This is a genomic window from Streptomyces sp. NPDC005722 (assembly GCF_040630935.1).
GTDB lineage: Bacteria > Actinomycetota > Actinomycetes > Streptomycetales > Streptomycetaceae > Actinacidiphila.
This window is the reverse complement of the sequence record NZ_JBEXYN010000010.1, coordinates 57,129-114,799: the sequence shown is the minus strand read 5'-3', so window position 1 is coordinate 114,799 and position 57,671 is coordinate 57,129. Positions and strand designations below refer to the sequence as shown.

Genomic DNA, 57,671 nt, shown 5'->3' with positions numbered 1-57,671 from the left:
GCAGGCGGCCATGGTGAGGGCGGCGGTGAGGCAGCCGAGGGCCGTGAGCGCGCCGCGAGTGGTGGTCATGAGAGTCGTCCCCCTTGGTGGACAGCGTGTGGATGACGGTTGCGGGCCGGCGGAACGCCCGGGGACTCCGTGAACCGATGGGTCAATCACAGCACGAGCTGTGAACCGAGTCAACACGAGCATTCGGTTCGCATGGATTCACGACGTGAATGCTCGGATTTCACGTTCACCGCTATGCTCATGACCACAGCCGCACCCCGCGGGAAGGGAGCCAGCCAGGTGCCGGAGAACGCAAGCGAGGTGACCGCCGCCGGGATCGCGCGGCTGGCCGGGGTGGGGCGGGCGGCCGTCAGCAACTGGCGCCGCAGGCACGCCGACTTCCCCAAGCCGGTCGGGGGCACCGACACCAGCCCGGCCTTCGCGCTGCGGGAGGTCGAGGGCTGGCTCCGCGCCCAGGGCAAACTCGCCGAGGTCCCGCTGCGCGAACGGGTCTGGCAGCGGGCCGAGTCCCACCCCGCGGGCACCGCCACCGCGCTCCGGCAGGCCGGCGCCGTCTGCCTGCTGGTCCGTGAACGCCCCGGCCACGGGCCCCGGACAGGGGCCCCGGAGACCGGGAACGCCCTGGCCGCCGAGGACGCCGTGGCCGCCGTGGCCGCCGTACGGGACGTCCTCGAACGGCACTTCGGCGGGCGGTTCGGCCCCGGCACCCCCGTCGACGCAGAACTGCTCGGCGGGGCCGCCGAACTCGCCGCGGAAATGGGACCGCGCCAGGCCTACGAGTTCCTGCTGGGGCGCTACCTCGACGCCAACCCCCGGCAGTACACGCTGACCCCGCCCGCGCCCGCCGAGCTGATGGCCGCGCTGGCCGGCCCGGCCCGTACCGTGCTGGACCCCGCCTGCGGCACCGGCACGCTGCTGCGTGCCGCCGAGGCCCCGCACGAGGTGTACGGCCAGGAGGCCGACCCGGACCTGGCCGCGCTCGCCGCGCTGCGGCTGGCGCTGCACTCCGACCCGGCCTCGGTGGTGCGGGTGGCCGGCGGCGACACCCTGCGCGCCGACGCCTTCCCCGGGCTCGCCGCCGACGCGGTGCTCTGCCACCCGCCGTTCAACGAGCGCAACTGGGGCCACGAGGACCTCGCCTACGACCCCCGCTGGGAGTACGGCTTCCCGGCCCGCACCGAGTCCGAACTCGCCTGGGTGCAGCACTGCCTGGCCCGGGTCCGGGAGGGCGGGACGGTCGTGCTGCTGATGCCGCCCGCCGCCGCCTCGCGCCGCTCCGGCCGCCGGATCCGGGCCGACCTGCTGCGGCGCGGTGCCCTGCGCGCCGTGGTCGCGCTCCCGGCCGGCGCCGCGCCCCCGTACGGCATCCCGCTCCACCTGTGGGTGCTGCGCAGGCCGGGCGCCGGCACACCGGCCTCCCCGCACCTGCTGCTGGTCGACACCGCCGGATCGCAGGACGCCGCCCCCGGGGGCGAGAAGGTGCCCTGGCAGACGGTGCGCGCCACCGTGCTGGACGCCTGGCAGTCCTTCGACCGGCACGGCACCACGGAGGAGCGGCCCGGCGTGAGCCGCGCCCTGAAGGTCATCGACCTGCTCGACGACGACGTGGACCTGGCCCCCGCCCGGCACCTGCCGCCGCCCGCCGCGGGCGGCGGGGCGGCCGAACTCGCCGGGGTGCGCGAGCGGCTGGCCGCCACCCTGCTGCGCAGCGCCGAACTCGCCCCCGCGCCCGCCGGGGCGGCCGAGCCCGCCCGCTGGCCGCTCACCACCGTCGGGGAGCTGGCCCGCGCCGGGGCGCTGGTGCTGCGCGCGGGCGGCAACGGGAGCGCCGGCCCCGGTGGCGGCCCCGCGGTGCTCACCGAGCACGACGTCCTCGGCGGCGGCGCGCCGAGCGGCACCCTGCCCGAGGGACCGTCCGAGGAGGAACCGGTCCTGACGCGGGAGGGCGACGTGGTCGTCCCCGTGCTCGGCCGGGGTTCGGCCGCCCGCGTCGTCGACGCCGCCACCGCCGGGGCGGCCCTGGGACGCAACCTGCACCTGCTGCGGCCCGATCCGGCCGCCCTGGATCCCTGGTTCCTCGCCGGCTTCCTGCGCGGCACCGCCAACAACCGCCAGGCCAGCAGTTACGCCTCCACCGCGACCCGGCTGGACGTCCGCCGGCTCCAGGTGCCGCGGCTGCCGCCGGCCGACCAACGCCGGTACGGGGAGCGCTTCCGCACCCTGGCCGCCTTCGAGGACGCCATGCGACTGGCGGGGCAGTTGGGCGAGCGGTTGGTGCAGGGGCTCTACGACGGACTGACCGACGGCACGGTGCGTCCCGAATAGTTACGGGATCGGGTGACAGCCCGTCGTCGGCGGCGGATACTCTCGCGATACCACCGCAGCTGTCCCCGCACTGACGTCCAGGGAGTCCGAGAGCAGTGATGAACGGCCCCGGCCCGGTCCCGCCGTACCCACCCGCTCAGTCCAAGGCCGCGGCGACCACGCTCCGTGTCGTCTTCCTCACGATCACCGCGTTCAGCTGCGGCTACCTGTCCAGCCTCGCGCTGCTGCATCTGGCGATCCAACGGCGCCGCGCCAAGGACTGGGTGCTCTTCTGGCTCAGCGCCACGCTGACCGTCGCGTCCTTCGTGACCGTCGGCAGCCTGCCGACGACCGACCCCTGGACCGACGCGGCGGTCATACCCGTGATGCTCATGGTGCCCGTCGTCGGCGTGTACTACCTGCTGGCCGACCTGGCACTGCACCGGGCGAACACGGCCCCGCCCCACCCGCCGTACGCCGCGACCGTGCCGTACCCGCCGCCGCACCAGCCGGGGCCGCCGCAGCCGCCGGCGAACTACAACCCGTACCTCACGCCCCCGCCCCCCGCGCCGCAGGCCCCGCCGCCGCAGTCGCCCGTGCCCCCGCACCAGCCGCGGATCAACCAGGTGCGGGCCGAACTCGACGAGCTGAGCGACCTGCTGCGCAAGCAGGAGGGCGGTCAGTGAACGGACGGATCGTCGCCGGCCGATACGAGCTGGCCACGGTCCTCGGCCAGGGCGGCATGGGCCAGGTGTGGACCGCGTACGACCGGCGGCTGGACCGGCGGGTGGCGGTGAAGCTGCTGCGCCCGGACAAGGTGGCCGGTGGCGCCGACGCCGACGAGCTGCGCCGGCGTTTCGTACGGGAGTGCCGGGTGACCGCGCAGGTCGACCATCCGGGACTGGTCACCGTCCACGACGCGGGCAGCGACGCCGACGAGCTGTACTTCGTCATGCAGTACGTCGAGGGCGCCGACCTCGCCGACCACCTCGCCGAGCACGACCCCTACCCCTGGCCGTGGGCGGTCGCCGTCGCCTCGCAGCTGTGCGCCGTGCTGGCGGCGGTGCACGCGGTGCCGATCGTCCACCGCGACCTCAAGCCCCGCAACGTGATGGTGCGTCCGGACGGCACCGTGGTCGTGCTGGACCTCGGGGTCGCCTCCGTACTGGACACCGACACGACCCGGCTCACCCACACCGGCACCCCCATCGGGACACCCGCGTACATGGCGCCGGAGCAGGCGATGAGCGGCGCGGTCGGGCCCCGTACGGACCTGTACGCGCTCGGGGTGCTGCTGCACGAACTGGTCAGCGGCACCGTCCCGTTCGCGGGCGCCACGGCGCTCGGCGTGCTCCACCGGCACCTGTACGAGCAGCCCGTGCCACTGCGGCAGGTGCGCCCGGAGGTGCCGGAGCCGCTGGAGGCGCTGGTACTGCAACTGCTGGCGAAGGACCCGCAGCACCGCCCGGCCGACGCACAGGAGGCCTACCGCCGGCTCGCGCCGCTGCTGCCGTTGCCCGGCGCCGTCCACCGCCCCCTCGGGCCGATGGACCCCACCCGGCCCTTCCTGCGCCCGCTCGCCCCCTGGCCGGACCGGCCGGCCGGCCCGTCGCAGCCCGCCCCCGCCCCCACCCCGGCCGCGACCGCGGCCCCCGCGGGCCACGGCATAGCGGAGGCCGTCGACGAGGTGAAGCGGCTGCTCGACGCGGGCCGCATCACGCAGGCCGTCGACATCCTGGGGGGCGTGCTGCCGGCCGCCGCGGAGAAGCACGGCGAGCAGTCACCGGTCGTGCGGATGCTGCGCAAGCAGTACGCGGCCACGCTGATGGAGGACGGCCAGTACCGCCGCGCCCTGCCGGAGTTGCGCCGGCTCGCGGACGAACTGGCCGCCGAGTCGGGGCCGTCGGGACGCCAGTCGCTGCAGTACCGCTACGAGGCCGCCCAGTGCCTGGAGCAGCTGGGTGAGGCCCCGGCGGCGCTCGCCGAGTACCGGGCGCTGCTGCCCTCCTTCGAGCAGTACCGCGCCACCGACCCGGACCTGCCCCTGGAGGTGCGGCGCCGCATCGGCCACCTGTTGCTGTCGGTGGGCGACCGCGTGGCCGCCCACGACGTGCTGTCGCGTCTGCTCTACGACTCCGACCGGGTGCACGGCCCGAACCACCCCTTCTCCCTGGAGGTCCGGCGGACGCTGACCTGGCTGGGGCAGGTGGGCCGCTGACCGGCGGCTACCGGCGCCGTCCGGTGCGGGGAGGACGGGGCCCGTAGGTCAGCCCCGGCCTTGCCCGGCCAGACGCAGTCGCGCCGCCTGCGCACTCATCGCCCGCTTCAACCGGGGTCCGAAGGGCTTCTCCACGAGACGGTGGATCGTATAGGCCAGTACCAGCATGCCGAAGATCGCGCTCACCAGGGTCTCCCGCGGGGTGAGCCCGAGATGCCGGTGCAGCGCGGTGATGGCGAACCAGCCGAGATGCTCGTGGACCAGGTAGAAGGGGTACGTCAAGGCTCCGGCGAAGGTGAGCCAGCGCCAGTTCGCCCAGTGGAGCCACCCAAGCGCCACGGCAGCCACCGCCACGAAGGCCAGGGTGACGACGAAAAGGATCACATGGGGGGAGCGCGGTTCCCCGCCCGTCGCGTCCGGGGACCACAGGGCGGTGGTGGAGTAGCGCTGTCCCAGCAGCCAACTGACGCCGACGATGCCCCAGAGCAGAAGGTCGCTGCCGTAGCGGTGGATCAGGTACAGGGCGAGACCGCCGATGAAGAACGGGGCGTGGTCACGCATCACGATCTCGTCGGTCAGCGGGGTGTCGGCGACCCGGGCCAGCACGCCCGCCACCGTCCACAGGCAGCAGAAGATGACAACCCGGCGGTATGTGACGCCCTTCCAGACGACGAAGAGCGCGAACAGGAGGTAGAACCGGGCCTCGACCCACAGGGTCCAGCACACCCCGAGGACCCGGGGTACGCCCATCGGCTGCTGCAGCATCGTGAAGTTGACCAGCACCTCGTCCAAGCGGAGGGGGTGGATCACGGCCGGCGCTGCCACGCAGGCCACGGTCGTCAGCACGATCGCCGCCCAGTAGGCGGGGTAGAGCCGCGAAACACGGGAGCGGAAGAAGTCGCCCAGCGACTTCCCCCAGGCGCTCATGCAAATCACGAAACCACTGATGATGAAGAAGAGCTGCACTCCCAGGCAGCCGTAAACGGCAACATCGGAAAGGTGCGGGAAAAGCTCCCGTGGGTTGCGTCCCCAGGCGTGTCCGGTCTGCGCCTTGCCGACGTAGTGGAAAAGGCAGACCATCAGCGCGGCAACGAGGCGCAGACCGTCCAGGGCGCGCAGCCGATCGCCGCCGGCGCGTCTGCCGCCAACGGCCTTCCCGGGCCTCTCCTTGTCACCCACTATGACGGGCGCGGCCTTGACCGAACCCCGTTCCGTTACCGTCGAGGACATCGTGCTCCCACCAGCCGTCTGCCAAATCCAGCCTCCCCGCGACACGGGGCGCCATGTGAGCGTAAGGAATTGTCAGCCCGTCGCGATTCGGGCCAAGTCGACATCCGCGGACATCCGGAACAGGCGGCGGAAACCCTCCAGCCCGAGTTCATCTTCCGATCACCTTGTGTACAGCAGGCAGCCACACAACGAAAGCTAGCCTTTCCATGGTTTCCGCTGTACGAGAACTAGGTGAACATGTGACCAATAGGCCCACGCTCTCCGTCGTCGTCCCGTGCTACAACATCCGGTATTACCTCGCCGACATGGTGTCCAGTCTCGTCAGTAATGACCGGGACGATTTCGAGTTCATCTTCGTCGAGGACCGCTCCACAAAGGACGACACGTACGAAGCGCTACTGGACATGTCCAAGCGGTTGCGGAACAGCCGGGTCATCCGGCACGACACGAACCAGGGACTCGCCACCGCCCGCAACACCGGGATCGACGTGGCGGAAGGGCGCTACCTCACCTTCCTCGACGGGGACGACTGGCTCGCCCCCGGTTACCTGCCGAAACTCGTCGACGCGATCGAGCGTCACGACGTCGACTTCGTGCGCACCGACCACGTCCAGGTCACCGGAGTGGAACGCCGGGTGCACCGCGCGCCCGAGGGCCGCCGCGACACACCGCTGGATCCGCGCGGATCGATCCTGCCGACGGACGACACCACGATGGTCGACTACCCGTACGCCTGGGCGGGCATCTACCACCGTCGGCTGCTCGACCGAGGCCTGCTCCGTTTCCACGACGGGCTCCGCACCGCCGAGGACCGCCCGTGGATCTGGGCACTGCACCGCGAGGCGGACTCCTACGCGGTGGCGAGCCTGCACGGCGTCTTCTACCGGCGCGGCATCACGACCTCGCTCACCCAGATCGGCGACGTGCGGCAGCTGGACTTCATCCGGTCCTTCGAGCTGGTCCTGGAGGAGCTGGCCGGCGACCCGGACGTCGCGGACCTGCGCCCCAAGGCCATTCGGAACTACTGCGTCGTGATCGCCCACCACCTGCGCGAGCGGGACCGCTTCGAACGGCGGGTCGCCACCCGTCTGAAGGAGCTCAGCGCCGAAGCGCTGCGCCGCATCCCCGAGCACGAACTCCAGAAGGCCCTGGCCGGTATGGACGACCAGCGCAAGCGGACCCTGCGCCGGATACGCGGCGGTATGAAGGAAGCCCTCGTATGACCCAGATCTTCTTCGCGGCCACCCAGTACGCCGCCGCGACCATCACCAGCGCCATCAGGGCCGGCCTCTTCGGGCCACGGAAGGACCGCCGGCTGCTCGTGGTGAGCAACACCTCCTCGATACCCGAGCTGAGCACCCCCCTGGACAAGATGCCCGGCTTCGAACAGCTGCGGCCGGAGTTCGACGCGGTGCACTCGTGGAACGACACCATCGCCCCGCACCACCCGGTCGGCTGGTCGCCGCGTCCCGAGGACACCCTGCTCTGGGAGCGGGCCCTGCGCCTGGCATGGGACCTGGGAACCGAGCCGGTCGAGATCGCGTGCGAATCCATCCAGGCGAATCCGTCCCGTGCCATCGTGGAGATCTTCGCCGACAGCCCCGTCCACGTGTACGCCGATGGCCTGATGAGCTACGGCCCCACTCGTAACCGGATCCCGGTCGGCGTGAACAGCCGCATCAAGCGGCTGCTCCACCTCGACCTCGTGCCCGGGCTACGCCCGATGCTGCTGTCCGAGTACGGCGTCGAGCCGGTCGTCATCCCCAAGGAGCCGTTCCTGCACGTCCTCGAGCAAATCGGGGGGAACGGCGTCGCGGCTCTCGACGAACACTTGCCCGCCGACGACCGGCCCACGGCCGTGCTGCTCGGTCAGTACCTCTCCGCCCTCGATCTGATCACGACGGCCGAGGAGGACGGGCTGCACGTGAGAATGCTCCGCGGAGCGGTCGCGGCCGGCCACCGGCACGTGCTGTTCAAGCCGCACCCCAGCGCGCCCGCCCAGTACTCGCAGTCACTGCAACAGGCGGCGGAGGAACTGGGGGTGCGGCTCAGCGTCCTCGACGTTCCCGTGCTGGCGGAAACGGTGTACCAGCACGTCCGGCCCGGCCTCGTCGTCGGATGCTTCTCCACCGCGCTGATGACCGCGGCCGTGTTCTACGGGATACCCGTCGCACGGGTCGGCACGGAACTGCTGCTGGAACGGATCACCCCCTACGAGAACAGCAACCGGGTGCCCCTCACCGTCATCGACGCCGTCCTCCCGGACCTCGAGCGGGACACCGCCGAGGCCGGCAAGCCGCTCGAGCTGTCGCCGGAGCGGGTCAACGGCGAACTGGCCCCCCTGGTCAGGACCGTGAGCTACTGCATGCAGTCGGTCAAGTACGCGCCTCTCCGGGACGAGGCCGAGGCGTGGCTCACAGCCCATCTCTCCGCGAACGCGAATTACTTCAAGCGGCGCCGGCTGACCAGTCTCCGGCTGCCGGGCGGCAGCGGGGTCAGGGCCGAGGGCCTGCGCCGCAACCCGGCGGTGCGGCGTCTGGTGAAGAGCATCCGGACCGCCCAGGGCTGACATCGGGCTGGGCTGAACCGGCGGTTCAGCCCAGCCGGCGGTTCAACCCAGCCAGCGGTTCAACCGCAGTCGCGTCCACAGCAGACTGGCGGCGAAGGACAGTACAACGGTCCCCGCCACCAGCAGCGTGAGCAGTCCGGCCGCACCGATCCAGCCCGCGTCCGCGGTGACCAGCGACGGGGCAAGGGCCCGCAGGAACATCAGGTGCACCAGGTAGGCACCGAAGGCAGCGGCGCCGAGCCGGGACAGCAGCGGCCGGAACCGTGCCGGCACGGTGATCCGGTTCAACGCCATCAGCAGCGCGCCGGCCAGGAACGGCACGAACACCCCCGCGTAGGGGGACGGGTAGTGCACGAAGCGCTCGTACGCGACGACGGCGGCCCACCCGCACACACCGCCCGCGAGCCACAGCAGGCGCCGACGGCGCCCAGTGGTGGCCGAGGGCGGCAGCGCCAGCAGGAAGGCGCCGGTGGCGGCATAGGCGAGCTGGTACGGGGACGGGTCCCACGCGAAGCCCGGCGATTTCACGTGGAACAGCCCGGCGACGTCGTCCAGGAGGGTCGGCGCGAGCGCCAGGGCGACGAACACCGCAGCGAGGCCGTAGGGCCGCTTCCCTCCTTTGACCAGGGCGGCGAGCGACAGCACGGCGATCACCGGTACGTAGGCGTACAGGTACCAGAGGTGGAAAGCCGGTTGCACCGACCCGAACAGCGACTCGTAGGCCAGCCGGAGGGTGGACCGGGAGTTGGTGTCCCGGATCCAGTCCCACACCAAGTACGCGGCCGTCCACACGGCCATGGGCACCACGATCCGGGTCAGCCGTCTGCGCACCTGCGCCCCGTCACGAGGCGGCGCGCCACAGAGGACGACCCAGCCGGCCATCGCGAAGAACAGAGGTACGGCGCATCGGCTCAGGCCGTCGCCGGCCAGCGCGATCCAGTAGACCGGCCGGCCGCCGCCGGGCTCACGGCCGACGGCGTTGAGGAACTGGCCCGCGGAGTGGCAGACGATGACACCGATGGAGCACAGGACGCGCAGCAGGTCGATGTCGAATCTGTGCGCGTGCGACGGGGCGTCCCGCGGCGTGGAGGGCGCCGTGGCCGGGCCGGTCGCGGGCGTGGTGACGGGGACGGGGGCTGACGCGGCGGTGGTCATCGGCTGCGCGGAGATCGGTGGTCACTCCCGGTCGTACGAGCGGTCCGGCCGGTGTCCGGCAGGGCCGCGGGATCGGATGGTTGCGCGGCACGGCCCCGCCGCGGGCGGGTGCGTCCCGGGTCCTGCCGGCGGGCGGACCGTCCCCCGGGGCGCGGGAGGCGGCGGCTCCGGCCCGCCGTCGCGGGCACGGCGGGCAGGGGTTCCGCGGGCCGGCCGGCCCGGCCGGCCGTGCCCGGAGGGCCCGGGGCGAGGCCCGTCCGCTCTCCGGACCGGGCGATGTCGAACGGTTCCTGCGACCACGTGTACCCCGGTGCGTCGGCTTCATGGCCGGCCACCTCGCCCGGCCCCGCGAGGGCCGGTCCGGGCCGGTGTGCGGGCGGGACGGCGATGTGCATGGATCCACGTTCCGGTCGATGTCCGAAATCACCTGTCCCGGCAGACTATGGGACGTCCCCGGGAGCGCGAGGCCCGAACCGGGGGAAGGCCGGCCGCCGCGGGGTGGCGTCCAGGTGAACCTGGCCCGGATGCGAGCTCCCTTGCCAGGTCAGCAGGGGTGCCCTCGGTCATGCGCGAGTTTTTCCGGTGCTGTCCGCCGCCCGGATGTAATCGCCGACCAGTGAGCCGAGCAGCACTCCGGCGAGCAGATCACCCGTCAGGTGGTCGGCGGTGTACAGCCGGGCGTGCACGACCTGGACCTGCATCCAGCGGTACTCGGCGGCGCGCCGCGGGGCCAGGCCGGTGAGGATGGCGACGGCGGCGGAGGACAGGACCGCGGGGGCGGCCGGGTAGGCGCAGGCGCAGCCGGTGTCCCGGGTGGCCGCCGGGCCGGGGCGCAGGGCCGGGTCGAGGACCGAGGGGTACGGCTGCCGGTAGTGGCCGGCCAGCCGTACGCCGACCGTCCCGGCCAGTTCCAGCGCGGCGTCGAGGCTGGCCCGGGCGGCCTCGCCCTCGGCGCGTGACAGCAGTTCGCGCTGGTCGTCCAGGTAGAGGCGCCAGATGTCCTGCTCCCCGTGGGCGGCGAGCCAGGCGGCGGCCGCCAGGCCGGCGGCGGTGCGGGTGCGGGCGAGGCGGCGCGCCTGCCCGAGTCCGGCGGCGCGTTCGGCCGCGCCGGGCGGGTCCGGGACGTGGTCCGCGGCCCAGCGGACGAAGGCCGGGTCGTCGCGGACCGTGCCGTGTCCCGCCCGCCACCGTGCGTACAGCGCGTCGGCGGCCCGCCGCCGCTGGTCGAGCCGGGCGGTCCAGACGCGCACCTCGGCGTCCGGGAAGAGCGGGGGCGGCGGGCTCTGCCCGATCCGCCGCACCGCGGCGGCGGCCTTCCCGGGGTCCGCGGGGCCCGGGTCGTGGATGCCGATCAGGCCGAGGACGGCGGCCGCCGCGGCGACGACGGCGACGACCCGGTACCGCCGGTCCGCGGTACGGGGAGCCCGGACCGGAACCCTGGGGCGGACCGGGGCCCTGCGGCGGGCCGTGCTCACCGCGCGGTTCCGGCGGTCTCGTTCGGGGGCGGCCCGGACGGGGCGGGGACCCGGACGGCCGGTGCGCTGCGCGGGAGGGCGTGGAAGCAGTGCCGGACCAGGCGGAACACGTCGTTGCCGGGAAGACCGGGGACGAGCAGGACCTGCCCCACGACGTACTTGCTGAGCGGCAGCGGCCGCACCCCCAGGCCGATCAGCAGCCGGTCGGCGGGGCCCGGCCGAGGGCCGCCCTTGGTCTCGACGAGGACGAAGCCCTGGTCCAGCGCGGCGGTCGTCCGGCCGTTGTGGCAGGTGAGCCGGCCGTCGAGGGTGACGCGGCTGCCCGCCTCCAGGTCGGCGAGGGCCGCGCGGACGTAGCGGATCTCCCCCGCGGGGAAGAGCGCCCCGGCGCGGACCGGGACCCCCGCGCCCCCGAGCACGTCGTCGACGAAGGCGACCGCCCCGGCCCCCATGCGGCCGTACTCCCGGGCGGCGAGGGTGCGGGCGTGCTTGACCGTGGCGCCCCGCCCGTCCTTGGTCTTGACCTCGACGCGGCACAGCCCGTCCTCGACGTAGAGCCGGGTGCGGACCTTCCAGCGGCGCCTGCGCCCCTGCACGTGGGCGTGCCAGGCGCTCAGCCCGGCGGTGTCGAAGTACGTGCTGCGGTACCCGGTGGTGCGGCGGCCGCCGAGGTCCAGCACGCGGTGCGTCGGGGCCAGGGCGGCGACCAGGCAGCGCGCCGACAGGACCGGCAGCAGGTACTTGCGGTCGACCCGGTGCTGCAGCGCGGCGGCGGCGTCGACCTCGGCGAGGGTCGCCCCGCGCAGCGCGGACAGGCCGAGCACGTCGGCGAAGGGCTCCGCGGCGGTCACACGAGCCTGCTCTCGAGCGGGTTGTCGTGCCCGCTCCGCCCGGTGGGCTGTCCCGCCCCGTCCTCGGGCAGGCCCCAGCCCACGGGTGAGTCGCCGCGGTAGCGGACCGACACCCGGGTCGTCTCCCGTACGAGGTCGACCTCGTCCACCAGGACCTCGAGCGGTTCCTGGCCGAACCGCAGGGCGACCTCGCGGTGGATCGCCGCAGGGTCGGCGTACAGCCGGTCGAGGGTGAGGCGGACCACCCGGGTCGCCTGGTGGGCGTGCGGGTCGTCGACGACCAGGACCGCCGCGAGGACCAGCGCGTGCAGTGCCACCACGAGCCAGATCTCCCGCTGTGGCAGCCCCCCGCACAGGGCGATGACCAGGGCCGTGAAGGTGTACGCGACGTCCCGGGCGGTGAAGGCGGTGCTGCGCAGCCGGACCAGGGAGAGCATGCCGAACAGCCCGAAGCCGACCCCGGCCGGGAACTTGCCCGCGCCCATCGCGCTCATCGCCGCGAACAGGCCGATGTTCAGCGCGGTCAGCACCAGCGGCATCTGCGGTGCCGGGCTGCCGCGCCGGTACAGCAGGCCCACCAGCGCCATCAGGGCCAGCACGTCCAGGCCGCCGCGCGCGAGCAGTTCCCAGGGTCCGTGCGTCATGAACGGCACCGCTCGGGCGGGTGTGGTCCGGGCACTTCTTCCTCCGGGGGCTGGATCGTCGGGCCCGGGTCCCGGGGATCCGTCCTCGGAAAGGGGGATGGGGCGGCGGATCCCCGGGCCCGGAGTGCGCGGGACGCACCGTCGGGGTGTGGGCGGGGCGCCGGCGGGACGCGAGTCCGTCCATCAACACCGGACGATGTGTCCAGTGATTTTGGACGCTAGCCCCGCGCCTCGCGCCGGGCAAGCCGCCCCGATGCGCTCTCCGCCCCCGCACCGCGGGAAGAACGCCAGGCAGGAGAGGCGAGCCCGGCGCCACGCGCGCGCTCCGGCCACCGGGCAATGCCACTCGAAGGGGTGAGGGCGGGCCGTCCGGGAAACACCGTGCCGAACCGCGAACGGGCCCCGCCCGCACGTCCCTTCTCGCGCGGACGGGGCCAGGTCGCGTCCCCGGGGGCGGCGAGTGTCTCAGCCGTCCAGCACCGCGGTCAGCAACTCCGCCGTCCACGCCAGCAGTTCCCGGCCGACCACGGGCTTGCCGCCGATCCGCGCCGTGGTGGGGCGCGGCACCAGGATCTGCCTGGCCGCCTGCTTCACCACCGTGCGCGGGTAGAGGCGGTTGAGCCGCAGCTCCTGCGACTCGCGCAACTCCACCGGCGAGAAGCGGACGTTGTTGCCCTGCAGGGTGATGTCGCCGACCCCGAGACGGCGGGCCAGCAGCCGCAGCCCGGCCACCAGCAGCAGGTTCTCCACCGGCTCCGGGAGCTTGCCGTAGCGGTCGGTGAGTTCCTCGCGGACGGCCTTGATGTCCTCCTCGGAGTTGACCGAGGCGATCGCGCGGTAGGCCTGCAGGCGCAGCCGCTCGCCGGGCGCGTAGTCGTGCGGGACGTGCGCGTCGACCGGCAGCTCGATCTTGACCTCCAGCGGGGCCTCCTCGGCCTCGCCGCCGCCCGCCTCCAGGGCCGACCGGTAGTCGGCCACGGCCTCGCCCACCATGCGGATGTACAGGTCGAAGCCCACGCCCGCGATGTGGCCGGACTGCTCGCCGCCGAGCAGGTTGCCCGCGCCGCGGATCTCCAGGTCCTTCATCGCGACGTACATGCCGGCGCCCATCTCGGTGTGCTGGGCGATCGTCGCCAGCCGCTCGTGCGCCGTCTCGGTGAGCGGCTTCTCCGGCGGGTACAGGAAGTACGCGTAACCCCGCTCACGGCTGCGGCCGACCCGGCCGCGCAGCTGGTGCAGCTGGGAGAGGCCGAAGGTGTCGCCGCGCTCCACGATCAGGGTGTTGGCGTTGGAGATGTCGATGCCGGACTCGACGATCGTCGTGGAGACCAGCACGTCGAACTTCTTCTCCCAGAAGTCGACGACGACCTGCTCCAGCTGCGACTCGCCCATCTGCCCGTGCGCGGTGGCGATCCGCGCCTCCGGCACCAGGTCGCGCAGCCGCGCCGCCGCCTTGTCGATGCTCTCCACCCGGTTGTGGATGTAGAAGGCCTGGCCCTCGCGCAGCAGCTCACGGCGGACCGCGGCGGCGATCTGCTTCTCCTCGTACGGGCCGACGAAGGTCAGCACCGGGTGCCGCTCCTCCGGCGGGGTGGTGATCGTCGACATCTCGCGGATGCCGGTGACCGCCATCTCCAGGGTGCGCGGGATCGGCGTCGCGGACATCGTCAGCACGTCGACGTTGGCACGGAGCTTCTTCAGCTGCTCCTTGTGCTCCACGCCGAAGCGCTGCTCCTCGTCGACGATGACCAGGCCCAGGTCCTTGAACTTCGTCTCCGAGGAGAACAGCCGGTGGGTGCCGATGACGACGTCCACCGAGCCCTCGCGCAGGCCCTCCAGGACGGCCTTGGCCTCGGAGTCGGTCTGGAAGCGGGAGAGCGCCTTCACCACCACGGGGAACTGCGAGTAGCGCTCGGAGAAGGTGCCGAAGTGCTGCTGCACCAGCAGGGTGGTGGGCACCAGGACGGCGACCTGCTTGCCGTCCTGCACCGCCTTGAAGGCCGCCCGCACCGCGATCTCGGTCTTGCCGTAGCCGACGTCGCCGCAGATCAGCCGGTCCATCGGGACCGACTTCTCCATGTCCTCCTTGACCTCGGCGATCGTGGTGAGCTGGTCCGGGGTCTCCGCGTACGGGAACGCGTCCTCCAGCTCCCGCTGCCAGGGGGTGTCCGGCGCGAAGGTGTGGCCGGGGGCCGCCATGCGGGCGGAGTACAGCCGGATCAGGTCCGCGGCGATCTCCTTGACCGCCTTCTTGGCCCGCGCCTTGGTCTTCGTCCAGTCCGCGCCGCCGAGGCGGTGCAGCGAGGGCGCCTCGCCGCCGACGTACTTGGTGATCTGCTCCAGCTGGTCGGTGGGCACGAAGAGCCGGTCACCGGGCTGGCCCTTCTTCGCCGGGGCGTACTCGACCACCAGGTACTCGCGGGTGGCGCCCTGCACGGTGCGCTGCACCATCTCCACGTAGCGTCCGACACCGTGCTGCTCGTGCACGATGAAGTCGCCCGCCTGCAGCGTCAGCGGGTCGATGGTCTTGCGGCGCCGGGACGGCATGCGCCCCATGTCCTTGGTGGAGGACTTCTGGCCGGACAGGTCGGTCTCGGTGAGGACCGCGATCCGCAGGGCCGGGTCGACGAAGCCGCTCTCCAGCGAACCGCACGCCACGTGGACCACGGACGGCTCGACCGGGCCCTCCAGGCCCGTGTCGAGGCGGGCGGCGATCCCCTCGCTGCCCAGCACCTCCACGATGCGGGCGGCCGGGCCGTGGCCCTCGGTGACGAAGACCGCGCGCCAGCCCTCGGCCAGCCAGCCCTTGGTGTCCGCGAGCGCCCGGGCGGTGTCGCCCCGGTAGAGCTCGGGGGCGTGCATGCCCAGCTTGAGGGTGTCGGCGTCCAGCTCGTCATCGGCCGCGAACGGGCTCACCGACCACCACGGCACGCCCAGCTCACGGGCCCGGTCGCGCACGTCCGCGATGCTCCACAGCGAGGCCGCGCCCAGGTCGATCGGCGCCTCGCCGCCCCCGGCCGAGGCGGCCCACGAGGCCTCCAGGAACTCCCTGCTCGTCGCCACGAGGTCGGCGGCCCGGGTACGCACCCGCTCCGGGTCGCAGACCACGGTCAGCGACCCGGCCGGCAGCACGTCCAGCAGCAGCTCCATGTCGTCCACCAGCACCGGGGCGAGCGACTCCATGCCCTCCACCGCGATGCCCTGGGCGATCTTGTCCAGCAGCTCGCGCAGCTGCGGGTGCTCCTCCGCCAGCTCCGCGGCACGGGCCCGCACCTCGTCGGTGAGCAGCAGCTCCCGGCAGGGCGGCGCCCACAGACCGTGCTCGGCGACCTCCAGCGAGCGCTGGTCGGCCACCTTGAAGTAGCGGATCTCCTCGACGTCGTCGCCCCAGAACTCGATCCGGAGCGGGTGCTCCTCGGTCGGCGGGAAGACGTCCAGGATGCCGCCGCGCACGGCGAACTCGCCGCGCTTCTCCACCAGCTCCACCCGGGCGTACGCGGCCGCCGCGAGGCCGTCCACGACCGCGTTCAGATCGGCGGTCTGCCCGGTCCGCAGTGCCACCGGGACCAGCTCGCCCAGGCCCTTGACCTGCGGCTGGAGCACCGAGCGGATCGGGGCGACCACGACCCGCACGGGGCCGGCGGTCGGGTCGTCCGCGCTGGGGTGCGCCAGCCGGCGCAGCACGGCCAGGCGCCGGCCGACCGTGTCCGAGCGGGGCGACAGCCGCTCGTGCGGCAGCGTCTCCCAGGCCGGGTACTCCACGACGGAGTCCTCGGGCAGCAGCGACCGCAGGGCCGCGACCAGGTCCTCGGCCTCGCGGCCGGTGGCCGTCACCGCCAGCACGGTGCGGCCCGTGCGGGCCGCGAGCGCGGCCAGGGCCAGCGGGCGGGCGGCGGGCGGACCCACCAGGTCGACGTGCGGGCGGTTGCCGTCCGCGGCGCCGCGGACCGCCTCCGCGAGCGCGGGGTCGTCCACGACGACGTCGAGCAGACCGTTGAGGCTCATGTGGCTTTCCGTCCCAGAGGCAGACAGGCGGGGCAACGCGAACAGCCCGACGCGTGGAACGGGCCGGGGTGTCCCAGCGTACGACGCTCCGCGGACACCCGGTGCCGCATCCTTCCCGGGGTCGTGTCCCGTGCTCCCCCGCCCTGCCCCCACGGGGGCCGCGCCTTGCGGGGCCCGGGTCCCTGTGCGGGTTGTCCGTGGCCGGGGTCGTGGTCTCTCCCCCGCCCTCCGGCCGGGGGACCCCCATGGGCCCGCCACGCCACACCCCCTCCCAGGACGCAACCCAGCCGGGGCCAAGCCGAAGCGGAAGCGTGGCGCTGGTTGTCTCCAGCTGTCAGGTGTTCGGCCTGATGACTCCCGACCGGCAGGACGGCGGGAGCGCGTCTGACAAGATCAGCGTGGACAGCCCGGGCAAGAGGCGTGCCGGAGGATCTGAATGGTCGAACGAGTGGCGCTGACGGCCCTGAGCGAGGAGAGCCGGGCGCTTTCTGCGGTGTTGCGGGAGCTCGGCACCGAAGACTGGGGTCGGCCGACCAACTGCCCTCCGTGGGACCTGCAGGAGCTGGTCGTGCACATCGGGGCGAGTCTCGGACTGAACGGTCCGCTCCCCACGGCTGAGGCTGTTGGAGGCCTCATGAGCGCGTCCGACTACTATCGCCAGCCAGAGCGGGCCACCTCGGACTACCGCCAGCGGAATGTGGAGCAGACTCAGCAGTTCGCGGCGAGGGTACTGACCGCGACTTCTGCGGTGTCATGGTTCGAAGAGGTGACGCTGGACACGCTCACCACTTTGGGCGGGGACGACCTGAACCGTGTGGTGTCGATCTCCGGCAAAGGGGCGATGCGCCTGGAGGAATGGGTGCTGACCCGGGTCGTCTCAGTCGCGGCTCACGGCCTGGACATCGCATTGACGCTGGGACGGCCCGCATGGACGGTGCCGTCTGCGTCGCAGGTCATGCGGCCTGTCTTCGAATCACTCCTTCAGCAACAAGTTCCAGCACCTTTGGACTGGGACGACCTGACGTTCCTGGCGGTGGCGACGGGACGACGAGGACTGAGCGAGAGCGAGCGCAGGGTGCTCGGCCGTTCTGCAGCGCGGTTTCCGCTTCTGTCCTGATGCAGGTCAGCCCTCCGAAGGCTGGTCGTCTTCCTTGATCATCCGGCGAAGCCTGCTGCGGCCGGCGACGCAAGCACCGGTCGGCGGTGGTGCACCTAGTGCTGCTCTGTGGGGGCCGGTGTCCTAATGTCCGCCGGTCGGTCAGGTCGCGGCATCGGCCAGCCTGCACAAACGCTGGAGGTCAGGGTCCGCCCACGTCCGCGTCAGCCTCTGATCAACCGGCTCCAGCCGATCCGGCAAGGACCGCGCCGGGCAGCGTGGCCGGCTTCGGCAGGAAGGCGGTGACCTGCCCCGGTGCCAGGCGGATCAGGAGTCGTTCAGAACCACCCCGGCGAGCCGCGGCATCTCCCGCAGGAAGTCCGGGACACCCGTGAACGCGTCCACACGGCTCTCGTACGCGGTGATCCTGAGCGCGCAGTCCGCCACCAGGGCGTCGACCCGCTCCCCGATGTCGGTGGGCGAGGCCACCATGATGGAGTCGTACTGCCCGACGTCCGAGCCGATCGTGAGGTCCACGAACACCTCACCTTCCTGGAGGAGCCCCGCAAGAGTGGGCGGGCGGTCCCGGCGCAGGGCCTGCGTCAGCCGGCCGAGCCGTTCGGCACCTGGCGCGACAGCGAAGACCGAGATCTCCGACGAGGCGTCGAAGATCACCGCATGGAGCAGGGAGACCAGGTCCCGTGGCGCCGCCACGGGGAACAGCCCGGCGCACGCGCTGTCGCAGCGGCCGTCGCGGCCGGGCACCGGCCGTGGAGTCACCGCCGAGCGTGCCCTGACGAAACCCTTGTCGCGCGCGGCCGGGGTGAGACCCTCCGCGTCGATCTCGTACTCCCAGTCGACGAGCAGGGGCGTTTGCCCCAGGGCGCGCTCGGCATCCTCGCGATAGTAGGCCGGGATGGCGAAGCGCCGGAGGCCGGCCGTGAGGCGCCAGACGAGGCCCAGGTAGACCGCGACCTCTTCCATGTTGTTGTTCACGGCCCATTCGGTGAAGGGCGTTCGCTCCTCGGGCCACTCCCCGAACAGCCCGGGCCAGTTGCGTGTTACGGGCGTTCCGAGGGTGGGGAGGTAGTGGAAGACATGAACCCCGTCGCCTTTGGTGGCGTCGAAGCGGATCGGAAGCATCGCGTCAAACTAGTGCCGTCGTTCCGGGATCGCTGCTGGTTTTCGCCGCGGGCACCCGGTGTCCGGTCCGGGGTGCCAGGAGGCGTGCGCCCTCCCGAGCGCACCGTCGCGGACATGTCGCCGTGCTTCACGATCACGGCCAGCGCGGAGGCAACTCCGCCCAGGGGCTTGTCGTCACGCCGCACCCTCCCGCTCCTCCGGCTGGACCGGCCACGTGTTGCCGTCGCCGTCGTCATGGTCCTCCCGGTGGTCAGGGTCTTGTTCGTGAAGTTCAAGCACCCCGACGGGCAGGTCACGCTGCTGACGCGGGTCCGTTTCCTGGAAGGCGACGGATGGCCGGTGCACTACTGGCGGCGCACCCGGTGGGGGTCAGAGACCGTTCGGGGTGCCCCGGATCGCGTCCTGACACCCCCACCGGCCGTTGTGCGCCCATACGACGGGAGGGGGTGTGTCGGGGTGCGCCCGGAAACGACGAGCGGCGGACGCGGTGCCGAATGATGTTGGGGTAAACCGCGAGCGTTGAGGACGTGCGCCGGCGCGGCCCCGACCCCACAACGAGGTGCGAGACCCGCACCAATCGCGCCGGGCAATCGGGCGGGAGGGTGGGAAAAAGCCCCCAACAGCAACCACAAAACAACCCGCACACGACAGCGGCCCCGGGCACGCACGAGGCGGACCCGGGGCCAGGCCGTCAGGCCTACTCCGTGGCGATCGCGCCCAGCACGTTCATCCGGCCCGCCCGGAACGCCGGCACCAGCGCCGCGACGAGCCCGACGAAGGCGGAGCCGATGAAGACCGTGATGATCGTCGGCCAGGGGATCTCCAGGATCCCGAGCCCCTGGAGCGCCAGCAGCTGCTGGGCGGAGGCGCCCCAGCCCATGCCGAGCCCGAGGCCGAGCACCGCGCCGAAGAGGGCGATGACGATCGACTCCAGGCGGATCATGCGCCGCAGCTGCCGCCGCGACATGCCGATCGCCCGCATGAGGCCGATCTCCCGGGTGCGCTCGACCACCGACAGGGCGAGGGTGTTCACGACGCCCAGGATCGCGACGATGATCGCCAGGGCCAGCAGGCCGTAGATCAGGTTGAGCAGCTGGCCGATCTGGTCCTTGAGCATGTCCTTGTAGTCGGCCTGGTTGCGGACCTGGACCTGCGGGAAGTCGTGCAGCGCCTTCTTCAGGCCCGCGTAGGCCGCGTCCTGCCGCCCGTCCTTCGCGGCGGCGAACATGATGTCGTTGATCGGCATCCGGTCGGCCGGGACGTAGCGCGCCGCGGTCGTGATGTTGGTGTACATCGCGCCCTGGTCGAAGACGGTGTCCGCGGAGGTGATGGCGGCGACCGTCAGCGTGGCGGTGTCGCCGTGCTCGAAGCGGACGGAGAGCTTGTCGCCGAGCTTGACCTTGTGCTTGTCGGCGTAGCCCTCGCCGACCGACATCGCGTTGGCCCCGTACGCGGCCGACAGCTCGCCGGCGACCGTGTTGACCTGCAGGTCCTGGGCGTACGTCGGGTCCGCGGCGGACAGGGAGGTGTCGGACACCGACCCGTCGGGGGCGGTGAGCTTCACGTCGAGGGACTTGTAGTCGGTGACGTGGGCGAGGTCAGGCGCGGCCTTGATCGCCTGCTCGATCTGCGGGGTGATCGGCTGGCCGCTGTCGGAGGCGATGATGAAGTCCGCGCCGACCGACTTGTCGAGCTGGTCGGTCGCCGAGGCCACCATGGAGGAGCCGACCACGGAGAGGGCGGCGACGAGCGCGAGGCCGATCATGAGGGCGGCGGCGGTGGCGCCGGTGCGCCGCGGGTTGCGCAGCGCGTTGCGCTCGGCGAGGCGGCCGACCGGGCCGAAGACCCGCAGGACGCCCGCGCTGATCATCCGGACGACGACGCCGGCCAGCAGCGGGCCGACGACCACGAAGCCGACCAGGGTGAGCAGGATGCCGAGACCGAGGAACATCGAGCCCTCCGCGGCCTTGGTGGCCTGGACGGCGGCGAGCAGGGCGGCGGCACCGGTGAGGGTGAGGACCAGGCCGATCGCGGCGCGCACCTTCCCGGCCCGGGCGTCGGCGGGGGTCCCGGCGTCGCGCAGCGCGGCCATCGGGGAGACCTTGCCGGCCCGCCGGGCGGGCAGGTAGGCGGCGAGGACGGTCACCACGACGCCGAGGACGAGCCCGATGACCGGGGTGGATGCCTTGACCGTCAGGGAGGAGGTGTCGAGGTTCATACCCGCGCTGCCCATGAGGTTCATGAGCAGGACGGCGAGCCCGACGCCGCCGCCGATGCCGAGGACGGAGCCCACCACGCCGAGGAGCAGCGCCTCGACCAGCACCGAGCGGTTGACCTGGCGGCGGCTCGCGCCGATGGCTCGCATCAGGCCGATCTCGCGGGTGCGCTGGGCGACCAGCATCGAGAAGGTGTTGACGATCAGGAAGATCCCGACGAGGACGGCGATCCCGGCGAAGCCGAGCATCGCGTACTTGATGACGTCGAGGAAGCCGGCGATATCCTTCTGGTTCTCGGCGGTCCACTCGGCCTGCGTCTGCACCTTGTAGCCGGCGGTGGAGCCGAGGGCGGCGGTGACGTCCTTCTTCAGCTGCTCGTCGGTGACGCCGGGCTTCGCGGTCACGCCGACGCTGGTGAAGACGTCCTTGGCGCCGAGCAGTTTGGTCTGGGTGGTGGCGGTGTCGAAGTAGAAGATCGCCGCACCGGGGTTGGTGACCTTGAAGGTGGCGATGCCGGTGATCCGGGCGTGGAACTCGCCGGGGATGGCGATGACCCGCAGCTCGTCGCCCAGTTCGAGGTGCTTCTTGTCGGCGGTGTCGGCGTCGACCATCACCTCGGTGGGACCGCGCGGGGCGTGGCCGGAGGTGACGTCGACCGAACGCAGCTCGGTGGAGTCCCAGTTGGTGGCGATGGTGGGGGCGCCGGAGGTCGGGCCGAGGTTGTCGCCGGCGGCGTCGGTGACGGTGAGCGTCTGGCTGCCGGCCTCTCCGGTCGCGGACTCGACGCCCTCGACCTCCTTCAGCCGTTCGACCGTGGCGGCGGGCACGGTGGCCGCCTTGGTGGTCATCTGCATCTGGTCGTCGCTGGGCGCGCCCTTGGGCGTGACCGTGACGTCCGACGCGGTGGCGGCGAAGAGCTTGTCGAAGGTGGAGGTCATGGTGTCGGTGAAGACGAGCGTGCCGCAGACGAAGCCCACCGACAGCAGGACGGCGATGGCGGACAGCGCCATGCGTCCCTTGTGCGCGACGAAGTTGCGCATCGAGGTCTTGACGACGGTCACGACGTCCTCCCGCGCGCGTCGAAGTCCTTCATGCGCTCCAGGACGGAGTCGGCGGTCGGGTCCCGCATCTCGTCGACGATCCGGCCGTCGGCGAGGTAGAGGACGCGGTCGGCGTAGGAGGCGGCGACCGGGTCGTGCGTCACCATGACGATGGTCTGGCCGAGTTCGTCGACCGAGCGGCGCAGGAAGCCGAGGATCTCGGCGCCGGCGCGCGAGTCGAGGTTGCCGGTCGGCTCGTCGCCGAAGATGATCTCCGGCCGGGCGGCCAGGGCGCGGGCCACGGCGACGCGCTGCTGCTGGCCGCCGGAGAGCTGGCCGGGCCGGTGCTTGAGGCGGCCTGCCAGACCGACGGTCTCCACGACGCGCTGCAGCCACTGGGGGTCGGCCTTGCGGCCGGCGATGTCCATGGGCAGCGTGATGTTCTCGGCCGCGTTGAGGGTCGGCAGCAGGTTGAAGGCCTGGAAGATGAAGCCGATCTTGTCCCGGCGCAGCTGGGTGAGCTTCTTGTCCTTCAGCTTGGTGATCTCGGTCTCACCGACCCAGATCCTGCCGTCGGTCACCGTGTCGAGACCGGCGAGGCAGTGCATCAGGGTCGACTTGCCGGAGCCGGACGGCCCCATGATCGCGGTGAAGCGGCCGCGGTCGATGTCGACGTCGACCGCGTCGAGGGCCACGACCCGGGTCTCGCCCGAGCCGTACGCCTTGGTGACCTGACGGGCCCGGGCGGCCACGGCCGTACGTTCTCCGCTGCCCCCGGACTTGGGAATCGATACTGCCGTTGTCACTGGTCTGCTCCTGTTCGGGTGGTGGTCGCCGCCGTCGCCGGGCGGGCTTCGTCGTGTACCAAGACTGGCTTCGGGGAGGGGGCCGGAACGATGGTGCGGGTCTCCGTATCGGCCCGGGGGTTAGCCCCACCAGAAGGCTAGGGAGCCCAGGAGGGCCCCCTCGTCCTCCGCCGGTACGAACCGGGGGTAGGAGAAAGTCGGGTGGGACCCCTAGGGGGTCTGCACCTTTCGGCGGACCCCGGCTCGGGGTCGAGACTGCACCCTCCGGTCGCGGGAGGTTCAAGCCCCGCCGTCCGGCCTGCGGGAACCCCCTGTCCGCGCGGGGGACGGGCATGAAATCGTGTGTCGTACACACACCAGGGGGGTCCCGTGGAGCGCACCGAGCAGACCGCGACCGCCGCCGCCGCGGCGTCCGCCGACGGGCCGCCTCGGCGCGGCCCCGTCGTCGCCGCACTGATGCTGGCCATGGCGCTGGCGGCGATGGACTCCACGATCATCTCCACCGCGGTGCCGCAGATCGTCGGCGAGCTGGGCGGCTTCTCCGTCTTCTCCTGGCTCTTCTCCGGCTACCTGCTCGCGGTCACGGTGACCCTCCCGGTCTACGGCAAGCTCGCCGACACCTTCGGGCGCAAGCCCGTGCTGCTGACCGGCATCGGGATCTTCCTGCTGGGCTCCCTGCTGTGCGCCGGGGCCTGGAACATGGCCGGCCTGATCGCCTTCCGCATCGTGCAGGGGCTCGGCGGCGGCGCCATCCAGGGGACGGTGCAGACGATCGCCGCCGACCTGTACCCGCTGAAGGAGCGCGGCCGCATCCAGGCGGCGATCTCCACGGTCTGGGCGGTCTCCGCCGTCCTCGGGCCGCTGTGCGGCGGGCTGTTCGCCGGGTACGCCAGCTGGCGCTGGATCTTCCTGATCAACCTGCCCATCGGCGCGGTCGCACTGCTGCTCATCTCCCGTCACCTGCGCGAACGGGTCGCCGAGCGGACCCGGCACCGGGTCGACTGGCCCGGCGCGGTGCTGCTCTTCCTCTCCGGCGGACTGCTGATCACCGGCCTCGTGCAGGGCGGGGCGGCCCGGTGGTGGCTGCTCGGCGGCAGCCTCGTGACGGGCGCCCTGACCGTGTGGGCGGAGCGCCGCGCCGCCGAGCCGATCATCCCCGGCTGGGTCTGGCGGCGCCGGGTGATCGTCGCCGTCAACCTGGCCCTGGGCATGCTCGGCGTCCTGATGGTGGCCCCGACGGTCTTCCTCCCGACGTACGCCCAGACCGTGCTCGGGCTCGGGCCGATCGCGGCGGGCTTCGTGCTGTCGGTGATGACGCTCAGCTGGCCGCTGTCCGCGGCCCTCAGCAACCGCGTCTACCTGCGCATCGGCTTCCGCAACACCGCCGCCCTGGGCATGGCGGCCGCGACCGTCGTCCTCGTCGTTCTGGTGATGCTCCCGTACGCCGGTCCGGCCTGGCAGCCCACCCTGGTGATGCTGGCCCTCGGTGCGGCCCTCGGCCTCTTCCAGCTCCCGCTGATCGTCGGCGTCCAGTCCACCGTCCCGTGGAGCGAACGCGCCACCGCCACCTCGTCGATCCTCTTCTGCCGCCAGGTCGGCCAGAGCGTGGGCGCGGCCGTCTTCGGCGCCGTCGCCAACGCCACCCTCGCCTCCCGGCTGCACGGCTCCGGCACCGACCTCGACTCGATCGCCGGGGCCGCCCACCTCGACGACCACGTGCGCCGCGCGGTCGCGGCGGCGGTCAACCACGTCTACGTTGGCGCGGCCGTCGCGGCGGTCCTGTCCCTGGCCGCCGTCCTCCTGGTGGCCCCCCGCCGCTTCCCGGTCCTGGAGGAGGACCCGGCGGTACGGTGACGCCGTGGACGCGAAGACCTACGCGCGCATGCGGGCCGTCGCCGGCGAGCTGATGGGGCGCGAGGACGTCTGGGCCGTAGAGATCGGTGAGGGTGTCATCACGCTGATGATGCCGCCGGTCAACCGGCACGAGCTGATCGCCATGCGGTTGCGACGGCAGATCGAGCGGCAGATGGCCGGCGATCCGGACTGGTCCGGTCACGTGGCCCACAGCGGTCCCGAGATCGAGGCGCCCGCCATAGGGCGCATGCGCCGCCCTGACCTCGTCGTCGTGGCCGAACAGGCCCTCGACACCCCCGGGTTCCTCGACCCCGCCGACGTCGCCCTGGTCGCCGAGGTCGTGTCCACGTCCAACCCGGAGAACGACTACCGCGAGAAGACCCGGGACTACCCCGCCATGGGGATCCCGCTGTACCTGATCATCGACCCGCGCGACAAGACGCCGGCCGTGCTCTCCGATCCGGGACCGTCGCCCGGCGACGACGGCCCCCGGTACCGGGCACGCCACGACTACGCCTTCGGGGACGCCGTCGCCGTGGGGCCGTGGGTCGTGGACAGCGGGGAGTTCCCCGCCTACGACGGTTCCTGATCGTCCCCGGGTGCGGGGGCGGGCAGGTCGGGGGCGGTGGGCCCCGGTTCGTCCTCGGTCCCGGTATCGGGGACCTCGCGGCCGGTCAGGGCGGCGAGGCTGCTGCGGACGTGGGCGAGGTGCTCGCGGATCTCCTCCCGGCGGACCTCGTGCTCGCGCAGTTCGCGTTCCGCGGCGAGCCGGATGCGCTCCTCCCGTACCCGGGCCTGGGCGAGGAGTTCCGCGGCGGTGGCGTCGGCCTCCTCCTGGCGGCGCCGGGCGGCCTCCTCGGTCTCCGCCAGGGCCCGGCGGGCGTCGTCGACCATGGCCTCGGCGTAGGAGGTGAGTTCGGCCGTACGGGAGTCGACCCCGGCCTCGCCCTCGGCGAGTTCGTGCTCCTGGGTGTCGAAGCGCTCGCGGTGGTCCTTCTCCAGTTCGGCGAGCGTGTGTTCGCTCTCCCGCCGGGCGGCGTCGAGTTCGCGGGCGGCCTCGTCGCGGACCCGGCCGGCCTCTTCCCGGGCCTCGCCGAGCACCCGCCCGGCATCGGTGCGGGAGCGCTCCAGCAGCTGCTCGGCGTGCTCGTCCCCGCCGACGCGCCGGGCGTGGGCGGCCGCGCGGGCCTCGTCCATGAGGGTGCGGCGGGCGGCCTCGGCCGCGTCGTGCGCGTGCCGGGCCTCCTCCTCGGCCTGCTCGCGGACGGAGGTGGCCTCCTCCTCGACCAGCCGCAGCAGGTCCAGCGCGCCCTTCCCGAGGGACTCGTAGGTGGGCGGGGAGAGCGTGGAGACCACGTCGCGCAGAGCCGCGCACTCCGCGCTCATCTCGCCGGCCAGGACCGTGAGCCGCGCGGCCCGCTCCCAGGCGGCGTCGCGGTCCTCGGACAGCTCCTCCAGGAAGCGGTCGACCTGTTCGGTGCGGTACCCGCGGCCACGGACGGTGGCGAGGCCGTGGCCGCCGCGGGGCTGTGCCGTACTCATACCCCCATTCTCGGGGATTTGCCCGATTTACCCATATCGCGACACTCCGACCGGTGGCCGGCCGGTCGGAGCCGCCGGGACGGGCACGCCCTAGAGCATCCCGTCCCACATCTGCTCGATGAGGACCGGCCACCAGTGCTCGGGCGAGGCGACCGCCGCCGGGTCGAGCGCGGCCAGCTGGTTCTGGAAGTCGACCGTCCAGCGGCCGGCCTGCTCCGGCGTCAGGCCCAGCCGCCAGCGCCACATCTTCCCGAGCAGCGCCAGGCAGCGGACGAACTCCGGCAGGCTGGTGTTGGCGAACTGCGGCGTCGCCGCCGTCCCGCCCGGCCCGGCCTTCAGCGGCACCGCCACGATGTGCGCCGTGCCGTACTGCACGCACAGCTGGCGGCCGAAGTCATTGCCCATCACCAGGTACGAACCCGCGTCCGGGGCCGGCTGCACGCCCCGCTCGGCGGCGAGCTCCGCCAGGGTAGGCACCGGCCGGCCGGGCTGGGCCTGGGCCCAGAAGAACGGGCCGAAGTCCACCGGCAGCCCGGACCAGGTGAGCGTCTGCGCGACCAGGTCCGGCACGCCCTGGCGGGCGACCGCCCGCTGGTCGAAGCGGAAGACGCCCTGCGGCCCGAAGGACTGCGCCAGTTCGTGCCCGATCGCGTCCAGCGGGATCGGTGGGACGCGCTGGACGTGCTGCGGGTCGGGCATCGGCACCCGGTGCGGGTGGGCGTGCGCCGGGGCGCTCGCCACCTGGTGCAGCTCGCCGAGGTGGGTCAGCAGGTGCTGGACGCCCGCGCGACGGCTCGTGTGGTCCTTGCCGTACGGGGCGGTGCTGCTGATCCGCACCTGCGGCCAGGTCTCGCGGATCATGCGGGCGCAGTAGCCGCCCGGCAGGTCGCAGGACTCCAGTTCCGTGTGCAGCTCCAGCACCGCCTGCGGCGGCACCCCGAGGGCGCGCAGCTCGTGCAGGATCTGCCACTCCGGGTGCGGGGTGCCGGGTGCGGAGCGGCGGATCAGCTGCTGCTCGGAGCCGTCCTGCGCGCGGTAGCGGAGCACGGCCATGTAGCCGGGGCCGACCGTGGGCGCCCCGGTGGGCGGGGTCGGGGCGTGGGGCTGCGGCGGCTGGGGGTAGCCGTACGCCGCGGGCTGCGGCGCCGCCGCCACCGGTCCGGGCGGCGGAGGGGGTGGCGGTGCGGCGGCCCCGGCGCCGCCGTCCGGGCGGGACAGCATCGTCGCGGCCCGGTGCACGTCGCCGGCCGCCGCATCGGGCGGTGCCGGCGGGCCGGGCCGGTCGTTCGCGGGGAGCGCCTGCACGAGCTGCGTGGGCACGTACCCGGCGGCCGGGGTGCCGGGCACTCCCGGTCCGGGCGGGGGCGCGGGCGGCCCGGGAGGGGCCGCCTTGGAGGTCTCGGCGGCGGCCACGTCGGCGGCGCCGCGGCCCGGTCCGGGCGGCGGCGGGGGCGGCGGGGGCGGTCCGTCCGGGCGGGACAGCATCGTCGCGGCGTGGTGCACGTCGCCGGAAGCCGGCCGGACGGGCGTGGCCGGCGCCGGGGGCGGCGGGGGCGGGCCGGGCCGGGCCGCGGCCGGCCCCCCGAACGGCGAGGGCGGCGGGCCCGGCGGCGGGGGCGTGGCCGAGCCGCCCGGGTAGCCGTAGGCACCGGGCCCGGGGGCCGGCGGGGGCGGCGGGGGCGCGCCCGCACCGGCGCCGGGGTAGCCGTAACCGCCCCGCGCGTCGGGCTGCGGCAGCGGCGTCCCGGTCTCGGGCACGCCGGGCAGCCGCTCGGTGCTGGCGTCGGCGCTCGTCATCGGCGGCGGGGTGTGGGCGTCGTCCGAGTCGCTGATGGGCGGCGCGTACACGGTCGCGGGCGGCGGCACGGAAGCCCCTGCGCCATGGCTGTCGTTGGCCTCCCGCCAGGCCGCGGGCGGCGGGGTCGGCGCACCGCCGTACGAGGCCGGCATCGGCGGGGTCGGCGTCGGGATGTACGGCTGGGTGGGCGTCGCCGGCCCGGGCGTGGTGACGGGGGCCGGGGCGGGCGGCGGGGTCGCCACCGGGGCGGGCGCGGGCGGCTGGGTCGTGACCGGCTGGACCGTGACCGGCGCCGGGGCGGCGTCCGGCGCCTCGCGGCGGTCGGGGATGCCGAGCCGGTCGGCGGCGTCCTGCAGCCACTGCGGCGGGCTCAGCAGGAAGGACGTCGCCTCCAGGTCGACCCGCCGGGGCCGCTCCGGCACGGCGTCCGCGACCGCGCCGGCCGAGGCGCCGTAGACCTCCTCCCAGCGGCGGATGACCTCGCCCACCGGCAGCGCGGGCCAGAGCGTGGCCTCGCCGCTGTCCCGGGCGATGACGATGCGGGACTCCCCGTCGTCGGAGGTCGGACCGCCGTCCCTGGGCTCGGACCACACCACGAAGCCCCGGTCGAACTCCCGCACCTGCACCGCGCGTGCGAGGTAGGCGGGGACGTCGGCGTTGATCCACCGCTCGGCGCGCTCCTGCGCCTGCGCGAACGTGACCATGTCCTGCCTCACCCCTCCACCGGGACGGCGCGGGCGAAGCCGCCGTCCACCATCAGGTTCGCCACGGTCTCCAGCTCCGGCGGGTCACCGGCGAGCGCGGCCAGGAAGGCGTCGAAGTCCTCGCCGCAGGGCAGCAGCAGCCCGGCGGTCCGCTCCTCGGTGGAGCCGAACGCGCCGTCGGCGTCCCGCACGTCGTCGTACGGGCACAGCCACATCGAACCGAGGTCGGCACCGCGCGACTTCACGGCGAGCACACCGCCCTGGACGTAGGAGATCGCCAGGTAGTCCTTGGTGAGGTGGTCCCGCAGGCACTTGTTGACGTAGACGAGGTCGTTGGCCGCCGCCTCGTCCCGCACGGTGAAGAAGGGCTGGTCGACGAGGAGTCCCAGCATGGGGAGCAGGGCGACGCCGCGCGGCGCGCTGCCGCCCGCCGCCTTCAGGAAGGTGCGGTAGGCGCCGGGCAGCCGGTAGCCGAGCTCCTCCTCGACGTCCCGCACCTGCTGTTCGGTGACGGCGACCCCGTCCTTGCGCAGGCCGAAGTGGACCGGCCGGGTCTCCTGCAGCGGCCGGGTGCCGCGCTTGTCGTGGTCGGCGGAGGCGGTGGTGGCCAGGCCGCCATGGTGCCGCAGCAGCGACTTGACCTCGGCGGGGACCAGTTCCAGACGGCGGCTGCCGGCGACGTGGTGCCAGGTCCACCCGTGCGGCGTGGCGACGGAGGACAGGCTGCCCCACAGCTCGTGACCGGTGGCGTGCACGGCGGCGTTGGCCGACACGTAGTCGGTGAGCCGGAGTTCGTCGATGCCGAAGCCGTCCGGCGGCTCGGCGATCTCCGCCGCCGCGCGCGCGTACGGCGAGAAGTCGGGGAAGCCGCGCTCGTCCACGCGTACGCCCTGCGGGTGGCGGGCGCGCCGCACCGGGTCCGGGAAGTGCACGATCTGACCGGCGTAGGCCGCGTTCGGTGGCGCGACCCGGTGCCCGGGCCGACCTGTCGTCATTGCCGATGCCCCCATGCTGGATCTGGTGTTGGGCACAGCCTATGGGGTGTGGCAATAGGCGCTTCGGCTGGTTCCGGTCACGGGTGCGCGGCGGCCCGGGCGGGTTGCGCGCCCGCCCGGAAGGGCGCTCCGGACCCGTCGCAGCGGCCCCCGCCGCACCGCCTTTCACACGTGGTGGGCGTCGTCCGCAAGCTGGTTCCGGTGAACGTCCGCCGCATCCCTTCCGTAGGGAAGGTGGTCGAATCCCGGCCGTTCTCAGGGGGCTTGGCGCCCTTTCCCTCCAGGTCGGCGCTACTATCCGTAGAACCACTGGCCAACGCAAGGAGCGGTACTGCGGGTAACACATCGGACTGCGTTGCGCATCTCCCCACAGTGCCGTGACATCCGGCACAAAATAAACCTCTCACCTCACAACCGACTTCCGTAACGCCTTGTCCGTTTGGCAGTCTTACGCACATAGGGGGACGTCCTCCCCGCGAGGACGGATCGGAGGGCCGTACGAAGATGCTGACGAGAGACGCCGCGGACCCGCGGCTCAACTGGGGAGCCGACGAAGCGCCGCCGCCACCCGTGCTGCGCCACCGGCGCGACGGGATCCTGCCCGCGGTCGCCGCCGCGCTGTCCGTCAAGGACGAGGTCCTCACCTGCACCGGCGTCAAGGCCGACCAGCCGCCCCCGCTCCACCCGCTCGTCCAGGACGTCCTCGACGCCCTCCCCGTCGCGCAGCGTGAGCGCTTCACGGGGCGATGTCCCGAGCCGGTGCTGCTCTCCCGCCACCTCACGACCGTCGACGGCGCCCGCAGCAAGCGCGCCGCACGCAAGCCGCTCACGAGTGGCGAGGCCCGCAAGGCCCTCAAGGGCGCCAAGCTCACCGCCCGCCACATACGCGAGGACGGCGACCCCGCACACGGCGCCTACGTCCCGCCCTGCCGCTCCTGCCAGGCGCTGCTCGCACACTTCGGCGTCCGCGCCTTCGACCCGGGAGCCGGCGCCGAATGAACTCGACCCGCTTCCCCGTCGGGGTCGACGTGGCCCTGCGCTCCGCCGGCTGGCAGCCCGGCCGCTGGGACATCCGCCAGGCCGAGGTCTGGGCCGACACGCTCCGCGCCTACGCCTCCCCCGGCGGCCACCGGCACAGCGTCTTCCCCGCCGCCGTCGAGGCCTGGGCCGAGTTCGGCGGTCTCACCGTGCCCGCCGTGGGCTCCCCCGGCCGCCACGTCGCACCCAGCACGGTCCACATCGACCCGCTCCACGGGCTGCACCTGGCGCGCACGCTCGGCGACCTGGGCAGTGCGCTCGAGACGGAGGTCGCGCCCCTGGGGGAGGAGTCGGCGGGCCACGGGCAGCTCGCGATCGACGCGGAGGGACGCGTCTACTGCGTCGACCACACCGGTGACTACTACCTGGGCGCCAGCATCGACGTGGCCCTCGGCACCCTCACGACGGGCACGCGTCCCCACCGCCTCACGACGTGACCGCCGGGGTGCTGCCGGTCTTCGGCCGCCCCGGCGTCTCGCGCCCTTCGGGCGCAAAGATGCGGGCTGCGGACGGGAGGGCTGGGGTGCTCTCTTCGGCAGTGTGCGGCCAGGTACTCGGTTGGGGTTCAGGCGCCGGAGCGGGATGGGTTGTTCGTCCGGCTCCGGTCTCGTTGCCCTCCGCGGGTACAGATGGCCGGTGACCACGCCCACCCTTGGTGGGTGGCGCGCCCGCCGTAACCGGCGCCTGCGGGTAATTCCCCGACGTCGGGCCCTGTTCCGACGGCTATTCCGCTGAAAGCGAGCCCGATCTCGCCCGGCTCAAAGATCGGGCTCCGTTCCGACGTATATACCGCTGAAAGCGAGCCCGATCTCCCGCCGACCGCGCGGGCAGCACCTCGAAATATCCGCAGACGCGGGTTACGGCGGGCGCGCCCACCACGGGTAGTAGGCGTGGAAGCGGTCATCTATACCCGCTGACGGCAACGAGACCTCCGCCACCGGAAAGACAACCCGCTCCGGCGCCTGAACCCGCACCCCCACCCACCCGCGCACTGCCGACAAGGCGGGCCCCCACCCACCCATCCGCAGCCCGCTGCTTTGCGCCCGAAGGGCGCGAGACGAACCCGCACCCACCCACCGGCGCCGCGCTCACGCGGGAAGCATCGCGGAGACGCGGAACCCGCCCTCGTGCGTCGTGCCGGCGGCGAACCCCCCGCCCAGCGCGGTGACGCGCTCCTTCATGCCGACCAGCCCGTTGCCCCCGCTGGGAAGCACCAACGCGGGCGCCCCTCCGGAGGGCCCGTTCTGCACCAGGACCGCGACCTCGGCCTCGCGGTAGGCGAGGCGGATGCGGGCCCGCGCACCGGGCGCGTGCTTGTGCACGTTGGTGAGCGCCTCCTGCACGACGCGGTAGACCGTGGCCTCGACCCGCGACGCCAGCGGCCGCTCCTCCCCCTCCACGGTGAGCTCGACCTCCATCCCCGCGGCCCGCGACTCGTCGAGCAGCCCCCTGAGCTCGGCCAGGCACGGCCCCTGCTCGTCCTCCCCCGCCTCGGCCGCCGTGGCCGGCGCCGCGGGCGCAATCGTTTCCGCAGCCGCCACACGGACCACCGACGCCGCGGACAGGGACGCCGCCGCCGAAGCGGCCGCCCGCGCCGCCGTCGTGGGCTCCGTCCGCAGGACGCCCAGCATCTCGCGCAGTTCGTTGAGCGCCTGGCGCCCCATGTCCCCGAGGAGCTGGGCGCTGGCCGAGGCCTTCTCGGGGTCCTTGACGGCGATGGCCTGGAGCGCGGCCGCGTGCACGACCATGAGGCTCACCCGGTGCGCGACGACGTCGTGCATCTCGCGCGCGATGCGGGTGCGCTCCTCCATGCGGGCGCGCTCCGCTGAACTCGTGGCAGTCTCGGCGAGCAGCGAGAGCTCCCGCTCCAGGCCGTCCGCCCGCTCCCGCAGGCTCTCCACGAGGCGGCGCCGGGCGCCGACGTACAGGCCGAGCAGCACCGGCGGGGCGGTGACGCCGACGGCGGCGAGCACGGAGGTGAGGGCGACCACGGCCAGCGGGGCGTGGTAGGCGGCGGCGCCGAGGTCACCGTGCATCTCCAGGAAGGTGACGATCAGCATGCCGAGCATGGTCATCCCGGACAGCACCGCGATGATCCGCCGCGGCACGTCGGAGGCCGCCAGGGTGTAGAGGCCGACGACGCTGAGCAGGATCCCCATCTGGGCGGGCGTGACGGCGATGGAGACCAGGACGACCAGGACCGGCCAGCGCCTGCGGAGCACCAGCACCGATCCGACCAGCAGGCCGAACAGTCCCGTGACGACCGGCGAGATCCCGGTCTTCTCCGCGAAGGCCGCGCCCTCCAGGAGGCATTCCACGGCCGAGACGAAGGCCAGGGAGACGTCGAGCACCATGCTGCGCCGCCTGGGCCACCACCACGGCCCGGCGGCCCCCCGGCTTCGTCCGCCGGCCCCGTCCGGTACGTACTCCCCCGTCGTACTCATACGGACCAGCCTAGACGCGACGGTGTCCGCCTGGCGGTCAGCCCCGTACGGGGAGGCGGCCCCGACCTATCCTTGTGCCGTCGGACAGCGCGGTCCGGACAATGCCGCCGACCATTCCACTGCACTAGGAGCCGCACCTGTGAGCAGCGCCGACAACACCACCGGCAGCGCCCCCCTCCGCGCGGACATCCGCCGCCTGGGAGATCTCCTCGGCGGGACGCTCGTCCGGCAGGAGGGCCCGGAGCTCCTCGACCTGGTCGAGAGGGTGCGGGCGCTGACCCGCAGCGACGGCGAGGCCGCCGCCGCCCTCCTCGGCGAGACCGATCTGGAGACCGCGGCCAAGCTGGTACGGGCGTTCTCCACCTACTTCCACCTCGCGAACGTCACCGAGCAGGTGCACCGCGGCCGTGAGCTGCGGTCCCGCCGGGCGGCCGACGGCGGGCTGCTGGCCCGTACGGCCGACCTGCTCAAGGACGCCGACCCGGAGCACCTGCGCCAGACCGTGCGCAACCTGAACGTGCGTCCGGTCTTCACCGCCCACCCGACCGAGGCGGCCCGCCGCAGCGTGCTGAACAAGCTGCGGGTGATCGCCGCCCTGCTGGACGAGTCCGGTGCGGCGGGCGGCGACCGCCGCCGCAGCGACCTGCGGCTGGCGGAGAACATCGACCTGCTCTGGCAGACCGACGAGCTGCGGGTCGTGCGCCCCGAGCCGGCCGACGAGGCGCGCAACGCCATCTACTACCTGGACGAACTGCACGCCGGCGCGGTCGGCGACGTGCTGGAGGACCTGGCGGTCGAGCTGGAGCGGGTGGGTGTGCCGCTGCCCGCGGAGACCCGGCCGCTGACCTTCGGCACCTGGATCGGCGGTGACCGGGACGGCAACCCCAACGTGACCCCGCAGGTCACGTGGGACGTCCTGATCCTGCAGCACGAGCACGGCATCACCGACGCCCTGGAGCTGGTCGACGACCTGCGCGCGGCGTTGTCCAACTCGATCCGCAACTCCGGCGCCTCGGCCGAGCTGCTGGCCGACCTGGAGCAGGACCTGAAGCGCCTCCCGGAGATCAGCCCCCGCTACAAGCGGCTGAACGCGGAGGAGCCGTACCGCCTCAAGGCCACCTGCATCCGGCAGAAGCTGCTCAACACCCGGGACCGGCTGGCGGGCGGCACGCCGCACGCACCCGGCCGGGACTACCTGGGCACCGGGGACCTCCTGGCCGACCTGCGTCTGCTGCAGGACTCGCTGCGCGCCAACCGCGGCGAGCTGATCGCCGACGGCCGGCTGGACCGCACCATCCGCACGCTGGCCGCCTTCGGCCTGCAGCTCGCCACGATGGACGTCCGCGAGCACGCCGACGCCCACCACCACGCGCTCGGCCAGCTCTTCGACCGGCTGGGCGAGGAGTCCTGGCGGTACGCGGACATGCCGCGGGACTACCGGCGCAGGCTGCTCGCCAAGGAGCTGCGCTCGCGGCGTCCGCTGGCGCCGTCCCCGGCGCCGCTGGACGAGGCCGGGGCGAAGACGCTGGGCGTCTTCCACACGGTGCGGGAGGCGTTCGAGCGGTTCGGGCCGGAGGTCGTCGAGTCGTACATCATCTCGATGTGCCTGGGCTCCGACGACGTCTTCGCCGCGGCGGTGCTGGCCCGTGAGGCCGGGCTGGTCGACCTGCACGCGGGGATCGCCAGGATCGGCATCGTGCCGCTGCTGGAGACCACCGACGAGCTGAGGGTCGCCGACAAACTGCTCGACGAGATGCTCTCCGACCCCTCCTACCGCAAGCTCGTCTCGCTCCGCGGGGACGTGCAGGAGGTCATGCTCGGCTACAGCGACAGCTCCAAGTTCGGCGGCATCACCACCTCGCAGTGGGAGATCCACCGGGCGCAGCGGAGCCTGCGCGACGTGGCACACCGTCACGGGGTGCGGCTGCGGCTCTTCCACGGCCGCGGCGGCACCGTCGGCCGGGGCGGCGGCCCGACGCACGACGCGATCCTGGCGCAGCCGTGGGGCACGCTGGAGGGCGAGATCAAGGTGACCGAGCAGGGCGAGGTCATCTCCGACAAGTACCTGATCCCGTCCCTGGCGAGGGAGAACCTGGAGCTGACGGTCGCGGCCACGCTGCAGGCCTCGGCGCTGCACACCGCGCCCCGCCAGTCGGAGGAGGCGCTGTCCCGCTGGGACGCGGCCATGGACGTGGTGTCCGAGGCCGCGCACTCCGCGTACCGGCGGCTGGTGGAGGACCCGGACCTGCCGGCGTACTTCTTCGCCTCCACGCCGGTGGACCAGCTGGCCGAGCTGCACCTGGGCTCGCGCCCCTCGCGCCGCCCGGACAGCGGGGCGGGCCTGGACGGGCTGCGGGCCATCCCGTGGGTGTTCGGCTGGACGCAGTCGCGGCAGATCGTGCCCGGCTGGTTCGGTGTCGGCTCCGGCCTGAAGGCCGCCCGGGAGGCGGGCCGGGAGGCGGACATCGCCGAGGCGTACGAGCAGTGGCACTTCTTCCGCAACTTCCTGTCCAACGTCGAGATGACGCTGGCCAAGACGGACCTGCGGATCGCCGGGCACTACGTCGGCACCCTGGTGCCCGACGAGCTCAAGCACGTCTTCGACGTCATCAAGACCGAGCACGAGCTGACGGTCGCCGAGGTACTGCGGATCACCGGTGAGGCGGAGCTGCTGGACGCGCAGCCGGTGCTCCAGCAGACCTTCCGGATCCGGGACGCCTACCTGGACCCGATCTCGTACCTGCAGGTGGCGCTGCTGCACCGGCAGCGCGAGGCCGCGGCCCGCGGGGAGGAGCCCGACCCGCTGCTCGCCCGCGCGTTGCTGCTGACGGTCAACGGTGTGGCGGCCGGCCTGCGCAACACCGGCTGACGCGCCCGTCGCACGACATGACGAGGGCGGTGCACCCCGCTTCCGGGGTGCACCGCCCTCGTCATGTGTGCGCGGAGCGGGTGGCCGGTGTCAGTTCTTGCGGTGGCCGATCAGCCGGGGCCTGGGCTCCAGCCCGGACAGCCCGTTCCAGGAGAGGTTCACCAGGTGGGCGGCGACCTCCGCCTTCTTGGGCTTCTGGGCGTCCAGCCACCACTGCCCGGTGAGCGCGACCATCCCGACCAGCGCCTGCGCGTAGAGCGGGGCGAGCTTGGCGTCGAAGCCGCGCTGCTTGAACTCCATGCCCAGGATGTCCTCCACCTGGGTGGCGATGTCGCTGATCAGCGAGGCGAAGGTGCCGGTCGACTGGGCGACGGGCGAGTCCCGGACGAGGATCCGGAAGCCGTCGGTGTACTGCTCGATGTAGTCCAGCAGTGCGAAGGCCGCCTGTTCCAGCAGTTCGCGGGGGTGGCCACCGGTGAGGGCACCGGTGACCATGTCCAGCAGCTGGCGCATCTCGCGGTCCACGACGACGGCGTAGAGCCCTTCCTTGCCGCCGAAGTGCTCGTACACGACGGGCTTGGACACGCCCGCCTTGTGCGCGATCTCCTCGACGGAGGTGCCCTCGAAACCGCGTTCGGCGAAGAGCGTGCGCCCCACGTCGAGGAGCTGCTCGCGGCGCTCCTTGCCCGTCATGCGGACCCGCCGGGTGCGCCGCGACGTCGTACCCTCGCTGCCCCTGCTGCTGCTTCTGCCGTCGCTCACCCGTCAATCATGCCGCTTCGCTGACGCTCTCCTTACGGCGGGCCGCGATCCGGTCAGCGGTCGGCCACCGTACGTCACTGGCCCAGCCCAGGAGTTCGAACCAGCGGATGATGCGGGCGCTGGAGTCGATCTGGCCGCGCAGGACACCGTGCCGGGCGGAGGTGGGGTCGGCGTGGTGCAGGTTGTGCCAGGACTCGCCGCAGGACAGCACGGCCAGCCACCAGACGTTGCCGGACTTGTCGCGGGAGCGGAAGGGGCGCTTGCCGATCGCGTGGCAGATCGAGTTGATCGACCAGGTGACGTGGTGCAGCAGGGCCACGCGGACCAGGGAGCCCCAGAAGAACGCGGTGGCGGCGCCGGTCCAGGACATCGTCGCCAGGCCGCCGACCAGCGGCGGGAGCAGCAGGGAGACCGTCGTCCACAGCCAGAAGTCACGGCTGATCCGGCGGATCGCGGGGTCCTTGATCAGGTCGGGGGCGTACTTGTGCTGGGGGGTCTGCTCCTCGTCGAACAGCCACCCCATGTGCGCCCACCACAGGCCCTTGAGCAGGGCGGGGACGCTCTCGCCGTACCGCCAGGGGCTGTGCGGGTCGCCGTCGGCGTCGGAGAACTTGTGGTGCTTGCGGTGGTCGGCGACCCAGCGCACGACCGGTCCCTCGACGGCCATCGACCCGGCGACGGCCAGGGCGATCTTCAGCGGGCGCTTGGCCTTGAACGAGCCGTGGGTGAAGTGGCGGTGGAAGCCGATGGTGATGCCGTGACAGCCGAGGAAGTACATCCCCACCATCAGGCCGAGGTCGAGCCAGCTCAGGCCCCATCCCCACGCGAACGGGATCGCCGCGACGAGCGCGAGGAAGGGGATGCCGATGAAGAGTCCGAGGGTGATCTGTTCGAGCGACTGCTTCCTGTCAGCACCGAGGGTGGCACGGGGCGTCCGGTCCCCGTCGCCGGCCCCGGGTTCCGGGGACTCGGTGATCACGTCGGTCTGTGTGGTCATGGTGGTCCCTCAATGAAGGTCGGGGGCTACGCCACCGTAACTTACGGCTTCGTAAGTATGGCAGCGCCAAGTGAAGGCCGAACAGAGCACGCGTGTCGGCCGGAATACGGCTCTTGGCACATGTACCCACTCCACGGGGAGGGGAAGTACCGATCTTTCTCGTCGCATTGGAGGCGGTCGGTGCGGCATAGTGGTGGAGGCCGCCGGGCACCCTGACGGGATGTCCTGTTCGGCAGGTGTTTCCATCCGCTGTGGTGTAACGGCAGCACTGAGGGTTTTGGTCCCTTAAGTCCGGGTTCGAATCCTGGCAGCGGAGCGCGGAACGCAGGGTCGCGGCAACCGTCGCGACCCTTCCGCGTTCACCGTCCGAAACGCCCCGGTATCCTTCGGGTGACCTTCACCCCACGCCGAGGAGCCCGTTCCGTGAGCGCCCACCGCCCGGCTGCCGTCATCGTTCTCGCCGCGGGTGAGGGCACCCGCATGAAGTCGGCAACCCCCAAAGTCCTGCACACCATCAGTGGCCGGTCCCTGGTCGGGCACGTCGTGGCGGCGGCCCGCGCCCTGGAGCCGGAACACCTGCTGGTCGTCGTCGGTCACGCCCGTGAGCAGGTGACCGCCCACCTGGCCGGGACCGACGCCGCGGTGCGCACCGCCGTCCAGTACGAGCAGAACGGCACCGGCCACGCGGTCCGGGCCGGCCTCGCGGAACTCCCGGAGCTGACCGGCACGGTGGTGATCACCGCCGGCGACACCCCGCTGCTCACCCCGGACACCCTGCGCGCGCTGGTCGCGGCGCACGCCGCCGACGGCAACGCCGTCACCGTGCTGACCGCCGAGGTGCCCGACCCCACCGGCTACGGCCGCATCGTCCGCGGCGCCGACGGCTCGGTGCTCGCGATCGTCGAGCAGAAGGACGCCACCGACGAGCAGCGGGCGCTGCGCGAGATCAACTCCGGGGTGTTCGCCTTCGACGCCCGGTTGCTGACCGAGGCGCTGGCCAAGGTGACCACCGACAACGCCCAGGGCGAGGAGTACCTCACCGACACCCTCGGCATCCTGCGCGAGGCCGGCCACCGCGTCGGCGCCTCGGTCGCCGAGGACCACCGCGAGATCGCCGGCATCAACAACCGCGTGCAGCTCGCCGAGGCCCGCCGCATCCTCAACGACCGGCTGCTGCACCGGGCGATGCTGGAGGGCGCGACGATCATGGACCCGGCGTCGACCTGGCTGGACGTCACGGTCGAGTTCGAGCCCGACACCCTCGTGCTGCCGAACACCCAGCTGTACGGCGCGACCCGGCTCGCCTCGGGCGCCGAGGTCGGCCCCAACTGCACGCTGACCGACACCCTGGTCGGTGCCGGAGCCACGGTGAGCAACACCGTGGCGCAGGGCGCGGAGATCGGCGAGGCGGCCACGGTGGGCCCGTACGCCTACCTGCGCCCGGGCACCCGGCTCGGCCCGAAGTCGAAGGCGGGCACCTACGTCGAGATGAAGAACGCCACCGTCGGCGAGGGCACCAAGGTGCCGCACCTGTCGTACGTCGGCGACGCGACGATCGGCGAGTACACGAACATCGGCGCCGCCAGCATCTTCGTCAACTACGACGGGCAGGCCAAGCACCACACCACGATCGGCTCCCACTGCCGCACCGGCTCGGACAACATGTTCGTGGCGCCCGTCACAGTCGGGGACGGCGCCTACACCGCCGCGGGCTCCGTGATCACCAAGGACGTACCGGCCGGTTCGCTCGCCGTCGCCCGCGGCCAGCAGCGCAACATCGAAGGCTGGGTGGCCAGGAAGCGTCCCGGCAGCGCCGCGGCCCACGCCGCCGAACAGGCCCAGCAGACCGCCCCGGAGGCGTGACCGGCGGGACGTCGCCGGGGGAGCCGCGGATGCAGTGGCCTTCCCCACGTGCGCGGTCGCGCCGGGCAACGCGTACCGTGTGAGGTGCACACAATTCCGCCAGCTCCCGTGACCGAAGGCGAAGCTGCGTTGAACACCAAGGAGACGGTGCAGTGACCGGGATCAAGACGACCGGTGAGAAGAAGCTGATGCTCTTCTCCGGCCGCGCACACCCCGAGCTCGCGGAGGAGGTGGCACGTGAGCTGGGCGTCAACCTTGTGCCGACGAAGGCCTTCGACTTCGCGAACGGTGAGATCTACGTCCGTTTCGAGGAGTCGGCGCGCGGCTCGGACGCATTCGTCATCCAGAGCCACACCGCTCCCATCAACAAGTGGATCATGGAGCAGCTGATCATGATCGACGCGCTGAAGCGGGCCTCCGCCAAGCGCATCACCGTGGTCGTGCCGTTCTACGGGTACGCCCGCCAGGACAAGAAGCACCGCGGCCGCGAGCCGATCTCGGCCCGCCTCGTCGCGGACCTGCTGAAGACCGCGGGCGCCGACCGCATCCTCACGGTCGACCTGCACACCGACCAGATCCAGGGCTTCTTCGACGGCCCGGTGGACCACCTGTTCGCGCTGCCGCTGCTGGCGGACTACGTGGGCGCCAAGGTCGACCGCTCGAAGCTGACCGTCGTCTCCCCGGACGCCGGCCGGGTGCGCGTGGCCGACCGCTGGTGCGACCGCCTGGGCGCGCCGCTGGCCATCGTCCACAAGCGCCGCGACCCGGACGTCGCCAACCAGGTCACCGTGCACGAGGTCGTCGGTGACGTGCGCGGCCGCATCTGCGTCCTGGTGGACGACATGATCGACACCGGTGGCACCATCTGCGCCGCGGCGGACGCCCTGTTCGCCAACGGCGCCGAGGACGTCATCGTGACCGCCACCCACGGCGTCCTGTCCGGCCCGGCCGCGGACCGGCTGAAGAACTCCCAGGTGAGCGAGTTCGTGTTCACCGACACCCTGCCGACGCCGGGTGAGCTGGACCTCGACAAGATCACGGTGCTCTCCATCGCGCCGACGCTCGCCAACGCGGTCCGCGAGGTCTTCGAGGACGGCTCCGTGACGAGCCTCTTCGAGGACGCGCACTGATCACGCGCTCCGCGCACTGATCGATTTCCGGGGCGGCCTCCCCGCCGGGTAGACTCTGCGAGTTGCTCGGCGAGGGAGGCCGTCCGCGTTCACGCGGGCCACTCCGTTATCGACGCGCTCCTCGTAAGTGGAACGGCCCGTCGTGGGCTGGGCGACCGAAAGAAGTCCCGTCGTCTCTCCACGAGGAGTGTGATCCCCATGTCCGAGGTCAAGATCACCGCGCAGCTGCGCACCGAGTTCGGCAAGGGCGCCGCCCGTCGCGTCCGCCGCGCCCACCTGGTCCCCGGCGTCATCTACGGCCACGGCCAGGACCCCAAGCACGTCACCCTGCCGGGTCACGACCTGCTGCTCGCGCTGCGCACCCCCAACGTGCTGATCAGCCTGGCCATCGACGGTGACGGCACCGAGCTGGTCATCCCCAAGGCCGTGCAGCGCGACCCGCTGAAGGGCTTCCTGGAGCACGTCGACCTCCTCTCGGTCAAGCGCGGCGAGAAGATCACCGTCGAGGTCCCGGTCGTCACCGAGGGCGAGCTGGCCCCGGGCGGCAACCTGCTGGAGCACGTGCTCAACGCGCTGCCGGTCGAGGCCGAGGCGACCCACATCCCCGAGGGCGTCACCGTCTCCGTCGAGGGCCTGGAGGCCGGCGCCTCCGTGCTCGCCAAGGACATCGTCCTGCCCAAGGGCACCACGCTGGCCGTCGACGAGGACGCCGTCGTGCTCCAGGTCGTCGCCGCCCAGGCCGAGGCTCCCGCCGAGGGCGAGGGCGAGGCTGCCGAGGGCGAGGGCGCCGAGGCCGCTGCCGAGTAGTCACGGCAGCACGCTCTTCCCGTCCGCCGCCCCGCTCCGTCAGGAGCGGGGCGGCGGTCCTGTTGAATGGACGTCATGAGCATGAGCGCAGCGGAAAGCGCCCCCGAGGGGCCCTGGCTGGTGGCCGGCCTCGGCAACCCCGGTCCGGAGTACGCCGGCAACCGGCACAACATCGGCTTCATGGTCGCGGACCTGCTCGCCGAGCGGATCGGCGGGCGCTTCAAGACCCACAAGAGCCGGTCCCAGGTCGTCGAGGGGCGTGTCGCCGGGCGCCGCGTCGTGCTGGCCAAGCCGATGACGTACATGAACCTCTCCGGCGGCCCGGTGACGGCGCTGCGCGACTTCTACAAGGTGCCGCTCGGCAACCTCGTCGCGGTGCACGACGAGTTGGACATCGACTACGCCACCCTGCGCCTGAAGCAGGGCGGTGGCGACAACGGCCACAACGGCCTGAAGTCGATCACCAAGTCCCTCGGCCCGGACTACCTGCGCGTCCGCTGCGGCATCGGCCGACCGCCGGGGCGGATGCAGGTCGCGGACTTCGTCCTCAAGGACTTCTCCTCGGCCGAGCGCAAGGAGCTCGAGTGGTTCGTGGACCGGGCGGCCGACGCGGTCGAGTCCCTCATCTGTGACGGGCTGGAGAGGGCGCAGGGCGCCTACAACGGTTGACCATCGAAAGGTTGACCGAGTGCCACGCCATGGCCAAGGATCGCCCGCATGGTCAAACGGAGTCTCACCCGCCGCACCGCCGAGAGCGCCTGGGGGCTGGTGCTGGTCGGCCGCATCGTCCTGCTGAGCGCACTGGTCCTGTTCATGCTGGCGGCAGGGGTGTGGACCTCGTGGAAGACGGCCCAGCACGTCATGCTCACCAAGGGCCGCGAGCAGGGCACGATGACGGTCTCCCGCTGCGGCGCCGACACCTGCACCGGGCCCTTCGTGCCCACCGGCCTCGGCTCCGTCCGCGGCAAGGTGACGATCGACAAGGCGGTCACCCGCCGCACCGGTGAGCGGATTCCGGTCGCGGTGAAGCCCGGCACCGACGACGTGGTGCGCAGCGGGCTCGCCGGCGTGCTGCACGCCTGGGTCCCGCTGGGCGGCGCCCTCCTCCTCTCCGCCCTGGTCCTCGCCGGGGGCCTGCGCTGGCCGCGCACCGCCTGGACCGCCGCCGCGGCCGGCGTCGCACTCCTGGGGGCGTCCTTCCTCACCCTGTGAGGGCACGCTCCGTGGTCGTGGACGCCGGCGGCGCCGGCCCCCTCCGCGGGGGCCGGCGCCGCCGGGGTGTCACGAGGCGCCGGCCGGTTCCAGGAACTCCAGACGGTTGCCGAACGGGTCGGCGGTGTGGAAGCGGCGGTGGCCCGGGAGGTCACCGTCCCAGACGACCGCGGTACCGCGGGACTCCAGCCGTTCCGCGAAGGCCTCGATGCCGCTGACCCGTAAGCCCGGATGGGCCTTGCGGGCGGGGCGGAAGTCCTCCTCGACGCCGATGTGCAGCTGGACCGGGCCGGCGGCGAACCAGCAGCCGCCCCGGGCTGCGAGCACCGGCGACTTGGGGACCTCGCCCATCCCCAGGACGCCCGAGTAGAAGGCGCGCAGGATTTCCTCGGAGCCCGGCGGGACGGCGAGCTGGACGTGGTCGAGGCCGGTGATCACCGGGGTCACCCCGCTTTCCTCGCCACGGCGAAGATCCGCCGGAAGGGGAAGACGGTGCCGTGCGGGCCGGCCGGGTACGCCTTGCGCAGGAGGTCGCGGTACTGGCCGAGGAACTCCCTGGCGGCCTCGGGGTCGTCCTCCAGCGCGGTCAGCACCGGGCGCAGCGCCGTCCCCTTGGTCCATTCGAGCACCGCGTCCTCGCCCTGCAGGAGCTGCACGTAGGTGGTCTCCCAGACGTCGACGTCCACCTCGACCTCGGGGATCTCGATGAGCCGCTCCAGGTAGCCGGGGGGCTGGAGGATGTGGACGTAGCGGCGGCCGTGTCCGTCGCCGAGGCGGTCCCGCCAGGCCGGGGAGTCGCAGAGGTCGCCGAGCAGGGCGTGGCTGGGCGAGGTGAAGTTGCCGGGGACCTGGAAGGCGAGGACGCCGCCGGGGGCGAGGTGCTCGACCCAGAGCGGGAAGCGGTCGGCGTGGCCCTCGACCCACTGCAGGGCGGCGTTGGAGACGATCAGGTCGTAGGTGCCGTCGGGCACCCAGTGGGCGGCGTCGGCGGCGCGGAAGGTGAGGCTGCCGCCCCCGGGGGTGGGGCCCTCGTAGGCCCGGGCGGCCTCCAGCATCTCTGCGGAGCTGTCGAAGCCGGTGATCCGGGCGCCGGGCCAGCGCTGCGCGAGCAGCGCGGTCACGTTGCCGGGGCCGCAGCCCACGTCGGCGATCCGCGGGCTCACACCGGGCAGCTCGGGTATCCGGGCCAGCAGGTCGTGGAAGGGGCGGGTGCGGTGGGTGGAATGACGGAGGTACTGCTGGGGATCCCAGGCTGCTGCGGGCATGTTTCGAACTCCCTGGCGAGAGATGGATCTCTTCCTGCCGCCGACATTGCCCACAAGGTTCCAGAGCTAATCTCTTGATGTCAAGAGACTTCATGTCGACACAACCACTACACTGATCTCCATGGAGGACGAGGTCGATCGGCTGGTCGCTGCGTGGCGCAGGGAGCGCCCTGACCTCGACGTCGAACCGCTCGAGGTGCTCAGCCGGGTCAGCAGGCTCGCCAGGCACCTGGACCGGGCCCGCCGGCTGGCGTTCTCCGAGCACGGACTCGAGCCCTGGGAGTTCGACGTGCTCACCTCCCTGCGCCGCGCGGGCGCGCCCTACCAGCTCTCCCCCGGGCAACTGCTGACCCAGACGCTCGTCACCTCCGGGACGATGACCAACCGGATCGACCGGCTCACCAAGAAGGGGCTCGTCGAGCGGCTGCCCGACCCCTCGGACCGGCGCGGCGTCCTCGTACGGCTCACCCCGGAGGGGCGGGACCGGGCGGACCAGGCCCTGGCGGGCCTGCTGGCCCAGGAGAGGGCCATCCTCGGAGAGCTCTCCGACCGCCAGCGCGGGGAACTCGCGAACCTGCTCCGACAGTTGACCGCGCCCTTCGACAACATCCCCGGTTGACGCCGATTGCCCGGCACAACCGCCAGGGAATGATCACAAACGACCACGCTCCGCCACCGGTTGCGCACACATAGTGGCGCACTTAGCGTGATGTCCGTGAACGCCGCTTAAAGGCTCAAATGGCCACTTTTGCGGCTGCCGGCGCACCACATTCCGACAACGTCAAGTGGAAGGCGGTCGGGGCGCGTCCGGCTTCCATTTTCCCTGGACCCCGCCGGGTCCCGCTCCACCTTGGAGATGCAGATGACTCTGCACACCCGCGCAAGCAAGATAGCCGCAACCGCGGTGACCGGCGCCTTGGCCGGCACCCTCGCCATCGGCACCATGGGCACCGCCTTCGCCAATGACGGCCGGCCTGCCGCAGGGGTGCCTGCCGCTCCTGGACCGGACGGCCAAAGTGAACTCGTTTCCCCTTCGGAGCGTCTCCGGGACCTGTCCCGTGAAGTGGCGGTGAAGTCCGCACGCTCCCCCAACGCGGCCCTGTTCCAGGGCCGCGTCGTCGCCCGTACGGGTCTGCGCGTCCGCAGCGGACCGGGCGTCCAGTTCTCCAGCGTCGGCGTCATCCCCTTCAACGCCCTGGTGGCCATCGTCTGCAAGTCCGTGGGCAGCCCCATCGCCGGCAACTCGCGCTGGTACCAGCTCAGCGGCAACTACTGGGCCTGGTCCTCGGCCCGCTTCGTCGCCAACGTCGGCCCGGCGCCGGCCTGGTGCCCCCCGGGTGCCGGCGGGGTCGGCGGCGTGGGCGGGGTCGGCGGTCCCGGCTTCGGCGGTGTCGGAGGTGTCGGCGGCATCGGTGGCGTCGGCGGTGTCGGCGGCATCGGTGGCGTCGGCGGGATCGCCGTCCCCGGCGTCATCGGCGGGATCGGCGGCGTCAACTGCCGCAACAACGGGCACGGTGGCCGCGAGCACAACCGCGGCGACCAGCGCTTCAACGGCGTGGAGGACCCGTTCCGCGAGGACAGCCGTACCGAGGAGCCCCTGGACAGCGTCGCCCTCGCCCAGCGCAGCGACGGCCCGGGCGGCGGCCGCGGTGGCGTCGGCGGGATCGGTGGCGTCGGCGGGATCGGTGGCGTGGGCGGTGTCGGTGGCGTCGGGGGTGTCGGCGGGATCGCCGGCCCCGGCTTCGTCGGCGGCCCCGGTGGGGTCGGCGGGATCGGCGGCGTGGGCGGTGTCGGTGGCGTGGGTGGCCCCGGCTTCGTCGGCGGCCCCGGTGGCGTCGGTGGGATCGGCGGCGTGGGCGGCCCCGGCTTCGTCGGCGGTGTCGGTGGCGTCGGTGGGATCGGCGGCCCCGGCTTCATCGGCAGTCCCGGCCTGGTGGGCGTGGGCGTCCCCGGCTTCAACGGCGGCTTCAACGGCGGCTTCAACTGCCGTGACAACGGCCGTGGTGGCAACGGCGGCCACGGCGGCAACGGCCGCGGTGACAACCGGGGCGACAACGGCCGCGGCGGCAACGGCGGCCATGGCGGGAACGGTGGCAACGGCGGCAACCGCGGCGACAACAACCGCGACCCGTTCGACGAGGCCGGTGACAGCCAGCGTGGTGACGGCGGCCGCGACCCGTTCGACGGCCTCAATGACCGCGGTCAGGAGAACGGTCAGCACCGTGACCGTTCCAACGACCGTGACACCAGCCGCTCGGCGCCGACCACCGGCGTCAGCGGTGACCGCCCGGCGCCGGCAACCGGCGTCGGCGGTGAATGACCGCGGGTATCCGCGGTGACCCGGCGGGTCGCTCTCCCCGGCAACGGGGAGGGCGATCCGCCGTGCGCGATGCCGTCAGGCGTGCTGGACGGGGGCCGCTGAACCGATCCGGCCACCGTCGCCGTCGACCGGGGGCACCCCGGCCCGCCGGGCCAGCGCCACGGCGGCCAGCGTCGAGTGCACTCCCAGCTTGCCGAGCACGTTCTGCATGTGGGTGCGGACGGTGTGCGGCGACAGGTACAGCCGCTCGGCGACCGCCTTGCGGCCCAGACCGGCCACCATGCAGCGCAGCACCTCCTGCTCGCGCGGGGTGAGCGACTCCACCAGGCGCTCACTCTCCGTCCGGTGCCGGCGGGCGGCGGTCAGTTCCCGCAGCACACCGGTGAGCAGCGCGGGCGGCAGATGCGTCTCGTCGCGCAGGACGCCGCGCATCACGGCCAGCAGCCGGGACAGCGAGCAGTCCTTGGCGACCCAGCCGGAGGCCCCGGCCTGCAGCGCCCGGGCGGCGCGGCGGGCGTCGTCCCGCTCGGCCAGCACGACCGTCCGGGTGGCGGGATGCTCGGACCGTACGCGTTCCACCAGGGCGATGCCGTCGAGCCCGGCCTGCCCGCCGCCGTCGGCCCCGGCCTGCGGGGCGGCCTTGGGTGCGCCCAGCACCCGGACCCCGGCGGCGGACGTCGCCCCGAGGTCGGCGTCGACCAGCAGCACGTCGTAGCGGCGGCCGTCGGTGGCCGCGCGTTCCAGGCAGCGCTGGGCGGCCGCGCCGCTCCCGGCCGCCGAGACGTCGACGTCGGGTTCGGCCGCGAGAGCGGCCGCGAGCGACTCGGCGAAGATGCGGTGGTCGTCGACGACGAGAACGCGGATTCGTCCCACGGGCCCCACTCCCGGCATTCGGCACTTCCCCCCACGGACGAGGTCGATGTGCACGGAGGGCCGGCACCTGGAGCGGACGCCGCACGCCGCCGGGCTAGCAGCCGTCCCCAACCAGGTGCCGAACCCTTGTGTCTCGCCCCCTGATGCCGCCGGCCCCCACCGGCGCTGCCAAAAAGCGTAGGGGCAGGAGCAGACAAAGGCGCCCGAATGGAAAAACTTGCGGGACGGACTTCCGCCGGGACCCGCCTGGTGTGGCCCGTGGTGCGGTTTTCCACAGCGGTGGACGAAGAGCGGCGCTCGGGAGGGTGCGGGTTCGTCTCGCGCCCTGCGGGCGCACAGCGGCCGGCTGCGGAGGGGAGGGTGGCGGCCGGGGCTTGTCGGCAGTGTGCGGGTGGGCGGGGGTGCGGGTTCAGGCGCCGGAGCGGGTTGCCCTTCCGGCGGTGTCGGTGTCGTTGCCGTCCGCGGGTAGAGATGGCCGCTTCCACGCCTACTGCCGGTGCTGGGCGCGCCCGCCGTAACCCGCGACTGCGGGTATTCCGGGGTGCTGCCGGGGGGTCGGGAGGAGATCGGGCCCGCTTTCGACGGTATGGACGTCGAAACAGAGCCCGATCTTTGGGCTGACGGAGATCGGGCTCGCTTTCAGCGGTATAGCCGTCGGAAGAGGGCCCGATGTCGGGGAAGCACCCGCAGACGCCGGTTACGGCAGGCGCGCCACCCACGGACGGTGGGCGTGGTCACCGGCCATCTATACCCGCGGACGGCAACGAGACCGCCGCCAGGGGAGAGGCAACCCGCTCCGGCGCCTGAACCCCAGCCACCCACCGGGCCGCACACCGCAAACAAGGCAGGCCCCCCACCCTCCCATCCGCAGCCAGCGCTTTGCGCCCGCAGGGCGCGAGACGGCGCGACAGCCGAAGAACCGGCAGCCGCACCGCACCACGCCCTGTCGGCCCGGTAGCGCGCCTACACCAGCCGGCGGGCCCCCGCGGACGGCACCGCGGTGAAGACGCGCGGCTCACGGTGGCCGGCCGTGGCGAAGGCGCCGGCGATCGCCTCGGCGGTCTTCTCCGCCGCGGACTCCTCCACCAGCACGATCGCCGAACCGCCGAAACCGCCGCCGGTCATGCGCGCGCCGAGGGCGCCCGCCTCCACGCCGGCCGACACCACCAGGTCCAGTTCCGGGCAGGAGACCTTGAAGTCGTCGCGCAGCGAGGCGTGGCCCTCGGTCAGCACCGGCCCGATGGCGCGGGCGTCGCCGGCCTCCAGCAGTCCCACGACCCGCTCGACCCTGCGGTCCTCGGTGACCACGTGCCGTACGAGTGGCCGCAGGGCGGGGTCCTCGAGGCGGGCAAGCGCCTCGTCCAGCCCCTCGTACGGGATGTCCCGCAGCGCCTCCACGCCGAGCAGCGCCGCCGCCTCCTCACAGCCCTCGCGCCGCTTGCCGTACTCGCCCTCGCTGTGGGCGTGGGTGACCCGGGTGTCGACGACGAGCAGCCGCAGGCCCTGGACGGCCATGTCGAAGGGGATCTGGCGCTGCGACAGGTCGCGGGTGTCGAGCCACAGGGCGTGCCCCTCGGTGCAGCACGCCGAGGCGGTCTGGTCCATGATCCCGGTGGGGGCGCCCACGTAGACGTTCTCGGCGCGCTGGCAGAGCCGGGCGATCCGCCAGCGCTCCAGGCCGAGGCCGAAGAGGTCGTTCAGGGCGACGGCCGTGACGACCTCCAGGGCGGCCGAGGAGGACAGCCCGGCGCCGGTGGGGACGGTGCTCTCGAAGTGGACGTCGGCGCCGGTGATCTCGTGCCCGGCGTCGCGCAGCGCCCAGATGACGCCCGCGGGGTAGTCGGCCCAGCCGGCACCGCCGCCGGGTTCGAGTTCGTCGACGTGGAGTTCGACGACGCCGGCGGGGACGTCCGGCGAGCCGCTGTGCAGCCGCAGCCGTCCGTCGGCGCGGCGGGCGACCGCGGCGACGGTGGCGTGCGGCAGCGCGAACGGCATCACGAAGCCGTCGTTGTAGTCGGTGTGCTCGCCGATCAGGTTCACCCGGCCGGGGGCGGCCCAGACGCCCTCGGGGCCGGTGCCGTACGTGGCGCGGAAGCCGTCCTCGCTCACTTGCCGCCCTCCCGGTTCTGCAGGTCCTGCGCGAAGGTCCAGGCGTCGCGGACGATGCCGTCCAGGTCGGTGCGCGAGGGGCGCCAGCCCAGGCGCTCCTTGGCCCGCTCGGCGGACGCGACCAGGACGGCCGGGTCGCCGCCGCGGCGCGGGGCGACGACCTCGGGGACGGGGTGGCCGGTGACCCGGCGGACGGTCTCGACGACCTCGCGCACCGAGAAGCCGTTGCCGTTGCCGAGGTTGCAGATCAGGTGCTCGCCGGGGGCCGGCGCGTCGACCGCCAGCAGGTGCGCCTCGGCCAGGTCGGCGACGTGGATGTAGTCGCGGACGCACGTGCCGTCGGGGGTGGGGTAGTCGTCGCCGAAGACCGAGATGGCCTCCCGGCGGCCCTGGGCGACCTGCAGCACGAGCGGGATGAGGTGCGACTCGGGGGCGTGCCGCTCGCCGAACGCCCCGTAGGCGCCGGCGACGTTGAAGTAGCGCAGGGAGACCGCGGCCAGGCCGTGGGCGACGGCCTCACTGGTGATCATGTGGTCGACGGCGAGCTTGGACGAGCCGTAGGGGCTGGTCGGCAGGGTCGGGTCGTCCTCGGTGATCGGGACGGACTTCGGCTCGCCGTAGGTGGCCGCCGTGGAGGAGAAGACCAGGCGCCGCACTCCGGCGTCCCGCATGGCGGTGAGCAGGTCCAGCGTGCCGACGACGTTGTTGCGCCAGTACTTCTCGGGGTGGACGACGGACTCGCCGACCTGGGAGCTGGCCGCGAAGTGCAGCACGGCGTCGTAGGTACCGTCGAGCACCTTCGCCACGTCCTGGACGCGTCCCTCGACGAAGTCGGCGCCCTCGGGGACGCCGTCCCGGAAGCCGGTGGACAGGTCGTCCAGGACGGTGACCCGGTGCCCCGCCTCCAGCAGATGGGCCGCCACGACGCTGCCGACGTAACCGGCGCCTCCGGTGACCAGAACCTTCTTCGTGCGGGGGTCGCTCACGGGGTCACTGCCTTTCTCGGGTTCGACTCGGGGTTACGGTAGCGGCGCCGGATGAACACCCGCCCCGATGAGGGTCACCGCGGCGGTGCGGGGCACCGCTCACGGGGTGGCGACCTCCCTGAGGCGGCTCGCGGCGGCCTCCGGCGGCACGTCGTTGATGAAGACGCTCATGCCGGACTCCGAGCCCGCCAGGTACTTGAGCTTGCCCTTGGTGCGGCGGATCGTGAACAGCTCCAGGTGGAGCGCGAACTCCTCGCGCCACTCGCTGCCGAACGGTGCCTGGTGCCAGCCGGAGATGTACGGGGTGGGCGGCTCCACCGGGGCCTCGGGCCGGTACGGGCCCTCGGGGCCGAAGATCCGGTCGAAGCGGCGCAGCAGTTCCAGGTAGATCCCCGGGAACTCGGCGCGGGCCGCCTCGTCCAGGCCGGTCAGGTCCGGCACCCTGCGGCGGGGGTAGAGGTGCACCTCGTACGGCCAGTGCGCGGAGTAGGGCACGAACGCCGTCCAGTGCTCGCCCTCGAGGACGATGCGGCTGCCGTCCTCGCGCTCGCGCGCGACGAGGTCTTCGAAGAGGTTGCGGCCGCCGGTGGCCTCGTGGTGCCGCTCCAGCGAACGCAGCATGAGCTCGGTGCGCGGGGTGGCGTGCGGGTAGCCGTAGATCTGGCCGTGCGGGTGGCCGAGGGTGACGCCGATCTCCTCACCGCGGTTCTCGAAGCAGTAGACCTGCTCGACGCCGGGCAGCCGGGAGAGTTCGGCGGTGCGGTCGGTCCAGGCGTCGAGCACCAGGCGCGCCTGCTCGGGCGTCAGGTCGGCGAACGACCTGTCGTGCCGGTCGGTGAAGCACACGACCTCGCAGCGGCCATGTTTTCCGGTGAGCGAGGGAAAGCGGTTCTCGAACACGGCCACGTCGTAGTGGTCTTCGGGGATCTCACTCAACCGCCCCTCCCGGGACGGGCAGAGCGGGCACTCGTCGGCGGGCGGGTGGTAGGTGCGGGTCTGGCGGTGGGAGGCGATGGCGACGAAGTCACCGAGCAGCGGGTCGTGGCGGATCTCCGAGGCGCTGGTCACCGGGTCCAGCGGGCGGCGGTCGACGGCGTCGCGGGGCTCTCCGTCGCGCAGGTCGTAGTAGATCAGCTCGCGCCCGTCGGCGAGCCGGGTCGATGTCTTCTTCACCCTGCGGGCTCCTCACGCCACGCCAACAAACAGAACTAAACACAATGAACCACAACGCAACAGCAACGTCAACGGAGACCCCGTTGCGGGGAGTGATCGAACCATGCAAAACCTGGCAGAAGGGCTACGGCTCCCGACCAACGCGCTCGACTACTCGATCCTCGCGATCTACTTCGTGGTCGTCCTCGGCATCGGCTTCGCCGCCCGCCGCGCCGTCCGGACCAGCCTCGACTTCTTCCTGTCCGGCCGGTCGCTGCCCGCCTGGGTCACCGGTCTCGCGTTCATCGCCGCCAACCTGGGTGCCACCGAGATCCTGGGCATGGCCGCCAACGGCGCACAGTACGGCGCCTACACGGTGCACTGGTACTGGATCGGCGCCATCCCGGCCATGGTCTTCCTCGGCCTGGTGATGATGCCGTTCTACTACGGCTCCAAGGTCCGCTCCGTGCCCGAGTTCCTGCTGCACCGCTTCGGACCGGCCTCGCACCTGCTCAGCTCGATCATCTTCGCGGTGTCCGCGCTGCTCATCGCGGGCGTCAACCTCTACGCCATGGCGATCGTGCTGGAGGCGCTGATCGGCTGGCCGCAGTGGGTGGCGATCGTCGTCTCGGGCTTCTTCGTGCTCTTCTACATCACCCTCGGCGGCCTCTCCTCGGCCATCTACAACGAGGTGCTGCAGTTCTTCGTGATCCTCGCGGCGCTGATCCCGCTCACCGTCGTCGGCCTCAAGCGGGTCGGCGGCTGGTCCGGGCTGACGGACTCGCTCACCGACTCCCACGGCACGGCCTTCCTCTCCGCCTGGGACAGGACGGGCATCGGTTCGCCCAACCCGCTGGGCGCCAACTGGCTGACCATCGTGCTCGGTCTCGGCTTCGTCCTCAGCTTCGGCTACTGGACGACCAACTTCGCCGAGGTGCAGCGCGCCCTGTCCGCGAAGAACCTCTCGGCCGCCCAGCGCACCCCGCTCATCGCCGCGTACCCCAAGCTCTTCATCCCGCTGATCGTGGTCCTGCCGGGGCTGATCGCGCTCGTCATGGAGCCCGGCATCGGCAAGCCGGGCAGCGGGCTCCAGTACAACGACGCGATCCCGGTGCTCATGCGCGACCTGCTGCCCAACGGCGTCCTCGGCATCGCGATCACCGGCCTGCTCGCCGCCTTCATGGCCGGCATGGCGGCCAACGTCTCGTCCTTCAACACCGTCTTCACGTACGACATCTGGAGCGCCTACGTACGGCCCGGCCGCCCCGACCGGTACTACGTCACCGCGGGCCGCGTGGTGACCGCGATCGGCGTGCTCATCGGCATGGGCACGGCCTTCATCGCCTCGTCCTTCAGCAACATCATGAACTACCTGCAGACGCTGTTCTCGTTCTTCAACGTGCCGCTGTTCTGCGTCTTCATCCTCGGCATGTTCTGGAAGCGCTCCACCGCCGCGGCCGGCTTCTGGGGACTGCTGAGCGGCACGGTCGCCGCGATGGTCAACTACTTCTGGTTCTACAAGGGCGGGCTGATCTCCATCCCCAGCGACCAGGGCGCCAACTTCGTCTCCGCCATCGCCGCCTTCGTCGTCGGCGCGGTGGTGATGGTCCTCGTCTCCTGGTTCACCCGGCCCAAGCCCGTCGAGTCGCTGGCCGGACTGGTCTACGGGACCACCGCACCCGGCATGGCCGAACCGCCCGCCAGGGGCGACGACGCCTGGTACCGCAGGCCCGCGCTGCTCGGCTGGGGCGCCGTCCTCCTCGCCGTGCTGTGCTACATCCCCTTCTCCCTGTGAGGTGACCCGTCGTGAGCGAGTACGGCAACGAGTCGGACTTCCAGCACCGCATCCAGGACCTGGAGCACAAGTCGGCCTCGGCGGCACGCCTGTTCGACGTGCGCCGCGTCATCGGCGGCCTCTTCGTGGTCTACGGGGTGATCGTGACCGTGGCCGGGATCACGGCCTCCGACGCGGACATCGCCAAGGCCCAGGGCATCAACATCAACCTCTGGACCGGGATCGGCATGCTGGTGCTGGGACTGCTCTCCCTCCTGTGGATGAAGCTCAGCCCCCCTCCTCCCCCGCCCGCTCCTGAGGAGACGCCTGAGCAGGGATCGCACCGCCCGGGAGGTGGTGGCTGACCCGGTCCAGCAGACCCGTGCGGGCCGCCAGCGCGGCGGCCTCCAGCCGGGAGCCCACCCCCAGCTTCATCAGCACCCGCTGCACGTGCGTACGGGCGGTGCTCGGCGCGATCCGCATGCCGGCCGCGATCAGCCGGGTGTCCTCGCCCTCCGCGACCCGCAGCAGCACCTCGACCTCGCGCGGGGTGAGCATCTGCAGCAGCCGGGTGCCCTCGTCGTCCGGCTCGGCCACCGGGTTGAGCAGGTCGGCGAAGGCACCCTGCAGCAGCGCGGGCGCCACGGCCACCTCGCCGGCGCGCGCCTTGGCCATCGCCCGCTCGACGCCCTCGATCCGCTCGTCGTGCCGTACGTAGCCGGACGCCCCGGCGGCGAACGCGGCGGCTATGCCCCGCGGGTTGGGCACCGGCCCGAGGACCAGCACCGCGACGCCCGGCCGCTCCCGCTTGATGCGGACGACCGCGTCGAAGGCACCCGGCTCGGCCGGTGCGGCCGTCCCGATCAGGCACACCTCGGGCGAGCGGCTCAGCACGAGATCCGCCGCGCCCGACGCGGGCGCGGCCGCCGCGAGCACCCGGTGCCCGCGCAGCTTCAGCGCCGAGGCGAGCGCCTCGGCCAGCAGACGATGGTCGTCGACGACGACGAGCCGTACGCCCATGGGCGTCCCCCTCATCCCCCCATGGACTGGTGCGGACCTGCCCACCGAGTCCAAGCCGGTCCCCTTTCACATGCCGTGGCGAAGCCCGTCCGGCATACCGCCTGTGCCCCCGCGGCGGGCCCGGGCCATGCCCGGGAAGGTACACGCTTGTTCGACGCTTTGCGCCCCCTACTCGGCAGAAGCCTCCCTAAATCCGCATTATCTCCAAACATGGCCGACTTGCGACCGGCTGTGCGTGTTTGAGTTGGCGGCGCGCGTCGCCGCGCGTCGGCGCACGGGCGGCGGCACGCCGGCGGCGGGTCCCCGGTCAGCCGAAGGCGGCGATGGAGCGGTCCGTCAGGTTGGCCGAGGCGGAGATGTGGTCGGAGGTCAGGAAGAAGTGGTCCTTGTACAGCCACCGGCCCGAGTCGCTGTCGAGGAAGTCGTTCTCCATGTCCTTGCCGCTCTCCGGCAGTTCCATGAACAGGCTGAACGCACGGGTCGCGGGGTCGAGCCGCACCAGGCGGCCCGGCTTGTCGTAGGTGTTCTTCTGGTAGGCCACGACCTTGCCGCCGCTCATGCCGACGATCTTGAGCTCGCGCTCTTCGTCGGGCTTGGCCAGCCACTTCGGCTTGCCGGTGACGAGGTCGAGCGCGGCGATCTCGTTGGTCTGCGAGTAGGAGGCGCCGCTGCCCGAATGGGTCTTGGTGGGGAGGTAGATGGTCGTGCCGTCCACGGCGACGTTGGTGCACCGGTTGTCCTCGCACCGGATCCGGTACGTCGCATCGGCGCCGCCCGCGCCCAGCGAGATGCGGCTCTTCATCTTGCCGCCGTCCAGGTACACGATGTCGGTCAGCGTTGCGCCGCCGGCCGCCAGGCCGACGACCACCGGGTCCGTGGAGATGACGCTGTAGACCTCGCTGCCGTTCGGCACCTGCCAGGACCACTTCTTGGCGCCGCCCTCACCGAGGCCCTGCACGTACTCGTCACCGCCGAAGCCGCCGCACTCGACGACCGCGATCAGCGCGGTGCCGCCGTGGTAGCCCTTGTCGGTGCACTCGGAACCGGCCTTGGGCGTCCACAGCACCGCACCGGTGCTGATCCGGTACGCGACCGAACCGCCGATCCAGGAGACGGCCGCGGTGTCGCCCGTGAGCGCGATCTGCGAGTAGCTGTGCGAGGTCCGGCCGTTCGGGCTGGGCAGCTTCTTCGCCCACAGCTTCCGGCCCTTGGCGATGTCGACGGCGATCACGCTGTCGCAGTCCGTGCCGTACTGCAGCACCAGGCGGTCGTTCGACGGCGACTCCGGGCCCGGGCAGGAGTCGCCGGACAGGGGGATCGACCAGTTCTCGTTGCCGCTGTCGATGTCGAAGGAACGCAGCGCGTCCGGCATCGTCTTGACGACCGCGTTGCCCGTGAACCACGCCTCCGCCACCGGGGCGGTGATCTCGGACTTGGGCGGCCGCACCGCCCGCTTGTCCCACAACGCCCGCGCCTTGAGCGGCCCGTCGCCGGCCGGCCGGCTGCTGCCGCCCTTCGCCGGGGTGTCCGCGGGCCCGTCGTCGTCCCCGCCCGTGGTCGCCAGGAAGACACCCGCGCCGACGACCAGGACCGCCGCGATCGCCGCGGCCACGATCCCGACCACCTTGCCGTTGCCGCGCTTCGGCGGCTGCGGGTACTGCGGGTACTGCTGGTAGCCGTACCCGGGCAGCGGCTGGGTCGGCGCCTGGGCGTACGGGTTGGGCCCGTACGGACCCGGCGGCGGAGGCGGCGGCTGCCCGCCCTGCGGCTGCGCCGGCGGCTGGGCGTACGGGTTCGGCTGCTGCGGCGGGTAACCGTACTGAGGCGGCTGCGGCCCGAATCCGGGCTGGTTGCCGGGGGGAGGCGGCGGCTGCGACATCAGCGGGCACCTTTCGGGCACAGGCGTTCGGGGCGGACGGTGACCCTCTTTGTACCACCGGTCACACACCGTTCCGCCCCCGCGCCCGAGGACCGTTACGGCACTGCTACTCGACCTGTTCGCAGCGCACCGGGCCCAGGCCGCCGAACTGTTCGCCCCAGCCCGGATCGAAGTGGCCGGGACGCCGGCTTCATCCGGAGCGGCCGCTTCGAGCCCACGGCCCCGGGCCCCGGCACGTCCGTGTGTGGACCTGCGGCGCGTACGGGGCCGTCCTGGACCGGGACATCAACACGGCGGTCGACGCTGCCAGGGCCGCCGGACCGGCGGCGTCAGCCCGTGCTGGAGCAGGCGGAGATCCCCGGCCTCCGGGCCGGGGAGGACGTCAGACCTCGTCCGCCAGCTCCAGCCAGCGCATCTCCAGTTCCTCGCGCTCGGCGGCCAGCGACCGCAGCTCCAGGTCGAGTTCGGCCACCTTCTCGAAGTCGGTGGCGTTCTCGGCGATGGCGGTGTGCAGCTTCGACTCCCTCTCGGCGATCTTGTCCAGCTGCCGCTCGACGCGCTGCAGTTCCTTCTTGGCCGCGCGGCTGTCGCCGCCGCCCTTGGGCTTGGCCGGGGCCGGCGCGGGGGCGGCCGCCTCGACGGCCGCACGGCGGCGCTCCAGGTACTCGTCGATGCCGCGCGGCAGCATGCGCAGCGTCGCGTCGCCGAGCAGGGCCAGGACCCGGTCGGTGGTGCGCTCCAGGAAGTACCGGTCGTGGGAGATGACCACCATCGAGCCGGGCCAGCCGTCGAGCAGGTCCTCCAGCTGGGTCAGGGTCTCGATGTCCAGGTCGTTGGTGGGCTCGTCGAGGAAGAGCACGTTGGGCTCGTCCATCAGCAGCCGCAGCAGCTGGAGCCTGCGGCGTTCACCGCCGGAGAGGTCGCCGACCGGGGTCCACTGCTTCTCGTTGGTGAAGCCGAACTTCTCGCAGAGCTGACCGGCCGTCATCTCCCGGCCCTTGCCGAGGTCGACGCGGCCGCGCACCGACTCCACCGCCTGCAGCACCCGCAGCGCCGGGTCGAGTTCGGCGACCTCCTGCGACAGGTAGGCAAGCCGCACGGTCCTGCCGACCACCACCTTGCCCGCCACGGGCTGCTTCTCGCCCTCGCTGACGGCGGCGTCCGCGAGCGCCCGCAGCAGGGAGGTCTTGCCGGCGCCGTTGACGCCGACCAGGCCGATCCGGTCGCCCGGGCCCAGCTGCCAGGTCAGGTGCTTCAGCAGCACCTTGGGCCCGGCCTGGACGGTCACGTCCTCCAGGTCGAAGACGGTCCTGCCGAGCCGGGTCGTGGCGAACTTCATCAGCTCGGCGTTGTCGCGCGGCGGCGGCACGTCGGCGATCAGCTCGTTGGCGGCCTCGATGCGGAAGCGCGGCTTGCTGGTGCGGGCGGGGGCGCCACGGCGCAGCCAGGCCAGTTCCTTGCGCATCAGGTTCTGCCGCTTGACCTCCTCGGTCGCGGCGATCCGCTCGCGCTCGGCG

General features: G+C 72.5%; 45 protein-coding genes and 1 tRNA gene (2 of these 46 cut by a window edge). 21 read left to right on the top strand and 25 right to left on the bottom strand.

Annotated elements, in window-relative coordinates; genetic code table 11:
- On the bottom strand, window positions 1-69 hold the 5' portion of the coding sequence (locus tag ABZ479_RS14830) for a hypothetical protein (RefSeq protein ID WP_500461954.1). It extends 672 nt beyond the left edge of the window; only the first 69 of its 741 coding nucleotides appear in the window; the start codon lies at window positions 67-69; its stop codon lies off the left edge, out of view.
- A 219-nt stretch (window positions 70-288) separates the two neighbouring features.
- On the opposite strand from ABZ479_RS14830, the gene ABZ479_RS14825 reads away from it, so the two are divergent.
- The 3 genes from ABZ479_RS14825 (at window position 289) to ABZ479_RS14815 (ending at window position 4,531) form a co-directional block, all read left to right on the top strand.
- A complete protein-coding gene (locus ABZ479_RS14825) occupies window positions 289-2,334 on the top strand; it encodes an N-6 DNA methylase (protein WP_500461953.1) in 2,046 nt (681 codons plus the stop codon).
- 98 nt (window positions 2,335-2,432) lie between these two features.
- Window positions 2,433-2,999: a hypothetical protein gene (locus tag ABZ479_RS14820; protein WP_500461952.1), complete on the top strand. Its 567-nt coding sequence runs from the start codon at window positions 2,433-2,435 to the stop codon at window positions 2,997-2,999.
- Window positions 2,996-4,531: a protein kinase domain-containing protein gene (locus ABZ479_RS14815; protein WP_500461951.1), complete on the top strand. Its 1,536-nt coding sequence runs from the start codon at window positions 2,996-2,998 to the stop codon at window positions 4,529-4,531. Before ABZ479_RS14820 ends, ABZ479_RS14815 begins: the two co-directional genes overlap by 4 nt.
- Window positions 4,532-4,579: 48 nt before the next feature.
- On the opposite strand, the gene ABZ479_RS14810 is transcribed toward ABZ479_RS14815, so the two are convergent.
- Complete coding sequence (locus ABZ479_RS14810; protein WP_500461950.1) at window positions 4,580-5,761, bottom strand: acyltransferase family protein; 1,182 nt, start codon at window positions 5,759-5,761, stop codon at window positions 4,580-4,582.
- A 239-nt stretch (window positions 5,762-6,000) separates the two neighbouring features.
- Here ABZ479_RS14810 and ABZ479_RS14805 point away from each other — a divergent pair, with 239 nt between their 5' ends.
- The gene (locus ABZ479_RS14805) at window positions 6,001-6,984 is read left to right on the top strand and encodes a glycosyltransferase family 2 protein (protein WP_500461949.1); all 984 of its coding nucleotides are present in this window, start codon (window positions 6,001-6,003) and stop codon (window positions 6,982-6,984) included.
- Window positions 6,981-8,330: a polysialyltransferase family glycosyltransferase gene (locus tag ABZ479_RS14800; protein WP_500461948.1), complete on the top strand. Its 1,350-nt coding sequence runs from the start codon at window positions 6,981-6,983 to the stop codon at window positions 8,328-8,330. The genes ABZ479_RS14805 and ABZ479_RS14800 overlap by 4 nt, the downstream gene beginning before the upstream one ends.
- Window positions 8,331-8,372: 42 nt before the next feature.
- On the opposite strand, the gene ABZ479_RS14795 is transcribed toward ABZ479_RS14800, so the two are convergent.
- From ABZ479_RS14795 to mfd, 5 genes are all read right to left on the bottom strand, one after another.
- Window positions 8,373-9,485 (bottom strand): acyltransferase, encoded by a 1,113-nt coding sequence (locus ABZ479_RS14795; RefSeq protein ID WP_500461947.1) that lies wholly within the window; start codon window positions 9,483-9,485, stop codon window positions 8,373-8,375.
- Window positions 9,486-10,048: 563 nt separating this feature from the next.
- Window positions 10,049-10,960 (bottom strand): hypothetical protein, encoded by a 912-nt coding sequence (locus ABZ479_RS14790; RefSeq protein ID WP_500461946.1) that lies wholly within the window; start codon window positions 10,958-10,960, stop codon window positions 10,049-10,051.
- Entirely contained in the window at window positions 10,957-11,811 is an 855-nt protein-coding gene (locus tag ABZ479_RS14785; RefSeq protein ID WP_500461945.1) for a polyphosphate polymerase domain-containing protein, read from the bottom strand. The genes ABZ479_RS14790 and ABZ479_RS14785 overlap by 4 nt, the downstream gene beginning before the upstream one ends.
- Window positions 11,808-12,455: a DUF4956 domain-containing protein gene (locus tag ABZ479_RS14780; RefSeq protein WP_500461944.1), complete on the bottom strand. Its 648-nt coding sequence runs from the start codon at window positions 12,453-12,455 to the stop codon at window positions 11,808-11,810. The genes ABZ479_RS14785 and ABZ479_RS14780 overlap by 4 nt, the downstream gene beginning before the upstream one ends.
- 465 nt (window positions 12,456-12,920) lie before the next feature.
- Window positions 12,921-16,460, bottom strand: coding sequence for a transcription-repair coupling factor (gene mfd, locus ABZ479_RS14775; protein ID WP_500461943.1), 3,540 nt, complete (start codon window positions 16,458-16,460; stop codon window positions 12,921-12,923).
- Window positions 16,461-16,896: 436 nt separating this feature from the next.
- Here mfd and ABZ479_RS14770 point away from each other — a divergent pair, with 436 nt between their 5' ends.
- Window positions 16,897-17,577, top strand: coding sequence for a maleylpyruvate isomerase family mycothiol-dependent enzyme (locus ABZ479_RS14770; RefSeq protein ID WP_500461942.1), 681 nt, complete (start codon window positions 16,897-16,899; stop codon window positions 17,575-17,577).
- A gap of 306 nt (window positions 17,578-17,883) precedes the next feature.
- On the opposite strand, the gene ABZ479_RS14765 is transcribed toward ABZ479_RS14770, so the two are convergent.
- The 3 genes from ABZ479_RS14765 to ABZ479_RS14755 form a co-directional block, all read right to left on the bottom strand.
- Complete coding sequence (locus ABZ479_RS14765; protein WP_500461941.1) at window positions 17,884-18,699, bottom strand: hypothetical protein; 816 nt, start codon at window positions 18,697-18,699, stop codon at window positions 17,884-17,886.
- 697 nt (window positions 18,700-19,396) lie between these two features.
- The gene (locus tag ABZ479_RS14760; protein WP_500461940.1) at window positions 19,397-21,976 is read right to left on the bottom strand and encodes an ABC transporter permease; all 2,580 of its coding nucleotides are present in this window, start codon (window positions 21,974-21,976) and stop codon (window positions 19,397-19,399) included.
- Window positions 21,973-22,761, bottom strand: coding sequence for an ABC transporter ATP-binding protein (locus ABZ479_RS14755; RefSeq protein ID WP_499512247.1), 789 nt, complete (start codon window positions 22,759-22,761; stop codon window positions 21,973-21,975). The genes ABZ479_RS14760 and ABZ479_RS14755 overlap by 4 nt, the downstream gene beginning before the upstream one ends.
- Window positions 22,762-23,130: 369 nt before the next feature.
- Between ABZ479_RS14755 and ABZ479_RS14750 the strand changes: the two genes are divergently transcribed.
- Together ABZ479_RS14750 and ABZ479_RS14745 are read left to right on the top strand one after the other, a co-directional pair.
- Window positions 23,131-24,615: an MDR family MFS transporter gene (locus ABZ479_RS14750; RefSeq protein ID WP_500461939.1), complete on the top strand. Its 1,485-nt coding sequence runs from the start codon at window positions 23,131-23,133 to the stop codon at window positions 24,613-24,615.
- A gap of 4 nt (window positions 24,616-24,619) precedes the next feature.
- Window positions 24,620-25,204: a Uma2 family endonuclease gene (locus ABZ479_RS14745; protein WP_500461938.1), complete on the top strand. Its 585-nt coding sequence runs from the start codon at window positions 24,620-24,622 to the stop codon at window positions 25,202-25,204.
- Here the strand turns inward: ABZ479_RS14745 and ABZ479_RS14740 are convergent.
- The 3 genes from ABZ479_RS14740 to ABZ479_RS14730 all read right to left on the bottom strand — a co-directional run bounded on the left by ABZ479_RS14740 (window position 25,189) and on the right by ABZ479_RS14730 (window position 29,654).
- Window positions 25,189-26,157, bottom strand: a complete 969-nt coding sequence (locus ABZ479_RS14740) for a cellulose-binding protein (RefSeq protein WP_500461937.1) — start codon at window positions 26,155-26,157, stop codon at window positions 25,189-25,191. The two genes, ABZ479_RS14745 and ABZ479_RS14740, sit on opposite strands and share 16 nt — an antisense overlap.
- 90 nt (window positions 26,158-26,247) lie before the next feature.
- Entirely contained in the window at window positions 26,248-28,659 is a 2,412-nt protein-coding gene (locus tag ABZ479_RS14735) for an SUKH-4 family immunity protein (RefSeq protein WP_500461936.1), read from the bottom strand.
- A gap of 8 nt (window positions 28,660-28,667) precedes the next feature.
- The gene (locus ABZ479_RS14730) at window positions 28,668-29,654 is read right to left on the bottom strand and encodes an HNH endonuclease (RefSeq protein ID WP_500461935.1); all 987 of its coding nucleotides are present in this window, start codon (window positions 29,652-29,654) and stop codon (window positions 28,668-28,670) included.
- Between the two features lie 504 nt (window positions 29,655-30,158).
- On the opposite strand from ABZ479_RS14730, the gene ABZ479_RS14725 reads away from it, so the two are divergent.
- Together ABZ479_RS14725 and ABZ479_RS14720 are read left to right on the top strand one after the other, a co-directional pair.
- The gene (locus ABZ479_RS14725; protein ID WP_499600177.1) at window positions 30,159-30,653 is read left to right on the top strand and encodes a YwqJ-related putative deaminase; all 495 of its coding nucleotides are present in this window, start codon (window positions 30,159-30,161) and stop codon (window positions 30,651-30,653) included.
- A complete protein-coding gene (locus ABZ479_RS14720; protein WP_500461934.1) occupies window positions 30,650-31,129 on the top strand; it encodes an SUKH-3 domain-containing protein in 480 nt (159 codons plus the stop codon). The genes ABZ479_RS14725 and ABZ479_RS14720 overlap by 4 nt, the downstream gene beginning before the upstream one ends.
- Before the next feature lie 651 nt (window positions 31,130-31,780).
- On the opposite strand, the gene ABZ479_RS14715 is transcribed toward ABZ479_RS14720, so the two are convergent.
- Window positions 31,781-33,136, bottom strand: a complete 1,356-nt coding sequence (locus ABZ479_RS14715; RefSeq protein ID WP_500461933.1) for a sensor histidine kinase — start codon at window positions 33,134-33,136, stop codon at window positions 31,781-31,783.
- A 139-nt stretch (window positions 33,137-33,275) separates the two neighbouring features.
- Here ABZ479_RS14715 and ppc point away from each other — a divergent pair, with 139 nt between their 5' ends.
- The gene (gene ppc, locus ABZ479_RS14710; RefSeq protein WP_500461932.1) at window positions 33,276-36,005 is read left to right on the top strand and encodes a phosphoenolpyruvate carboxylase; all 2,730 of its coding nucleotides are present in this window, start codon (window positions 33,276-33,278) and stop codon (window positions 36,003-36,005) included.
- A gap of 90 nt (window positions 36,006-36,095) precedes the next feature.
- Here the strand turns inward: ppc and ABZ479_RS14705 are convergent, their stop codons facing one another.
- Together ABZ479_RS14705 and ABZ479_RS14700 are read right to left on the bottom strand one after the other, a co-directional pair.
- The gene (locus tag ABZ479_RS14705; protein ID WP_499600288.1) at window positions 36,096-36,698 is read right to left on the bottom strand and encodes a TetR family transcriptional regulator; all 603 of its coding nucleotides are present in this window, start codon (window positions 36,696-36,698) and stop codon (window positions 36,096-36,098) included.
- Between the two features lie 76 nt (window positions 36,699-36,774).
- A complete protein-coding gene (locus tag ABZ479_RS14700) occupies window positions 36,775-37,764 on the bottom strand; it encodes an acyl-CoA desaturase (RefSeq protein ID WP_499600173.1) in 990 nt (329 codons plus the stop codon).
- Window positions 37,765-38,009: 245 nt separating this feature from the next.
- Here ABZ479_RS14700 and ABZ479_RS14695 point away from each other — a divergent pair.
- The 6 genes from ABZ479_RS14695 (at window position 38,010) to ABZ479_RS14670 (ending at window position 42,776) form a co-directional block, all read left to right on the top strand.
- A tRNA-Gln gene (locus ABZ479_RS14695) sits at window positions 38,010-38,080 on the top strand.
- A gap of 107 nt (window positions 38,081-38,187) precedes the next feature.
- Window positions 38,188-39,627 carry a bifunctional UDP-N-acetylglucosamine diphosphorylase/glucosamine-1-phosphate N-acetyltransferase GlmU gene (gene glmU, locus ABZ479_RS14690; protein WP_500461931.1) on the top strand — a complete coding sequence of 480 codons (1,440 nt, stop codon included), beginning with the start codon at window positions 38,188-38,190 and terminating at the stop codon, window positions 39,625-39,627.
- A gap of 152 nt (window positions 39,628-39,779) precedes the next feature.
- Window positions 39,780-40,757 (top strand): ribose-phosphate diphosphokinase, encoded by a 978-nt coding sequence (locus ABZ479_RS14685; RefSeq protein ID WP_499600171.1) that lies wholly within the window; start codon window positions 39,780-39,782, stop codon window positions 40,755-40,757.
- Between the two features lie 198 nt (window positions 40,758-40,955).
- Window positions 40,956-41,564 carry a 50S ribosomal protein L25/general stress protein Ctc gene (locus tag ABZ479_RS14680; protein WP_499600170.1) on the top strand — a complete coding sequence of 203 codons (609 nt, stop codon included), beginning with the start codon at window positions 40,956-40,958 and terminating at the stop codon, window positions 41,562-41,564.
- A 66-nt stretch (window positions 41,565-41,630) separates the two neighbouring features.
- A complete protein-coding gene (gene pth, locus ABZ479_RS14675; RefSeq protein ID WP_500461930.1) occupies window positions 41,631-42,233 on the top strand; it encodes an aminoacyl-tRNA hydrolase in 603 nt (200 codons plus the stop codon).
- A gap of 48 nt (window positions 42,234-42,281) precedes the next feature.
- On the top strand, window positions 42,282-42,776 hold the full coding sequence (locus tag ABZ479_RS14670) for a hypothetical protein (protein WP_500461929.1): 495 nt from the start codon (window positions 42,282-42,284) through the stop codon (window positions 42,774-42,776).
- Window positions 42,777-42,845: 69 nt separating this feature from the next.
- Here the strand turns inward: ABZ479_RS14670 and ABZ479_RS14665 are convergent, their stop codons facing one another.
- Window positions 42,846-43,214 carry a VOC family protein gene (locus tag ABZ479_RS14665; protein ID WP_500462032.1) on the bottom strand — a complete coding sequence of 123 codons (369 nt, stop codon included), beginning with the start codon at window positions 43,212-43,214 and terminating at the stop codon, window positions 42,846-42,848.
- A gap of 5 nt (window positions 43,215-43,219) precedes the next feature.
- A complete protein-coding gene (locus ABZ479_RS14660; protein WP_500461928.1) occupies window positions 43,220-44,041 on the bottom strand; it encodes a trans-aconitate 2-methyltransferase in 822 nt (273 codons plus the stop codon).
- A 121-nt stretch (window positions 44,042-44,162) separates the two neighbouring features.
- Between ABZ479_RS14660 and ABZ479_RS14655 the strand changes: the two genes are divergently transcribed.
- Complete coding sequence (locus ABZ479_RS14655; protein WP_499600166.1) at window positions 44,163-44,660, top strand: MarR family winged helix-turn-helix transcriptional regulator; 498 nt, start codon at window positions 44,163-44,165, stop codon at window positions 44,658-44,660.
- A gap of 450 nt (window positions 44,661-45,110) precedes the next feature.
- Entirely contained in the window at window positions 45,111-46,361 is a 1,251-nt protein-coding gene (locus ABZ479_RS14650; RefSeq protein ID WP_500461927.1) for an SH3 domain-containing protein, read from the top strand.
- Between the two features lie 75 nt (window positions 46,362-46,436).
- On the opposite strand, the gene ABZ479_RS14645 is transcribed toward ABZ479_RS14650, so the two are convergent.
- The 4 genes from ABZ479_RS14645 to galT all read right to left on the bottom strand — a co-directional run bounded on the left by ABZ479_RS14645 (window position 46,437) and on the right by galT (window position 51,502).
- Entirely contained in the window at window positions 46,437-47,234 is a 798-nt protein-coding gene (locus ABZ479_RS14645) for a LuxR C-terminal-related transcriptional regulator (protein WP_500461926.1), read from the bottom strand.
- A 963-nt stretch (window positions 47,235-48,197) separates the two neighbouring features.
- Window positions 48,198-49,343, bottom strand: coding sequence for a galactokinase (gene galK / locus ABZ479_RS14640; RefSeq protein ID WP_500461925.1), 1,146 nt, complete (start codon window positions 49,341-49,343; stop codon window positions 48,198-48,200).
- The gene (gene galE / locus ABZ479_RS14635; protein ID WP_500461924.1) at window positions 49,340-50,329 is read right to left on the bottom strand and encodes a UDP-glucose 4-epimerase GalE; all 990 of its coding nucleotides are present in this window, start codon (window positions 50,327-50,329) and stop codon (window positions 49,340-49,342) included. The genes galK and galE overlap by 4 nt, the downstream gene beginning before the upstream one ends.
- Before the next feature lie 99 nt (window positions 50,330-50,428).
- Entirely contained in the window at window positions 50,429-51,502 is a 1,074-nt protein-coding gene (gene galT, locus ABZ479_RS14630; RefSeq protein ID WP_500461923.1) for a galactose-1-phosphate uridylyltransferase, read from the bottom strand.
- 103 nt (window positions 51,503-51,605) lie between these two features.
- Here galT and ABZ479_RS14625 point away from each other — a divergent pair, with 103 nt between their 5' ends.
- On the top strand, window positions 51,606-53,276 hold the full coding sequence (locus tag ABZ479_RS14625) for a sodium:solute symporter family protein (protein WP_500461922.1): 1,671 nt from the start codon (window positions 51,606-51,608) through the stop codon (window positions 53,274-53,276).
- An 11-nt stretch (window positions 53,277-53,287) separates the two neighbouring features.
- Entirely contained in the window at window positions 53,288-53,620 is a 333-nt protein-coding gene (locus ABZ479_RS14620; protein WP_500461921.1) for a hypothetical protein, read from the top strand.
- On the opposite strand, the gene ABZ479_RS14615 is transcribed toward ABZ479_RS14620, so the two are convergent.
- The 3 genes from ABZ479_RS14615 to ABZ479_RS14605 form a co-directional block, all read right to left on the bottom strand.
- Window positions 53,544-54,275 (bottom strand): helix-turn-helix transcriptional regulator, encoded by a 732-nt coding sequence (locus ABZ479_RS14615; RefSeq protein WP_499600286.1) that lies wholly within the window; start codon window positions 54,273-54,275, stop codon window positions 53,544-53,546. The two genes, ABZ479_RS14620 and ABZ479_RS14615, sit on opposite strands and share 77 nt — an antisense overlap.
- 307 nt (window positions 54,276-54,582) lie before the next feature.
- Entirely contained in the window at window positions 54,583-56,154 is a 1,572-nt protein-coding gene (locus ABZ479_RS14610; RefSeq protein WP_500461920.1) for an outer membrane protein assembly factor BamB family protein, read from the bottom strand.
- A 382-nt stretch (window positions 56,155-56,536) separates the two neighbouring features.
- Window positions 56,537-57,671, bottom strand: partial view of an ABC-F family ATP-binding cassette domain-containing protein gene (locus ABZ479_RS14605; protein WP_500461919.1) — the 3' portion only. The gene runs 656 nt beyond the window's last position; the window shows 1,135 of its 1,791 coding nt (coding positions 657-1,791); its start codon lies off the right edge, out of view — the gene reads right to left on this strand; it ends in the stop codon at window positions 56,537-56,539.

Excerpts from the sequence above, each read along its gene's own strand:
- ABZ479_RS14820 (WP_500461952.1), top strand. The coding sequence starts at position 2,433 with ATGAACGGCCCCGGCCCGGTCCCGCCGTACCCACCCGCTCAGTCCAAG.
- ABZ479_RS14810 (WP_500461950.1), bottom strand. The coding sequence starts at position 5,761 with ATGTCCTCGACGGTAACGGAACGGGGTTCGGTCAAGGCCGCGCCCGTC.
- ABZ479_RS14800 (WP_500461948.1), top strand. The coding sequence starts at position 6,981 with ATGACCCAGATCTTCTTCGCGGCCACCCAGTACGCCGCCGCGACCATC.
- ABZ479_RS14795 (WP_500461947.1), bottom strand. The coding sequence starts at position 9,485 with ATGACCACCGCCGCGTCAGCCCCCGTCCCCGTCACCACGCCCGCGACC.
- ABZ479_RS14780 (WP_500461944.1), bottom strand. The coding sequence starts at position 12,455 with ATGACGCACGGACCCTGGGAACTGCTCGCGCGCGGCGGCCTGGACGTG.
- mfd (WP_500461943.1), bottom strand. The coding sequence starts at position 16,460 with ATGAGCCTCAACGGTCTGCTCGACGTCGTCGTGGACGACCCCGCGCTC.
- ABZ479_RS14770 (WP_500461942.1), top strand. The coding sequence starts at position 16,897 with ATGGTCGAACGAGTGGCGCTGACGGCCCTGAGCGAGGAGAGCCGGGCG.
- ABZ479_RS14765 (WP_500461941.1), bottom strand. The coding sequence starts at position 18,699 with ATGCTTCCGATCCGCTTCGACGCCACCAAAGGCGACGGGGTTCATGTC.
- ABZ479_RS14740 (WP_500461937.1), bottom strand. The coding sequence starts at position 26,157 with ATGAGTACGGCACAGCCCCGCGGCGGCCACGGCCTCGCCACCGTCCGT.
- ABZ479_RS14735 (WP_500461936.1), bottom strand. The coding sequence starts at position 28,659 with ATGGTCACGTTCGCGCAGGCGCAGGAGCGCGCCGAGCGGTGGATCAAC.
- ABZ479_RS14730 (WP_500461935.1), bottom strand. The coding sequence starts at position 29,654 with ATGACGACAGGTCGGCCCGGGCACCGGGTCGCGCCACCGAACGCGGCC.
- ABZ479_RS14725 (WP_499600177.1), top strand. The coding sequence starts at position 30,159 with ATGCTGACGAGAGACGCCGCGGACCCGCGGCTCAACTGGGGAGCCGAC.
- ABZ479_RS14720 (WP_500461934.1), top strand. The coding sequence starts at position 30,650 with ATGAACTCGACCCGCTTCCCCGTCGGGGTCGACGTGGCCCTGCGCTCC.
- ABZ479_RS14715 (WP_500461933.1), bottom strand. The coding sequence starts at position 33,136 with ATGAGTACGACGGGGGAGTACGTACCGGACGGGGCCGGCGGACGAAGC.
- ABZ479_RS14705 (WP_499600288.1), bottom strand. The coding sequence starts at position 36,698 with ATGACGGGCAAGGAGCGCCGCGAGCAGCTCCTCGACGTGGGGCGCACG.
- ABZ479_RS14700 (WP_499600173.1), bottom strand. The coding sequence starts at position 37,764 with ATGACCACACAGACCGACGTGATCACCGAGTCCCCGGAACCCGGGGCC.
- ABZ479_RS14680 (WP_499600170.1), top strand. The coding sequence starts at position 40,956 with ATGTCCGAGGTCAAGATCACCGCGCAGCTGCGCACCGAGTTCGGCAAG.
- pth (WP_500461930.1), top strand. The coding sequence starts at position 41,631 with ATGGACGTCATGAGCATGAGCGCAGCGGAAAGCGCCCCCGAGGGGCCC.
- ABZ479_RS14670 (WP_500461929.1), top strand. The coding sequence starts at position 42,282 with ATGGTCAAACGGAGTCTCACCCGCCGCACCGCCGAGAGCGCCTGGGGG.
- ABZ479_RS14660 (WP_500461928.1), bottom strand. The coding sequence starts at position 44,041 with ATGCCCGCAGCAGCCTGGGATCCCCAGCAGTACCTCCGTCATTCCACC.
- ABZ479_RS14655 (WP_499600166.1), top strand. The coding sequence starts at position 44,163 with ATGGAGGACGAGGTCGATCGGCTGGTCGCTGCGTGGCGCAGGGAGCGC.
- ABZ479_RS14625 (WP_500461922.1), top strand. The coding sequence starts at position 51,606 with ATGCAAAACCTGGCAGAAGGGCTACGGCTCCCGACCAACGCGCTCGAC.
- ABZ479_RS14615 (WP_499600286.1), bottom strand. The coding sequence starts at position 54,275 with ATGGGCGTACGGCTCGTCGTCGTCGACGACCATCGTCTGCTGGCCGAG.
- ABZ479_RS14610 (WP_500461920.1), bottom strand. The coding sequence starts at position 56,154 with ATGTCGCAGCCGCCGCCTCCCCCCGGCAACCAGCCCGGATTCGGGCCG.